We start from the raw sequence: 57671 nt of genomic DNA on the forward strand, positions 1-57671 counted from the left end.
GATGACAGTTTCTCTGCGCTGGATTTCAAGACCGATGCGAATCTTCGTGCAGCGCTGAGGGAGGAAACGACCGAGGCTACGGTTCTGATTGTGGCCCAGCGTGTCAGCACCGTCATGGACGCTGACCGAATCATCGTGCTGGAACAGGGACGCATTGCTGGAATGGGCACGCATGGGGAACTTATGGCATCAAGCGATGTGTACCGTGAAATTGTCACCTCACAGCTGTCAGAGGAGGAGATCGCATGAGCGAGAAGAAACGGGGAGGACATCCTCGGGGCCAGGGCGGTCCCTTCGGCGGCGGGCCGCATGGTGCCGGGATGGCAGCCGAGAAAGCCAAGGATTTCAAGGGGACTTTGCGCCGGCTTACACGATACCTTAAGCCCCATACGGGGAAACTGCTGATCGTCTTGACCGCAGCCATCTTGAGTACGATATTCAGCATTGTGAGCCCGAAAATTCTCGGTGATGCAACCACGATCCTGTTCAAAGGATTCATGGCCAAAATGCAGGGCGTACCGGGTGCCGGGATTGATTTTGATGCCATTCGGAATATCATGCTCTGGCTGGCAGGCCTGTATCTGCTAAGCTCGCTGTTTGCTTATATCCAGCAATATGTCATGGCTGGCGTGGCACAGCGGACTGTTTACGATCTGCGCAAGGATGTCTATAACAAGCTCGGACGCCTGCCGCTTAAATATTTTGACGCCCGTACGCATGGGGAGACGCTGAGCCGGGTCACGAACGATATGGACAATATCAGTAGTACGCTTCAGCAGAGTCTTACACAGATGATTACCTCTGTGGTAACACTGGTCGGGGTTATCATCATGATGCTTACAATCAGTCCGCTGCTGACTTTGGTGGTTATATTGACCCTGCCGCTCAGCGTGGTGGTCACTATCATGGTTGCCAAGCGCTCTCAGAAGCATTTCGTGGCACAACAGAAGCATCTGGGCCAACTGAACGGACATGTGGAAGAGATGTATACAGGTCATAAAGTGGTGAAGGCGTTTGGCCGGGAACGACAATCGATGGAGCAATTCGATGAAGTCAACGACAAGCTCTATGATGCCGGATGGAAAGCCCAGTTCATCTCGGGAACGATCATGCCGCTGATGAGTTTTGTTGGCAATATCGGGTATGTGATCGTGAGTGTTGTCGGTGGCGTTCTGGTTACCCGCAGAGCAATCGAGATCGGGGATATCCAGGCGTTCATCCAATATTCACGCCAGTTCACACAGCCGATCACGCAGCTTGCCAATATCGCGAATGTTATTCAATCCACGATTGCATCGGCAGAGCGCGTATTTGAAGTGCTGGACGAGGAAGAAGAAGTGTCTGAGCATACGGCTCCGGCAGCCCTCAAGAAGCCGCTCGGCGATGTATCCTTCCAGAATGTGAGTTTTGGTTATAAAGCGGATCAGCTTCTGATCGAGGATATGAACGTCGATGTGAAGCACGGACAGACGGTGGCTATTGTCGGTCCAACCGGTGCAGGGAAGACCACGCTTATTAATCTGCTGATGCGGTTCTATGAGCTTAACAAGGGCAAAATTACGATAGACGGAACGGATATTACGTCCCTTCGACGGGGTGAGCTTCGCAGCCTGTTCGGAATGGTGCTCCAGGATACCTGGCTCTTTAACGGGACGATCCGGGAAAATATCGGATACGGCCGCGAGGGGACCACGGAGGAAGAGATCATCAGAGCAGCGGAAGCGGCTCATGCCGACCACTTCATCCGGACGCTGCCGGACGGCTATGACACCGTTCTGAACGAGGAGGCCTCCAACATATCGCAAGGGCAGAAGCAGCTGCTCACGATTGCGCGGGCCATTCTGGCGAATCCGTCGATTCTGATTCTTGACGAAGCGACCAGCAGCGTGGATACCCGGACCGAGCTGTACATTCAGAAGGCGATGAATGAGCTGATGAAGGACCGGACCAGCTTTGTCATTGCGCATCGTCTATCCACGATTCGCGATGCGGACCTTATTCTGGTCATGAACAAGGGCAGCATCATTGAACAGGGAACCCATCAGGAGCTGCTGTCGCAAGGAGGCTTCTATGCGGACCTGTACAACAGTCAGTTCAGCGATCAGCATGAGGCTGGATAACAGAATGCAGGCATAATTGAAGTCCCTGAAGACCCCTTCGATTGCAGAAGGGGTCTTCTTATTCCAGCATGGAGGGCTGATTTAAAGCTGCAGCATGATGGGTTGGAGGTGAACGGGGACCTATTCAAGCTGTACTGATTAATAGGTTCACGACAAAGGGTAATAATAGAAGCAAGACATTCCGGTACGGATATGAGGGGGTCATGGAATGATGTATAGTCGGGCATTGCTGGTGTACAACCAGAACGCAGGCCAGCAGGAAACGCTGCAGCAGCTGGCGGCGGTAATTCCAGTATTGGCGAAGAACGTGAAGGAGCTGGTGTTGTATCAGACCTTTAAGCCTGGCGAGGGGGAGGCATTGTGCAGGGATCAAGGCGGGACATACGATCTCATTCTCATTATGGGCGGGGACGGCTCGGTCCATGAGTGTGTTAATGGCATTGCAACGCTGGATCATCCGCCGCTCGTAGGGATTTTGCCTGTAGGCACTTGCAATGATTTTGCCCGCTCCATGAATCTGCCGGTGGAGCTTGCGCTCGCGGCTGACGAATTAATGAAGGGACATGTTCGGGAATTGGATATCGGCATGGCTCAAGGCCGGGTGTTCACGAATTTTTTCGGAGTGGGCCTCATTACGGACACGTCGGAGAATATCAATCCGGATTTGAAAGGGAAACTGGGCAAATTGAGTTATTTTATCAGCATGCTGCAAACCGTACGTGCTGCTGAACCCTTCTCTTACAGTCTGGAATATGACGGACATACCAGCGAAGGTGAGGCCGTCATGATCTACATTTCGAATGGCCGTTACCTCGGGACTCGTCCGCTTCCCTTTACGCTCGATTCGCTGTGTGATGGTTTACTGGATGTGCTGATTATCCGTGAAGCCGGACTTCCGCTGTTAAAAGAACTGTTAAGCCGCAAGGTCGAAGGGGAGTGGAAGCCGGCCAATGAGAGCATAGAGTATGTGAAGGCCGCTTCGGTCAAGCTGACCACGGCAAAGCCCATGAAGGCCGATACGGATGGTGAGGTCTATATGGAGGCCCCGGCTGACGTGTCTGTCAGGCCCCGCGGCTTAAGGTTTTTGGTCGGGGGAGAGTGAGTCGGCAGGCATATTTGATATTGCATTTTCATATGGTTCTTTTATAATGATGTTTATATCTTTAAAGGGAGCCATGATCATCATTGAATAAGTCCGAACTGAACCGAATTACGCAAGAGCTTCTACGTCGGTCGGGCAGCAGTGTCACCGTGGAGATGGATACGTATTTTCCAGGGGGCCGGTTAATCGGCGGGAAATACGTGATGCATTCACATCGTGTGACGATGTATACCGAGGTCATACGCCAGCAGTGTCTTCAGCTGTTTGGATCACTTGAGTCGTTTAATGCTTATTATGCGGTGGTGTTTGCCCATGAGCTGGGCCATTCGATGGACCTGAAACTCACGGAACTGTGTGACCGGATGGATGGAACGATCGATGAATGGGATCAGAAGCAGATTGCGCTGCAAATCGAGGAAAATGCCTGGAATAATGCGATGCCGTGGATCCAGGATATTGATCCGGCTTTCATTCGTGTCATCGTAGACCGGTCGCTCGAGGCCTACCGGGACGAGCTGGCCCCGGAAATCGCTTAGCTTGGGCCAGCCCATATCCACTGCCTTCCGCAATCACATGTCCACAGGCACCCGCGAGGGTGTCTTTTTTGATTGGACTGCAGGTGTGATCTAATATCGAATGTGATGCAGAATGAAACCAAAGATGGCAGCCACCACTATGAAAGCGCCTGCTGCAGCGAGGGTCATTAAAAAATCACGGATCAGGCCATGCTGCTGGATGCCGCCTAATTTTTCCTTCGCTTTCCGTTCGGAAACCTCTTCTTTAATGCGATCCAAATATTCAGGGCCAAGCACCATGGCGATTCCTCCTATAACGAATTTATTACGATCATACCAGAAATAGGATGATTTTGGTGTTGATTAGGGGATTAAGGCGGTTTAGAAGCCCGCTATTAAACGAATAACCAATTTAGAGTAAAAAAACGAGGCGGGACCCTTGGTTTCCGCCTCGTTTTATATATGGGTTACAGCATCATGATATTTAACTCTCAGCGTCCAACTGCTTCAATGGCTCTATGGCCGGGCCTTCCAGCACCTTGCCATCATAACGGAATCGGGACCCGTGACATGGACAATCCCAGGAGCGCTCGCCCTCGTTCCATTCCACCTCGCAGCCGAGGTGTGTGCAGGTCGTGTCCACGAGATGCAGATTTCCCTGGTCATCCTTGTAAGCTCCTGCCCGTTGGCCGTTATGACGAACGACGGCACCTTCGCCTATCTTCAGTTCGGTAATGTCGGCATGGGACAGGTCCACTTTGCCAGCCACAAAATCTTTGGCAACCGTCGCATTTTGCACAACAAATGTTTTGATGCTCGGGTCTGCCTTGAATCGGGACGGGTTGAACATGTCGGCATAACGGTTCGTTTTCCCCAAGATTTGATCACTGATGATGTTCGCGGCCAGTGTTCCTGTTGTCATGCCCCACTTGCGGAAGCCTGTCGCAACATAAATCCGGTCATGCTTCGAAGTGATTGGTCCGATGTATGGCAGATTGTCCAGTGTAATCAGATCCTGCGTCGACCAGCGGTAGGGAATGGCGGAAGCCCCCATCAGATTACCGGCAAACAGCTCCAGATTCTCATAATGCTGATGGGTGCAGATGCTGCGTCCCGTGGGATGATTCTCCCCGCCGACAATGACCAGATCCTCACCGTTATAGGAAGCTGAACGCAGGGAGCGCTTTGGCTTATCCACACTCAGGTACATCCCGCCTGGATAGGCCGTCTCAGGTTTAACGGCAATCGCATAGGAGCGTTCCACGTGCAGCCGTGTGAAGAACAATCCCTTCCCGTCATAGAACGGAAAATGGGAGGCGGAAACAGCGTGGTTGCAAGTAATGCGGTGGCCGCCCCGCTTGGTCAGCAGTGTAATCGGTCCTTCGGTTTCAGCCTTTTCATCCATGGTGGTGTTTTCATAGATCCGCCCCCCGAGCATGAGAAACTGTTCGGTCAGGTGTTTTAGATACTGCAGCGGGTGGAATTGGTATTGCCCCGGCATCTTGATAGCTCCCCGTATCGGCATGGGCAGGGGAAGGCTGTCCTGCCATTCTCCCGGAATCCCGAGCTGCTCATAGGCTTTGATCTCGTCCTCCAGCTTCGCGAGATACTTGTCGTCCTCCTGGGCGTAGATATAAGCGTCCTCCAGCTTCAGCCCGAACTTCTCTTCATCCCCGCCAACGATATTCCGTATGAATTCGATCGCTTCCCGGTTTCCTTCGTAATAGAGCCGGGCGTTCTCCTCGCCAAAATGACTCGTCAATTCATGGTAGATCAGCCCATGCTGGGCCGTTACCTTGGCTGTTGTGTATCCCGTCGCTCCGTTCAGTATGCGGCCAGCCTCAATCAATACGACATCCTTGCCGGCCTTGGCCAGCAGGTAGGCGGTTGTAATCCCGGTGATGCCGGCTCCGACAATGGCAACGTCTGCTTCTATATCTTCGGCCAGACGGGGAAAAGTAGGCAGCTCGGTTGTCGCTCTCCACAGCGATTCCGGATATCGCGGCAGCTCTTGATATGATGGATTGGATGGGTTCATTCCGATTCCTCCTCGGCTTCTTTAGGCATTATCCTCAAACTTAAGGCTCCTTGTCTCCATTATTACCACAGAGGGATGATTAGAAACGAAGCCCGAGCTGTGAATGGCGACTTAATCTACCCTTCTCCTGAATTTGCATGAATTTCTGAATACTCGTAATAATTTGGAACATTTGTGCAGAACCTAGAGAAACGACATGATCATCGGAATTCTATGAAAAACGAGGGGAATTATCATGAGCAGCGAGACACATAAGACACATCTAAATGCCTCACACGCTAAACAATGGCTGCAGAAGCAGCTCCATAAGGTCGGGGATATCGAGGAGCGGGAGCTTAAGAATCAGGAGGATCACGCGTTATTGCTTTATTTCAAGAGCATGTGCGATCCCGTTGTGGTGAATGAGGACCTGATTAACCGGTTTTATGAATTGAACTCTCTGAAGATTTACGAAGAATTCATTCGATCCTTCCCTTCAACGATTGAGCCAGCAGAGGAATCGGAGCTCATGCGCAATATGCTTCGGGGCTGCGTCGTGGTATTCATTCAGGATCGGGTGCTCCTGTTTGATGCCGTGTTGATCAATGCAGGCGATATTCAGCCTGCCAGCACGGAGAATGTCATTCAAGGGCCGGATGACTCCTTTACCGAGAATATTGAAGTGAATTTGAATTTAATACGCCATCGTTACCAAACGGCCAATCTGAAATCGGAGTTTATGACGGTAGGGAAAATATCCCAGACCCGGATTATCATCCTCTATGATGTGACCAAAGCCGATGAGTCGGTTTTGGAGGAATTAAGGAAGCGTCTTTCCGAACTCAAATCAGATATTGTCCAGTCTGCATCCGAGATTGAGCGGCATACGATGCACCCTCAGCTAAGACTGTTCCCAACGTTAATGTTGACCGAGCGGCCGGACCGGACGGTCATGAATATTTCCCAGGGAAAAGTAGCCGTCCTTGTTGACTCGACGGGGTACGCAATTCTGCTTCCGGCGATCTTCAACGATTTCTTTACAGCCATGGATGACAAAATCCAGCTGCCCCCTATCGGATGGTTCCTCAAGGGAATCCGGTACATCGCATTGTTTGTGACGGTCCTCATGCCGAGCCTGTATGTGGCTTTTACCTCCTACAATCCCGAAATACTCAAAATGCAGATTACACTGCTCATTGCGGGCAGCCGGGCCACCGTCCCGTATCCCTCCTTCTTCGAAGTAATCTTTATGCTTCTGGCGATGGAGTTTCTGACGGAGGCAAGTGTCCGGCTGCCGAAGGCGATAGGCCAGACCGCCTGCGTGGTCGGTGGACTCATACTGGGTACAGCGGCTACAGAAGCGGGGCTCGTCAGCAATATCATGATTATTTTGGTGGCTGCAGTGGCGGTTACGAACTTTGTTATTCCGATCAACATGATGAGTTCCGGCATCCGCGTGACCAAGTACATATTCATTCTCCTGGCTACCTTTTTCGGGCTGGTAGGCATTGTGCTGGGTGTCGTTGCAACGATTATGTACTTAACCAGCCTGCGGTCGTTCGGCAAGCCTTATCTGAAGATGTTTGCGGTGGAGTGGAGCAATAAGGGGGATCAGCAGAGTGGTTAGAAATAAATATTTTTATTACCTCTTCCTACTCAATGCGACCATCAACCTGATTAACTATGTGCCCAGGATCCTGATTCAGGACCGATTTGACGGTGCCTTGATATCCATTCTGATAGCGATCCCTATCGGATCCTTGCTGCTATATACTTTCACCAAGCTAATCCAGAAATTTCCGGGCGAAGGACTGCCGGAAATTTTCAATTCCATGATGCCTGCATGGATATCCGGCGTGCTTCTGGTTCTGTACGGATTAGGGTGGTATTTCTCCAGCGTCATTACGCTGGTCAGTTTTGTGGATATTACCAACCGGTATGTCAGCCCGGATGTGTCGCCCATTATCGTGCTGATTGGGTTTCTGGTTGTCGTGGCACTTAGTGCAAGGCTGGATTCGGAGTCGATCCTGTATGCCCTGGAAATGATCCTTTATATGACCGTTCCGATCATTATGTACATGGCTTGGCGTGTTTTTAGTAATCCCTACTACAGCTGGGATGCGGTCAGGCAGATCATTACGCATCTGTGGGACATACCCAATTACCGGACGGTTGCAGCCGCGACCTACATTTATACCGGATATATCAATATGGTGGTTTTCAATCGGATCTTCCACAAGTTCAGGGTAAAGCATATCTGGTCCATCGTCATCGTAAGTATTCTAACGCTGGCGGTATCCATTTTTGCGCCGATCGGACTGCTTGGAGCAGCGGGAGCAGGGGAGCATGTGTATCCTGCCTTCTCCACCGCAGACTCGCTTCGCATCCGCTACTTCATCATTGAACGGATGATTTACGTGTTCTATGTGGTCTATATGTGCCTTTCCCTCGTCAATTCCATTGTCCACTGGCATGTGGGCAAGGAATTGATTCTGGGCGGATTTCGGCTGAAGTCCGATAAACCGGAGTCCATTCGTAAGAAGCGGAAGGTGGAATGGTGGGTGCTTGCTGCTTTTTGCGTGATCATCCTTGCATCCTCAATGGCCATCAATCAATACTCTTTGAATGATATGGCCATTGTCTTCCTCGATGTTCGGTTTGCGGGAGAATTCCTGTTAATTGCCCTGTTATTCTACGCCGTGTGGAGAAGGAGAAGGAGGAGGAAGCGGGCATGAACATGCTGAAACGTCGGCTGGTCTGGGTGTTGTGCTGCTCGATGCTTACACTTACACTCTCGGGATGTGAGTTTCGGGATATCGACCTTCGCCTCTTTGTGGTATCCATCGGTGTTGACGTGTCGGAGAAAAGTCCCGATCTGTATAACTTCAGCTTCAAGATTTCGATCCCTTCGGGTGACCCGAAAACCGGCGAGGAGAAGTCGCTTCTCATTACCGAGGAGTCCGACAGCATCGCGGAGGCGATTCGTCAAGTCAAATCCAAAGTGGACAAAGAGCTCGATTTTGGACATTGCAAAGGCGTAATGTACGGTGAAGCCTATGCCCGCCGGGATATTAGCAAAATTGAGGACTGGACGGTCCGCCGGAGGGACATGCAGCTTCTGATGTATCCGGCGGTTGCGATCCCGACGGCGGAGGAGGTGCTCAGGGCAGAGCCGCCAACCGAACGGATTGCCGGTAACGCTATTTTTCTGGCGCTGAGCGAGGATGGCACGGAGTCCCCTTTTATTACGAGGACCTATTCCTTTGATCTTGCCCGCCGAATGACCGAGGTAGGGGAGGATCCTGTCATGCCTGTCGTTGAGGTAGGCGAGAAGAATGTTCTGAATATCAATAAGGTTGCCCTGATGGATAAGTCCAAGGTTAAGGTAATTCTCACGAAGGATGAGACCCGTCTGTTCAACCTGCTCGATCTTCGGAATCTAAGCACCAACTTTGGCACCCGCGTTGACGGGGAATTGATTGAGGTCAACACGGACAGGACGCGGGCAAGCTATAAGATCGTAACCAGCCCGAAGGGGCAAGAAGCGATCCATTTTCGGGTTCGCATTCAAGCCACGCTGGAGGAGAAGGAGGATATCAAGCTATTGACACCGGAAGAAATAAAAAAAATCGAGGGGATATACAATAAGGAGCTCTCTAAAGCGATAACCGATGTGCTGGAAAAAATCCGGAAAACAGGCCGGGATCCACTTGGCTTCGGTCTTCGGTACGGGGGTACGCATTGGAATAATAAAACCGAAATGGAGGAATGGGCGGCGATCTATCCTCATATCAAGTTTAATGTTTCCGTAAAATTAAGAATCAAATCTACCGGTTATAAGCAGTAGACAGGGTTACGCTGTCCATCGTACAGGAAGATGTTACAATAATGGGGAAGCATCTATCTTGTATAAGGAGGTTTCACATATGGAATTTAGAAGATTGGGCGGAAGCGGGCTGAAGGTCAGCGATATCAGTCTCGGGAGCTGGCTGACGTACGGAGGATATGTGGAACGGGAGAATGCAGTCAAGTCGATTCAGACGGCGTATGGGCTCGGCGTCAACTTTTTTGATACGGCGAATGTGTATGCCCAAGGAGCAGCCGAGGTGGTTGTAGGTGAAACCTTGAGGGCATTCCCAAGGGAATCCTATGTGCTGGCAACAAAAGTATTCGGCAAGATGGGGGACGGACCGAATGATCAGGGGCTTTCCCGCAAACATATTAAAGAGCAGTGTGATGCGAGTCTGAAACGGCTAGGTACCGATTATGTCGATATTTATTATTGCCACCGATACCATGAAGAGACACCGCTTGAAGAAACGCTGCGCGCGCTGGATGACCTCGTTCGGCAAGGCAAGGTGCTCTATGTAGGAGTCAGTATGTGGACAGCTGCCCAAATGGAAGCGGCATTGGCTGTTGCAGACCGATATCTGCTGGACCGCATCGTGGTGAATCAGCCGCTGTATAATATGTTTGAGCGTAAGATTGAGGAGGAGGTCATTCCGCTTGGCGAGAAGAAAGGGATTGGCCAGGTGGTCTATTCTCCGCTCGCGCAGGGGCTGCTGACGGGCAAATATGCCTCGAAGGAAGAAGTGCCGGATAACAGCCGTGCATCCAAGATCGGAGCGGATCGAATCAAAATGAGTGAAGACCGCCTCCTGAAGGTGCAGGCGCTCGGACGCATAGCTGACGAGCTGGGCATCACCGTCGGCCAATTGGCCCTGGCCTGGATTTTGCGTCAGGACAACGTATCCAGTGCGCTTGTCGGCGCAAGCCGCCCGGAGCAGGTCGAAGAGAACGTGAAGGCTTCCGGCATCAAGCTGTCGCCGGATACGCTGTCTGTCATCGAAGAGATATTGAAGGCGGATCAAGGCTAAGAGAGGACCAGGTCATTGATTTCTACGGCGGAGCATACGCGGTTGCGCCCGCTGTTCTTGGCGCGGTAAAGCTCATGGTCCGCTTGCTGGAGCAGCTCTTTGGCATCCTTCGACCGGACCGTATCCGGATGAACGGCGGCTCCGATCGACACGGTGATCCGCAGCCTGGTCCCGTCTTCAAGGACGAATACATGGCGTTCGACTGCGGCCCGGATCCGTTCGGCAATCGCAGCTGTTTCGTCGATGGTTGCTTCCGGAACGAGCACCGAGAATTCTTCCCCGCCGTTGCGGGACACTTCGTCAAAAGAACGGGAATGCTCCCTCAGCACTTTGCTGAGCTGCTGCAAAACGACATCTCCGGCCGCGTGGCCGTAGGTGTCGTTTATTTTTTTGAAATGGTCGATGTCCACGACCAGAACGCCCAGCCGTTCGCTGAAATGCTGGGCTTCGAGAAAGCGCTCGGACAACAGCTGCTCAAACTGGCGCAAATTGTGCAGGCTGGTCAGATGATCCGTCTCCGCGTTTTTTTTCATTTGCAGGAACAATTTGTTGGAGGTATGGATATACTCGGTCAGCATGTAGATGACAACGGTGGCAAGCACCGATATAATCAGATGCTGCGTAAAGACGGCAAACACTTTTTGGTGGTTCTGAATATTCATCCACATAATAAACAGGAGCACCAGCATGCTGGATATACTCATGATCATCATTTTGGTCAACCGGTCCCAACGCGTGCGAGACAGGGTTCCGCAGATCATGCCGATCAGCAGCATGCCGGCACCCGCAATGGCAGAGGAAGCGGACATGCCGAACAGGATCATCCGTCCGAGTGCAATCAGAACGCCTGCTATCAACGACGGAAGCCAGCCCAAGTAGCTGGCAATCACCACGATAGCCAAATGCCGCAAATCGGCAAAAAACCTGGGATCAATCGGAAAAGAATAGTACATCAGAATGATCCCGTAGATGCCAAAGAGCAATCCGGCATTGATCTTCACGGTAGTGGAGGGAGTCACGACGCCGGCCACATATTTTTTGGACAGCAGTCCGGATAAATATAAAAAGGTTACGAATATACAAAAGTTGGTGAACAGGATATTAGTCATGAGAAGGGATTCATTCCTTTCACGTGCTTGCACCAGCAGTGCAAGGCGATGAGGACATTCATCCCTATTTTATCGGAAAATGGAATTGTATGTCGAATATTAAGTTTTTATTTGTTAATTTCAGGAGCCTGTAGCGGCAGTCGGACTTCGAACATTGTAAGTTCCGTGCTGCTGGTTACCTGAATTGTGCCGTGATGGGCGTCGACGATGGTTTTCACGATGGCTAAACCCAGTCCTGAGCCGCCGGTTTGATCCGTGCGCGATTCGTCGGCCCGGTAGAATCGCTCGAACAGGTGGGGGATGGCATGCTGGGGGATCGGAGGGCCGTAATTGATCACCTGCACGATAGCAACCTTCGGTTCCCGGGATACTTTCAAATCCACCCTTCCGGCATCCCGCCCATGCCGCACTGCATTGGACAGCAGGTTCTCGAAGGTACGCATCAGTTTATCCCCGTCCGAGGAGATCATGATCTTCTCCGTAGCGGGCGTGAATACCACCTGCACCTTCTCATGCTGTCCCGTTAATGAAAAATCCACGGCCAATTGCCCGAGCAGCTCCACCAAATTAATATCGACCCGATTGATCGGAGAATAGCCCATACGGGTGTATTCAAACAAATCGCTGACGAGACCGCCCAGACGCAGCGATTTATCGTAGGCGATATCGGTGTAATAACGGAGTTCGACTTCATCCTTGTAACGATCCTCTTTCACCAGCCGCAAGTACCCGATGATGGAAGTGAGCGGGGTGCGCAGATCATGGGAGACGTTGCTGATGAGCTCGTTCTTGGACTGTACCGCCATGCGTTCTTCTGCCAGCGATATTTTGAGCTGCTTGGCCATTTGATTGATTTGCTTGGCCATTTGGCCCAGCTCGTCATTCGATCTGATGAGAATTTCCTGGTCCAGTTCTCCCTTTGCCAACCGTCTCGTTCCCTCCATTAGCTGGTTAATTTGACGAATGGTCCCTTGACTAAGGAGCAGTACAATGCAGATAAACAGTACAATGCCAACCATCGTTGCAACAATCGGAAACCCGAAGAAATTCTCCAGGAGACGATCCACACTAAAGAGAGCGGCTACCATTGGTTCCCGCCAATAATCCCGCCCGATCAATCGTATGATCTGCTGAGCGATAAACAACATGATCAGGGTGAGGCCTCCGCTGACCAAGAACAGCATGATGATTTTCCACTGCAGCTTACGCATGGATTTTGTACCCGACGCCCCATACGGTTTGGATCAGCTTGTAACCGAGCTCCTTCTCAAGCTTGTCCCGCAGGTTGCTGATGTGAACCATGACCGTGTTGTTGGATACGTAGTATTTCTCCTTCCAGACCTGCTGAAATATATCCTCGGCGCTGAAGATTCTTCCTGGTTGACGGGCCAGCAAGTACAGGATCTCAAATTCCCTTGCCGTCAGGGATACCGATCTGCCATTGGCGGTGACTTCATGCGTGGTCCGGTTGATATCGAGTCCGTCAATCTGGATGCGGTCGGTGTGTCCCTGCTGAAGCTCGGTATTGTACTGCGTGGAACGCCGCAGCAGTGTTTTGACACGTGTGGTCAGTTCCAGCGGATTGAAGGGTTTAATCATATAGTCATCGGCGCCCGTCATCAGCCCCAGGATCTTATCCATATCCTCGCTCTTGGCGCTCAGCATCAGGATAGGGATGGACGAGGTTTCCCGAATCCTGCGACAGGTGTCGATTCCGTTCAGCCTGGGCATCATGACATCCAGGATGACGAGGTCCACCGTGCCTTCGTTCGTTGCCATGGCCAGCAGCGCTTCTTCCCCGTCATGGGCCTGAATAACGCGGTATCCTTCATTCTCCAGATAGATGGAGATCAGCCCGGATATTTCTTTATCATCGTCTACAATCAATACACTTCTCATCGGTATCCTCCATTAAATCACCCATTAAAGTCTAAACTTTCCTAATAAACAGTGTACCCTAAAATAAGCCCGCACAGCTTAGATTTCACTCCGATGCGTCTTTAGGTTGGATATGAGTCAAGGGCCATTTAATTAAAAAGGAGGGATAGGAGATTCGAAAACATGCCTTGACGCTCGAAGCCGTAATTCATCAGCTTCCGGGTTTCCGTGAACCGCTGATCCGTGCTCTCGGTTCCCATCACGACAGAGATCAACCGATCCCCTCCCCGCGCTGCGGTACCGGTAAAACAATAGCCGGCTGAGCTCGTATAACCGGTCTTGAAGCCGTCATTGCCCACATAGCCGTGCGCTTCGCCTGGCAGCATAAGATTGGTGGTATGCAGGGTAAGGTCCTTCTGCGGCAGCGGAAAATCCCGTTGGCTGGTGACTTCAAGCAGATCAGGGTGTTTATTCATGATCCAGCGGGCCAGCATGGCCGAGTCTCTGGCGGTCATGATGGTCTCTCCTTCGGTGGCCGCTTCCGCAAACGAAGCCAGATCGGCAGCAGGCAGCCCCGAAGCATTGGCAAATACGGTACGGTTGGAAAGACCGATTTCCTTCGCCCGGGCATTCATTTCCTTCACAAACTGTGTCTCCGACCCTTTTAGATGTTCGGCAATGGCCACCGCGGCATCATTGGCTGAATGAATAATGAGCGCCTGGAACAATTGTGTCAGGGTGTAAGACTCCCCTTCGACCATGCCAATACCCGAACCCGGCACTCCTGCAGCGTAACGACTGATGGATACCTCCTCGTCCCAAGCATGCTGTCCGGAACGGACAGCATCAAGCACCAGCAGCTCGGTCATCATTTTGGACATGCTTGCAGGGGGAAGTGGAAGATCGGCATGCTGGGCATAGAGCACCCGGCCCGTCTCGGCATGAATCAGGATGGCTGAGCTGGCTTTAATGGAAGGGGGAATAATTACCCTTGTTATGTACACCGCCATAAGAATAACGACAAACAACAGAAGCAGCAGACTGAGACGGGCGCGTCCATTGCGGCGTTTTGCCCGATTGCTCTGCCGTCTGTTTGTTTCCTGCCGGGGTGGTTCGGATGTGGATGAAGGTTTATAGGGATGCTTGGCAACGGATTCCATGGCTGTATATCGACTCCTTTAACTGGCTGTTATTTGCATTAACATCTATGTTTCTAGTCTATCCATACAAGCTAAAGGAATTTTTAACGGAATCTAAAGAAATCTTAAAGATTACCAGCGGCATTTTCAGCGGCGGATATTGACCTTGAGATGAATAAGATTTATACTTGATCTAAAAATAAATTAAAAGGGTGAATACCTTGAGATCTTTAAATCTGACGACACAACGCCAAGCAGTATACGATGTCCTTCGGGAATCGCATGATCATCCGACAGCTGCGGATATCATGAACCGACTGGTGGAGAAAGGATATAATCTTGCATACGGGACCGTTTATAATTCCCTGCGTTATCTGACGGATAAACAGCTGATCCGAGAGTTGAAGCTTGGGGAGAGCGCAAGCCGATACGATGCCCGTACAGACGAACACCAGCACATTATTTGTGAAGTATGCGGAAAAGTCGACGAAGTCATGACGGAGGTGCCGGAGGATTGGGCGGCTACCGTGGCTGGCGAAACCAGCTATGTGATCCATCATGCTCACGTCGTATTCGGGGGGGTGTGTCCAGAATGCCAAATCAAACGGAAGAAATGATGGAGCCGGGAACGGTCTATCCGTTTCCGGAATGGAAATCCGGCAATCTGTTTGTTCGTCCGACGGCCGCTATGGCGATTGGCGATGCTTGTCCTACAACGCTGCGGGCCGCGTTATTGAGCCGTTCTCCAGGGCGGGTTCATGAAATGTTCATTACGTTGACGGACAACTGCTTTGAGGTGATGATGTTCCGAAAATGGGAACCGCGCCTGCAATCGGCTCTGAATACAGGACTGATCATTGCCGATATGACGGGCTGCCGGAATATGGCGGCATTCAACAAGGAGAAGGAGCTTCTGCTTCCCGAACGATCCTCCATTCCGATTCTGTACCTCGTGGGCGAGGAGCTGATGAGCAATGCAGGCTCAAGCCTGCTCGATGAAGAGCTTATGGTATGGCCTGCCCGCTCCAAGGATACGATGATGTATCAGGTACAGCGGACGATTCGATTGTTCTCACCCGCTGTGGGTTTGCCTGGAGAAGAGGAAGCTGTACGCGGTTTGGTGTACAAGGACTTATCGATTGATCGGGATAAAATGACCATTCACCGCGGAAGCACCCCCATTCACTTGACCAAGACAGAGTATCATTTGCTGATGCTGATGCTGGACAGCGAAGGGGCCGTCTGCACGCGTGAGGATCTGATGTGCAAGATTTGGGATACGGACTTTATGGGCGGCAGCAATGTGGTGGATGTCCATATCAAAAGCTTGCGTAAAAAGCTGAGCGACAATGCGGGAGCCCCGCGCTATATTGCAACAGTTAGAGGAGTGGGATACCGCCTGGCGGATTAATCCCCTCTTTTTTTTTGCGAACCTTCACGGTCTTTTCCAGCGTTCATCTGAACTTCATACAAGGATCATATAACACTCATGCGACAATCATGATCTGCTGGATTCTCCGATGATACAATCATCTCATAAATTTAGATTCAGTCTAAAATCAATTATAGAGATGATGGAGGTTCATACATGGACAGATTAACAACCAACCAAGGGGCTCCTGTAGGAGATAACCAAAATTCGAAAACGGCTGGCCGCCGCGGACCGACGCTGCTTGAGGATTATCATCTGATCGAAAAAATCGCCCATTTCGACCGTGAACGGATTCCGGAGCGTGTCGTTCACGCTCGCGGTGCAGGGGCGCACGGCGTGTTTGTGGTCGAGAATGATATGAAGGCTTATACCAGAGCTGCATTCCTGCAGGAAATTGGTCAGGAAACACCTGTCCTTGTGCGTTTCTCAACGGTTATCCATGGAACAGGATCACCGGAGACCGCTCGTGATCCACGCGGTTTTGCTGTGAAGTTCTACACGGAAGAAGGAAACTACGACATTGTGGGCAATCACCTCCCGGTCTTCTTTATCCGGGACGCCATTAAATTCCCGGATATGGTGCATTCCCTGAAACCTTCGCCCGAGAGCAATATTCAAGAGGCAGGCCGCTACTGGGATTTCATGACGCTGTCACCGGAATCCACGCATATGATGACTTGGCTGTTCTCGGATCATGGTACACCGGCAAATTATCGCGAGCTTGACGGCTTTGGTGTGCATTCCTTCAAGTGGGTCAATGGTGAAGGCAAAGTAACGTACATCAAATATAAGTGGGAATCCGTGCAAGGGGTAAGAACGCTGGATGTGGATCAAGCGGGTGAGGTGCAGGGCAAGGACTTCAATCATGCCACCCGTGATCTGCGCGAACATATCGAAAATGGTGATTTTCCGAAGTGGCGCCTGCAGGTGCAGCTGATGTCCCCCGATGAGATGGACGATTTGTCCTTTGATGCGCTGGATCCTACCAAGACCTGGCCGGAGGATCGCTTCCCATTCATCACCGTAGGTACGATGACACTAAACCGCAACCCGCAGAACTACTTTGCCGAGGTTGAGCAGGCCGCTTTCTCTCCAAGCGCTTTGGTGCCGGGTATTGAGCCATCCGAGGATAAATTGCTGCAAGGCCGCTTGTTCTCTTACCCGGATACGCAGCGTCATCGACTGGGACCGAATTATTTGCAGCTTCCGATCAACTGCCCGTACGCACCTGTGCGTAATCATCAGCGCGACGGCTTCATGAACGTGAAGCAGGATCCGTCACCGGTCAATTATGAGCCGAACAGTTATACAACGGGTCCTGTGGAAGACCCGTCGGTCCGCGAGAGCGAAGCTCCATTGACGGGGAGCGTTGTTCGTCAGCGCATCGAGAAAACGGATGATTTCACGCAAGCCGGTGAATTGTACCGTTCGTTTACGCAGGAGCAGAAGGACCATTTACTTCGCAATCTGATTGACGACCTGAGCCAGGTCAAATCCGATATCCAGCTGCGAGCCGTATGCAACTTCTACCGTGCAGACGCCGAATATGGCGCGAAACTCGCGGCAGGACTCGGCGTGGACCTGAGCGGATTTATCCCGGGCAGTCAGCAGAAGTAAGGCAAGAACAACCGATAGGAGCCTCCATCTTGTTCCCGCTGTGCAGGGTGGAGGCCTTTATATAAACGGTGATCCGAGATCACCAGCCAAGAGGGGTACCCGTGTTACAATGGGTACCCCTCTATTTGAGTATCCATTCCAATTTACGTTCTGAATGAACACGTACAGGATGATGGCCGGCTTCATACACCGGCTGCATTCTATGACATGGGTCTTGGGTTCCTTTCGTTATGGTCGCAGGTTTAGTAAAGGGAGATTTGGAAGAATAAGACCAAAGTGGCTTTATCTATAGGGTCAGGGCCTTTATACTGGAGTCAATACTAGATACTATAAGCTGTACTAAATTAACGGATGCACAGGCAAGAATTTAAGAGAGCGAGGCATATAAGATGGCACAGCATATGAAGGATCGGATCGTAGCCTTGGCCGGCCCGCGTAAAGCGGCAGACATGGCCAAGCTGGTGGAGAAGATGGGAGGAAGAGCACTGCTTCGTCCGGCGCAGGGAACTGTGTTTTTGGATGATGAAGTGCTGCGCAGCTCTATCGAGGCTTGGCTCAAGGCGCCTGCGCCGTGGGCGATCTTTACGACAGGAATCGGCCTGGAGGCCATTTATGATATGGCAGAACAGATGGGCCTTATGGATACATTGAATGAAACGATGCAGCACACCTTCATTGCGGCAAGAGGGTACAAAACCGCAAATGCGCTGAAAAAACGCGGTCTCGCGCCCGTTGTCAGAGATGATGACGGCAGTACGGCCGGTCTCATCCGGTCACTCGAGCCGCATGATTTCACAGGCAAGCGTGTCATTCTGCAGCTTCATGGCGAGTCGGCGCCCAAGCTGGTGGAGTGGCTCGAAGGCCGCGGCGCGGCGGTTGAGCAGATTCTGCCGTATCAGCATATTCCACCGCTTGAGGAAGACATTTCGCAGCTTGTCGATGAAATCATCGGCGGCAAGGTCCATGCCGTTGCTTTTACCAGTGCACCCCAGTTTCGTTTTTTAGCTGATTATGCCCGTGCCCATGGCAAGCTGGAGGCGGTGCTGGAGGCATTTCGGGGACCTGTCCTGGCAGCGGCTGTAGGGAAGGTTACAGCCCAGGGGCTGCGTGAGGAAGGCATTGAACGCATGGTGGTTCCGGAGGAGGAGCGGATGGGCAGCATGATGGTGACGCTTGGCCGCTACTTTGCTCAAAATCAAGAATAATGTCATGATATAGAATGGGAGCTGGCAAGATTAGCTTCCATTCCGGCTTCTGATGCATGTTTTCGGAGGATCATGTGAAATATGGAGTAGTAATAGGAGGATGACCAATGGATAAGAAAAAAGCATTGCTGCTCGGCAGCTATACCCACCCGAAGTTTCATCCGCTGCAAGGCATCGATAAACAAATGACGCATCTGCTGAATGATATGTTCACCGTGCAGTGCACGGAAAATCATAAAATGCTTCATGAGAGCAATCTGTACCCTTATGAGTTATGCATCGCCTACAGCGATTTGTGGGACGAGCGCGTCTCCCCCCGGCAGACCGCCGGCTTGCTGTCCTATGTAAGCGGAGGCGGTGGATTGCTTGTCATTCATAACGGGGTGACGCTGGCTAACCGGTATGAGCTGGCCCAGCTGATCGGCGCCCGGTTTGACGGACACCCGCCAATGGAGAAGCTGTATTTTGTCCCCGGGGAGACCGAACACGATATTACGGAAGGCATGGAGCCTTTTGTGCTGGATGAGGAGCCTTACCGCTTCATATTTGATCCCTTCACCGAGAAAACGGTGCTGCTGCATTATGAATTCGAAGGGAAGCAGTGGCCTGCTGCCTGGTGTCATACGTATGGCATCGGACGCGTGGTATTCCTGATGCCGGGTCACCATGAGCCGTCCTTTCTCCAGCCACAGCTGCGGCTCATGATCACGCAGGCAGCGAAGTGGGCTGCACGTGTTCCAGGTTAAATGATTTCGTGAGGATATCGGTGGGAGGGACGCGCGTGAGCGGGAAGATTTTAATTGTAGAGGATGAAGTGAAAATATCCCGCTTGCTTGAAATCGAGCTGGAGAGTGAAGGTTATCAAGTGACCAAGGCGGATAACGGACTGGATGCGCTGGAGGCTTACCGCAGTCAGGACGTGGATTTGATATTGCTGGACGTCATGCTGCCGGGGATGAGCGGGATCGAGCTGCTTCGTCGGATTCGTGCGCATGATACGCACACGGCCGTGCTGCTGCTGACTGCCAAGAGCTCTGTTGAGGATAAAGTGTCAGGGCTTGATCTTGGAGCCAACGATTATATTACGAAGCCGTTTCAGATCGAAGAGCTGCTGGCGCGGATTCGTGCGGCATTGCGGCTTCAGGGGGCCCAGCATTCGGCAGAGCAGTCAGACGGGGAGTGGCTTACGGCTGCGGACCTGAAATTGAATGAAGGCACGCGTGAAGTCATTCGCGATGAACGAAGAATGGATCTGACGCCGCGCGAATTCGACCTGCTCGTATACTTGCTGAAGAACAAACGGCAGGTGCTGAATCGCGAGCAGATTCTTGCCGCCGTATGGGGATATGATTACTACGGCGATACCAACGTCGTTGATGTATACATACGCTATGTCCGCAAAAAAATCGATCAGGACGGCAAGCCGGAGCTTATTCACACCGTTCGCGGTGTCGGCTATGTGCTGAAAGATACCCCATGAAGCTGAGCAGCAAAATCCACCTCTATTCGTCGGTGCTGATGGCTGTCATCCTGATTGTCATGAATTTATGCATCTATTATGTGTTCAGCAAAATGTCGCTGGACAGCCAGCTGAAACAGGCGGAGGTTGAGGCGTCCAGCATAGCCCGGGGCATGGCACATTCAGCCGCTGCCATTCCCGTCGGTGATTTGCTGCGAAGCTATGTACCAGCTGACGGGAAGATTCAATTCGTCCCGGCGGACAGCAAGGTCAAATCTCCGTTTGTGACCTCCTCCGGCGAGGAGATGGAAGGGCTCAAGCTGCCGTATAACATCAATAAGCAGGTAAAGCAGATTTCGTATGAAGGCATGCGTTACGTGATGGTTTCCATGCCGGTGATTTGGAGTGACGGGGCTGTTTACAACATCCAAATTTCCCGCAGCCTGGCCGCAACGATGGAGACGCTGCAGGCACTCCGAATCGTACTGGTGGCCGTAACCGCCATAGGACTTGTCCCGATCGTGGTTTCTACGCGGGTGCTGGGGAGATTGATCATGCAGCCGATCACGGGCTTGATCCATACGATGCAGGATATTCGTCAAAGCGGCCGCTTCCGGCGAATCGAGCTGAAGGAGAAATCCAAGGACGAGCTGGTTGAGATGGGCGCTGCGTTTAACGACATGATTACGCTGCTGGAGAGCAATCACGCCAAGCAGGAGCAATTTGTATCCAACGCTTCCCATGAGCTGAAGACACCTCTGACCATTATTGAGAGTTACGCAAGCTTGTTGAAGCGTCGTGGAATGGATCGGCCCGAATTGTTCATGGAGTCGGTTGAAGCGATTCACTCTGAGGCCATTCGAATGAAGGAAATGACGGAGCAGCTGCTGCTGCTTGCCCGCAATCAGGAGCAGTGGCAAGTCGAGATGGAGCAGGTGGATCTTGTTGCATTGTCGGAGTCCTCGGCGCGTGCTTTTCGCGATGCCTACAATCGCACGGTGGAGATTAAAGCCGATGGTGAGGTTCTCGGCTGGACAGACAGCCGCAGGCTGAAGCAGCTCTTGTTCATTCTGCTGGATAATGCGCGTAAATACAGTGACGAGCATATGATCATCGAGATTGGAAACCAATCATCCGAGGCCTATATCCGGGTTATCGACCGCGGAATCGGAATAACTAAAGACGAGCTGGAGCATGTGTTTGACCGCTTCTACCGGGTGGACGAGGCCCGCGGCCGCCGCGGCGGAGGGGCGGGGCTCGGCTTGTCCCTAGCGAAGGATATCGCAGCAGCCATCTCTGCCGTTGTGGAGCTGGACAGCCTGCCTGGCGTGGGCACAACAGCCACGATTCGCATGAGGGCCTCCCAATAGAAGAAAAGCACCCTTTTCTCATCGAATTCTAACCAAACTGCGCTATACTGACGGAAAAGACGAATGTGTCCGAGGTGATTAGATGCGTAAAAGAGTCAGTTTGCTGCTGGGTGTCGTTCTCGTGGTGGCTGTTATGATCATTGTGAATGCGGTCTGGAGTCCGTTCAGCCGTTCGACGGAGGCCATGTCACAGGCTGAAGCCGTTCGTGGGGTATTGGAGCAATACCAGGGCGGTAAGATTATAAAAGCATCCCTGGAAGGTGAGGTGTACCGGATGGAGCTTCAATCGGACACCGGAAAGTACGAGCTGACAGTGGATGCCCGTAACGGGGACATCGTGTCCATCAAACCACTGGACCAAGCGGAAGTGAAGCCGGAGCCGGAGCCGGTTGACCCCGTGCAGCCACCGGATCAGGATAACCCCCCCAAGCCGGGAGAGAACGGTGGGGAGGGAACAACAGGCGGCGAAAGCGGAAACGGTACAGGGATCAACAATCCCGAGCCGCCTAAAACGATGATTACCAAAGAACAGGCGACCAAACTCTCCTTAGGGAAGGTAGCGGGAACGGTTGAAGACGTGGAGTATCGCGAGAGCAAGAGCAGCCGTTACTATCTGGTGGAGATTGAGCGGGAAGATGGACGGGAAGCAACCATTCAAGTCCATGCGATTACAGGCGAAATTATGACGATTACATGGGACGACGATGATGACGATGAATAATGAGAGGGTATTTCACATTTTATCATCGTTTTCTAATCTTTCTCTCGGAGTGCTCTCATTTTGAACGTTTATATTAGGTTTGTAGAGATAACCAAGAGAGTATAGAGGAGGCGTAAGATATGAAAAAAGGAACATTGTGGGCAGGTGCGCTGTCCGTGGCAATCGCGGCAAGTGGAGTATACGGTTATAACGCTGTGCAGGCGGCAGGATCAGAAAAGGCCCCGGCAGCGAAAACCCAGGCGGCAGCGAAGCAGCAGCTGATCGGTATGGAGAAGGCAGAGCAGTTGGCACTGGCCGCTGCCAGCGGTAAAGTGGAGAGCATTGATATCGACCGCAAAAAAGGCAAGCTGGTCTATGATGTGGAGATCCAGCAGAAAAACCGGGATGTGGATGTATGGATTGATGCCTACACAGGCAAATCCCTCGGTGTTCGGGTAGACCAGGACGATGATGATAATGACCGCGACAACATTCCCGCCAATCTGATTGGTGCCGGCAAGGCTTCTGCTATTGCAGTCCAACATGTTAAGGGCGGGACTGCTGTGGAAGTGGATTTGGACCAAGATGATGGCAAATGGGTGTATGACGTTGAAGTCAAGACAGCCAAAGGGTCGTCTGAGGTAGAAGTTCATGCCGTCAGCGGCAAAGTGATCAAGGCAGAGAATGAGAAGCATGACGACCACGATGACGATGACGACCACCATGACCGGGATCATGATGATGATCGTGACGATAACGATAACGATAACGATAACGATCGTGATGACGACTAAGCCGTTTTTCATCCTCACGGAATAGATGCATAAGCGAACAGGCGGGGGTATGGTTTCCCCCGCCTGTTCGCTTTTTTCATGATGGCACCTGAATGGTCGTTCTGTTCATCTGAAACCAAGATGCCCTCATATTTAGAGTGAAATCAGGGGAAATTGATAAGGAAGCTTCTCTATACTTATGAAGGCAAGTCCAAGGATAGATGTTTTTGCCAGCATTACAGGTTATAATGGAACCAGACAACGACCGGGAGGGATATACCTTGAGTGATCTTTTTAAAAAAGCAATCTCGTTAGGATTGGGCCTTACCGTAGTCAGCAAGGAAAAAGTAGAGAAAGTCGTGGATGATTTGGTTAAACGCGGGGAGCTTGCTCCTGCGGAGTCCAAGGCACTTGTGAACCGTCTCGTGGAACGCGGCGAAGAAGAGCAGTCGCAGATCAAGACGTATATTTATGAACAGGTGCAGCGTGTATTGTCCGAGCTGGACGTACCTAAAGAGAGTGATGTCGCCAGCCTGGAACAGCGCATTGCCGCTCTGGAGAAGAAGGTCGTAGAACTGGAAGGATCGCAGCAGGAATAGATGGCGGTCCGAATCCGACATGCCGGACGTTACCGGGAAATCGCCATGGCGCTCATGCGTCATGGCTTTGGCTATATGGTGGAGGAGATGGGACTGTTTCATGTCCTGTCGCTGCCGGTCCGCTGGAGTTCCAGGGAGCAGCCGGAGACCATCACCTTAGGGGAACGCATCCGGCGGGTGCTTGAGGATCTTGGGCCGGCATTTGTGAAGCTTGGCCAACTGGCGAGTACAAGATCCGACCTGCTGCCAGACCATATTATCCAGGAATTGGTGAAGCTGCAGGAGCGGGTTCCTCCTTTTTCTTCTGCCAGCGCGCGGGAGCTGATTGAGCAAGAATGGGGAATGCCGATTGACGACGTATTGAGTGAGTTTGAAGAGAAGCCGCTGGCTGCTGCCTCGATTGGGCAGGTTCATGCCGGGAGGCTGAAGTCTGGAGAATGGGTAGCGATCAAAGTTCAGCGGCCGGGCGTAGCCCGAATGATCGGCCGTGACTTGGAGATATTACGGGATTTAATCTCGATTGCCGAGCGTCACTGGGAATGGGTCAAGCTGTACCGGGTGGACCGGATTGTTGACGAATTTGCCAGAGCCATGATGGCAGAGCTGGATTACAGCCATGAGGCCCGAAATGCAGAGAAGGTTGCATCGCAGATGACGGAGCATGAATTTATCCGCATTCCGCGGATTTATTGGGAGTACACGTCATCGAAGGTGCTGATGATGGAGTATGCGGAGGGTCTTACGTTAAGCCGGCGGCAGGAGATTGTAGCCAAGGGACATGATCTGAAGGCTATCGCGGAGCATCTGATTGACGGCATGCTGCAGCAGATTTTTCTTGAAGGGTTCTTTCATGCGGACCCTCATCCCGGGAATCTGCTCGTCCGAGAGGACGGGAAGCTGGTTTTTCTGGATTTCGGGCTGGTCGGACAGCTCAGTGAGAGTATGAGGGATCATCTGTCCGGACTCATTATTGCGCTGATGCGGCGGAATTCGGAAGGGATGATCCGGGCAATTTCCAGAATGGGCTTGATCCCGGAGGATTGTGATATGGACTCCCTGCGGTCCGATATGGATCGGCTGCGGGGAGAATATTATGATGTTCCATTCTCCCAAGTGCGTATCGGCAAGGCGCTGACGGATTTGTTTGCCGTAGCTCAGCGCCATCAGATTATGCTGCCTCCGGATCTGACACTGCTGGGCAAATCATTGCTGACGCTTGAAGGGGTCATCGAGATGCTGGATCCGAATCTCAGCATTATCGATATGGCGGAGCCTTTTGGACGAAAGCTATTGAAGAAGCGGTATAATACCCGCCGAATCGGCAGGAAGGTGCTGGATGGGGTAGCGGGTCTTGCGGAGAGTTTGCTTGATCTGCCTGGACAGGCCAGACAGCTGTCGGCTCTGATCAGCAAAGGGAAGCTGCGGGTGGAGATCAGCGTTCCGGAGCTGCAAGCGTTGATGCGCAAGCTGGATCAGATCAGTAACCGGCTGTCTTTCAGCATTGTACTTCTCGCTTTCAGCATTATTATGGTTGGCTTGATTATCGGTTCGTCACTCAGTCGGGAGCCGATGATGCTGTGGAGCTTCCCGGTAATCGAAGTCGGATTCATTGTAGCCCTGCTCATGGTCGCATGGCTGCTGTATGCGATATTCAAATCCGGGAGGTTCTAGCCTAGCCGGCAGATTCGGCTCTGGCTCGCTTGCGCTGCTGCACCCAGGCTTGGACCCCGATCAGGATCCACTCAATCAGGTGGAAGAACAGCGCAATGAACAGCGATTGCAGCCAGCCTCCGATCGGAATGGCCGGTATCAGCAGGGACACGATGTATAGCAGAACCGTATCGAATGCAATCGTAACGGCTTGCTTGATATAGATGGAGGCGTCCTTGCGAAGGAGCAGCCGCAGCAAGGCGATGACCAATGGGTGAATAAGGCTCTCGAAGATCAGGAATCCGATCAGAACGATGAGCGAGAAGCCCAGCAATACGCCATTGCTGTCGAAGGCAAGGGTGTCGCCGGATCCCGCTGGGTCGGGCAATGGGAACCATCCCGCATATAACATAGCGAAGAGCTCAAGCGGTATAATAATGAAGGCTGATAACAGCGGGATAAGCCACAGCTTCTTACGGAAGGGAACATGGGGCTCCCCGTCACGCCGCGATATGTAATTGATCATCAGATTGATAAGGCCGAACAGGATCAGCAGGATGAGTGCTGTCAGGATGAGCTGTACGTTGTTCATTTCGGAGCACCTCCTCGCTTAGTGTAAACTGGATATCTATATGTTGACATTACCAAAGTCAGGGACGTTTGTCAGTTTCTTTACAACTAGAACGATTCCGAAGGACATTTTGTTGGGACTAATACAGGTTATGCGTGATATCCAGCCAAACCAGTATAGAAGATAAACGCAGCAGATGCTAAAAAATTATAATGAGGTGGAACGTTTGCCGAACTTTCAACAACTGGGTATTGACGAACAAAGAGTAAGGAAACTGAAGGAGCAGGGAATTACGGTGCCGACTCCGGTGCAACAAGAGAGCATCCCGCTGCTGATCGATGGAAAAGATGTTATCGCCCGGGCACGCACCGGCACCGGGAAGACGCTGGCTTTCATGCTGCCGATTCTGCAGCAGATCGATCCCAAGCGGGCGTATCCGCAGGCGCTCATTATTGCGCCAACGCGGGAGCTGGCATTGCAAATTACGGAAGAAGCCAAGAAGCTCACAGCCGGAGAGCCGGATGGCATTAAGATTCTGGCGGTATATGGCGGGCAGGACGTGGAGAAGCAGCTGCGCAAGCTTGAGAGCGGGCGCCACCTGATCATTGGCACACCGGGACGTCTGCTGGATCATTTACGCCGCGGCACGCTGGAGCTGGGCGGTGTCAAACAGCTGGTGCTGGATGAAGCCGATCAGATGCTGCATATGGGCTTCCTGGATGATGTGGAGGCGCTGATTCACGCACTTCCATATCGGCGTCAGACGATGCTCTTCTCTGCCACGATGCCTGCCGGGGTGAAGCAGCTGGCTGGAAACTATATGAATCAACCGGTTGATATAGTCATTAAAGGAGCCTCCCCGATTCCGCTGGAGCAGATTCAGCAGGTAGTGGTCGAGTGTACGGACCGCTCGAAGCAGGATGCCTTGCGTACGATGATTGAGCAGTATAACCCGTTCCTGGCGATTATCTTCTGCCGGACGAAGCGCAGAGCGAGTATCTTGAATGATGCGCTGCTGGCCCATGGCTACCAGTCGGACGAGCTGCACGGGGACCTGTCCCAGGCGAAGCGGGAAGCGGTGATGAAGCGATTCCGGGATGCCAAGCTGCAGCTGCTGGTGGCAACGGACGTTGCTGCCAGGGGGCTTGACGTGGAAGGCGTTACGCATGTATTTAACTACGACATGCCTCATGATGTCGAGAGTTACATCCATCGCATCGGACGGACCGGACGGGCCGGGGGTAACGGAATGGCGATCACCTTCGCGGCTGGCAAGGACCTTAATGACCTGCAGCGAATTGAAGAAGGAATTTCCCTGCGTTTAAAGCGTGTGCGTTATGACTCTGGTGCTGGCAGCCTTCGGGAAAGCACTGGCGATTCAGGCAGGGATGCAGGCAGACCGAGAAACGCAAGAAGTGTCTCCTCACTCGAATCCGATAATGAACGTGGACAAGGCAGAGGCCGTGCGGATCGTGGGACGGGCTCCGGGCGGAGCCGGGGTAACCATTCTGGAAGCGCGCGCGGCGAGCAGAGCCGGGGAAGAGGCGAGTCGTCACGCCGGGATGAGCGTGGAACTGGCCGGGTCAGCAGCCGCGAGGGTCGCGCAGGCGAAGGCCAAGGACCGTCACAGGCTGGTGGACGTGGCGGCAGCAGCCGTGAAGGTCGCGCAGGCGAAGGCCGTGGGCCGTCACAGGCCGGAGTGCGCGGCAGCAGCAGCGGACGCGGGCAATCCAGGACCGAAAGCCGGGGGAGTCAGAACAGTCGCGGTGGTCAAGGCGGTACTCGTAATTCCGAAGGCCGCGGTGCAAGAGGCCAAGGCGGCGGACGGCGCGGCGGGCGTTAAGTATTGAGGGAATTTTTAGGAGAAACCTGTTTCAATTCGGAGGAGCACGGTTAAGTACAGAGCGTTACCTAGTCGAAGACAAGGAGGCGTTATCATGTCTGAACATAATCATGTTGTGAATAAGAATGGTGAGCTGGATGTGAGTAAGGTTGACCATGCGCTGGACCGAATTGACGATGGGGATAAGGAGCGGATTCTGGCTGACTTTGATGCCTTCCAATCCTATTTGAACAAGCGAATTCAGCTTGCTGAGAGCATCGGTTTGAATGAAGAGCAGCTCGCTCAGGCCGCAGAGAAGGTAGCAGGTTACCTGGCGGCAAATGAGGAGCCCCGTAATTCCGAGGAGAAGCTTCTTCAGGAATTATGGAAGGTTGGTACACAAGCGGAGCAGCATCAGCTGGCTCATCTGCTTGTTAAACTGGCTCAGAACCGTACGGCTCAGTAAGGCGAAGAATGAAACGAAAACCTTCCCCGGCCGCTGTCGGGGGAGGTTTTTTGGTTCGGAACAACGGCATGAAACCATAAACATAATTTATGGGAGGCAGGGCCTTGTTTCATTTTCGTTACATATTGTTTTCTCCGATAACAACAATAGAATATGAGGAGGGAGTTGCCTGAATGTCTCTGGTGATTCATGAGCAGAGAAAACCCCAAATGCAGCCCTTTTATTGGGTGATTACCTTCGAAATGCACGTGCTGGGGCTGCTCCTTAGCTTGGTGCTAACGATGGGACCCTTGATTCTGCTGTACCTCTGGAACCATGTTTGGTCCTGGATAAGTCTAGCTGCCATACCTGCAGGCATCTTTATGGGAGCTAAGCTGTTTAGAAGTTTGAAGGGACATGTCTGGAACAACACACATCTGGATGAGTACTTGTTATATGAGGATCATGTGGAGTACGAGAGGTGGGACCCAGAGTCAAAAGATTCATTCAAGGGGAGCCTATGGCTCGGCGATGTGAAAGAAATATACTATGGAAGGTATATTTTTTCATTTAGTTATGCCTATAAGAAGAGCAAAATGAGCGAAACACTGCCTATGGCAGAACTGATGCCAGTCTTGTATCTCGTGGGTACAGGAAAGCAGGGGGACCGGACGGTGGCCATTCCTTTTACCGATTCGATGGATGCCAACCGCTGGCTGGAGGTCATAGGTCGGCGGGACCTTCCGATATATCTGACCTCGATCATCGTACAGGATCTGGCAGATGAATCGGTTGCCGATGTGCTTCGCGAAGACGAGGATTTGGAACAGACCGCATTCGATGGCAATATAGAGCGGCAATATCGGCCTTATCTGGACCGTCTCTTGCAGGAGAGCGATGAGGAGCGGGAACTGACGGAAGAAGAACTGAATCAGCTGGAATACGAGATGAAGCTGTACCAATACGAAGAGGCGCTTCAAAAGCGGAGATCGGCGTTTCGCGGAACGGGGCTGCTTGCCTGGCTGGTATTCCCTGTTCAGTTCGGCATCGCATTCTGGTTGACCCGTGCGGCAGAGCAAGGTACCGTGGATCCGGAACAAATGCTGTACCCGATTCTGCTTCTTGGACTTTTCTCCATTCTGTTTTTTGTTCTGGTGAAATGGATGCGCTGGCTGCAGATTCTCATCTTCCCGGGGGTCACGTTCATTACGTTTGTTTTTTTGGACTTCTCCGAAGTTGAAACCGACCCTTCTTACCAGATGTCGAGCATGCTGCTTGCCATGACCATGCTGTCTCTGCCGGTGGTTACTCTTATCTATTTGGGTATACGGCATATGCGCAAAGGCCGTGACATCAAGAACCTCCCGCCCATCCCAGAGCCCTGCCAGCCTGTGTCCCAAACGAATGATGCAGGTGTCAGGCCAGAAAATCATCTGTCAACTCGAACTTGATAATATAAACGAAGAACGCAGCCCTCATACCTCGGGCTGCGCTTCATAATGGAATCGATACGTTGCCATGGGGTGGCTGGTGAACGTGGAATCCAGCTTTTTCTTCTCACCCGGTTTCAGTGTCACGCCTTCGTAGGTCTTGATAAATACCTCTTCATCCTCGCTGTCGTAGAGGTAAACCCGGATATGACCACTGAATGTTTGAGTCGCATGATAGTTGCCTGCATAGACCACGATATCGGCGTCATCCTCATTCTTATATGCACCGACATAAGCGATGACGTAATCCTGAGTCCCATGAAGCTGACCGTTTGCGTGTTTGTCCTCATACCGCTGATCCAGGCTTTGTATCATCGTTTCTTCCTTGTACAGGGATTCCTGGGTGATCAGGCCGATCGGGATCGTCAGCATAAAGTAGAAGATGAGCGCTGAGAGCCCTGTGCTTCGCAGCACCGTCTTCTTGTCATATCCGCCCATGATCAGTCCGATAAATGCAATCAGGACCATGAGAAGGACGATGAGATGCCATGGAGATAAAAACATTTCGGGGTATAATTTCATTGCTCTTGCCTCGCTTATGTATGAGTATATGATGGATATATAAGATCCAATCCTCTCGGGTCATTACCCTGCTGACCTGCTGTCTAAACATGCTTGTTTGTCATCAAGTATATGTCCGTTCATTATGGCAAAGCATGCAATGTAGGCTGAAGATCATAGTACCATTCAATTCGATACAAAAGGATACACTTTATGCTCTTTATGGCCATATCAGAACCGGGATTTGGTTTGATGGCATTTATTCGGTATGATGGAGGGAGACCACAAGGCTTCAGCGTCACGGCAGGAGTCTAATGTCCATTCAAAACAAAGCCGGGGAGGAGATCCAAAGATGTCAGTTTATGAATATCAAGCAACAAACCCATCAGGCCAGGAAGTTTCACTCGATCAGTATTCAGGCAAGGTTCTGATTATAGCGAATACGGCAAGTCAATGTGGTCTTACGCCACAATATGGCGAGCTTCAGCAGCTGTATGACCAGTACGGCCAGCAAGGGCTACAGGTTCTTGGCTTCCCGTGCAATCAGTTTGGCGGACAGGAGCCGGGGACAAGTGAAGAGGCAGCATCGTTCTGTCAAATAAACTATGGTGTGAAATTTCCGGTTTTCGAGAAGATTGATGTGAACGGGGAAGGGGCGCATCCGTTGTTTCAATATTTGAAATCGGAGCAGCCAGGACCGAATGAAGGCGGGGAGATCGCCTGGAATTTTACGAAGTTCCTGGTGGATCGTGAGGGTAACGTTGTTCAGCGGTTCGAACCGCGCGACACACCTGAATCGATGAAGAGTGCTATCGAATCACTGCTGGGTTAAAGGCAGAATATATCGCTAATATAACAGGGCTGTTTCCTAACAGGGCGTATTTGTCCGCAGGAGAACAGTCCTGTTTTTTCTTTTGGAACGAATATATTAACTTGAGGCTAACTCCTTCAGGGCATCCTCTATATGACGCTGGCCTTGAATCAGATCAAACGTGGTATTCTCCGTCTCCGGCAGTGAAAGACATAACACCGCGGCATGCGCAACATCATGACGGGATACGGGCCCGGCCTTCGGGAGATTGGAATCCGCTTCAACTGTTCCGGCAGGCTCATGATTCGTTAATTCTCCTGCCCGAATGATGGTGTGAGTTAGCGTACTCTCGGCAAGAATGACTTCTGCCTTATGCTTAGCGAGCAGATATGGTTTCAGCTCAGGCAGGTTCCCCGGATTCTTGGTCTCCATACAGCTGATCATAATAAAGCGTGGAATCCCTTCAAGCACGCACTGCTCGATCAGCCGGACGGTGCCGATTTGATCGGTCTCCTGCGGATCCTCGGTGACCCCGGCCCCCACTGCACAAATAACGGCATCGACATCTTTCAGGCCCCCTGAATAAGTCTGAGCCAAATCGCCGACAATTCCTTCTGCACCTTCCTGCTCCATATTTCGCTTATGATCCTCATCCGGAATGAGACCGCGCACTTGATATCCTTTTTGTACAAGAAGCTTCGCAATCAGCCTTCCGGTTGTTCCACCGGCTCCAGCAACAAATACGGTAGTCATCTCCAAACACCTCCTGCACACTCATTACCCGCTGTCGGTTGTTTCAAAAAGGGCATATTCTGTTATTAATAAGAAAACCTGTTTAGGCCTCATGCTTCTAATCTCACTTATCGGAACGACATCTGTTAGCTTGCCCTGATTTGAAGCCGGTATGCTGAGGTTTTAAGGTCCATTTATACGATGCTCACGTTGTCCATCTCATCGGCAATTGTCATCGCATCAGTCCATATTTTTCATCACTCACACCATGTGAATTTATGAACAATGTGTGAAATTCGAGATTGCCTATTGATCTGTGAAATAAATCACATTATAATGAGACTATAAAGTGAAAATATTCACAATAATATTTCCAGTCGCTGCATTCAAGTTCATCAAGGGTTACCAAGCATGAATCCAGTCAAAACAGCTCATCTTAAACAAATATAAAGCTTCAAATTTGGAGGAGGAAAAAACCATGAAAGTTGCCGTTATCGGTTGTACCCATGCAGGAACGTCCGCCATTGTAAATACCGCCAAGCTTTACCCCGATGCACAGATTACCGTTTATGAACGCAATGATAATATCTCTTTCCTGTCGTGTGGCATCGCGCTTTATGTCGGGGGTGTTGTAAAAGATCCTGACGGATTGTTTTACTCTTCACCTCAGAAGCTCGACGAGCTGGGTGTTGAGACCAAGATGAAACATGAGATTATTTCGGTGGATACAGATCGCAAAATTTTGAAAGTTCGTAATCTGGTTACATCGGAAACCTTTGAAGATACGTTTGATAAGCTGATCGTAACAACTGGATCGTGGCCTATTGTGCCTAAGCTTGAGGGCATTGATCTGAATAATATTCTGCTCTGCAAAAACTATAACCATTCCAACACCATCATCGAAAAGGCACAAGGTGCGAAGCACATTACGGTGGTTGGCGCAGGCTACATCGGCGTGGAGCTTGTTGAGGCTTTCCAGCAGAACGGCAAGCAGGTCACCCTCATCGACAGCGCCGACCGCATTCTGAACAAATATCTCGACCCTGAATTTAGCGGCAAGGTGGAAGAATCCTTCCGGGAAAAAGGGATCAAGATGGCGATGGGTCAGACGGTAACCTCTTTCCAGGGGGAGGATGGCAACGTGAACAAGGTCATCACCGACAAGGGTGAGATCGACACGGACCTGGTTATCCTCTGTATCGGCTTCCGCCCGAACACGGAGCTGTTGAAGGGGCAAGTGGATATGTTGAAAAATGGCGCCATCGTTGTGGATCAATATATGCAGACCAGCAAGCGGGATGTGTATGCGGCGGGCGACTGCTGCTCGGTCCTCTACAATCCGACGGGGAAAATGATGTATATTCCTCTGGCCACCAACGCAGTACGGATGGGTACGCTTGTTGCCCGCAACCTCGTGCAGCCGACAACGCCTTATATGGGCACCCAGGGGACCTCGGGATTGAAAATATACGAGCACAACATTGCATCGACAGGCTTAACCGAAGGATCTGCCAAAGACGAAGATCTTAAAGTGGAGACAGTATCCATAACGGATCACTACCGTCCGGAGTTTATGCCAACCTTTGAACCGGTCACGCTGAAGGTGGTATATGAACAGGATAGCCGCCGGATGTTGGGTGCGCAGATCATTTCCAGAGTGGATATGACACAGTCCATCAACACGCTGTCGGTATGCATACAGAATCGCATGACTATCGACGAGCTGGCGTTCATCGACTTTTTCTTCCAGCCGCATTACAACAAGCCGTGGAACTTCCTGAACACGGCTGGCTTGCAGGCATTGCCTGAGATCGAGACGAAAGCTCCGATACATTCTTAATGAGACAACAGTTGGAAGACCCCCTGATTCGGGGGTCTTTTTCTTGTTTAAGAATAATCGCGCAAGCAAAACTTCTTCTGAAACGTTTCTGTCTTCCATAAAAGGGAATCGATCGATTTATGTTTTTATGAAGGATTCAGGGTTTTTAAGGCGAAATGGAAATGGTCCGCACATTTAGATATAGTCTTTCAGAGAGGTAGGATAATGGAATGAATAAAAAAGTTATGCTGGTCGCTGCTGTGTTGTTGTCCATGCTGCTGACAGCTGCTTGTTCCAATGATCAGGCCGATCCCCCGGCAGAGACTCCACCGGCCGTTGTGGGTAACGAGGGGGCGGATGAGAAGGATCCGTCTGCAGAAGAATCGTCTACAGAACCGATCCAAGAGGATAAGGAATCAACTGCAAATACAGATGTGAAACCGATTGGCGAGCCTGCGGCTGTGGGCGACACGGTGGATTATCACGGCGCGGTCATTACGCTGAACAGCGTACGCGATTCAGAAGGCGATGAATACTTAAAGCCTCAGGCTGGCCATACGTTTAAGGTTGTTGAGCTTACTGTGAAGAACAATGGACAGGAGCCGCTTGTCATATCATCAGCGCTGTCTTTTTCCTTGACGGATTCCAGTGATCTTAACTACACGGTCCCTATTACGGATGATGTGAAGATGCTGGATGGTACGGTTGCACCAGGCGGAGAACTAAAAGGTGAAATTCCGTACGAAGTGAAGCAGGGTGTTCAGGGGCTGCAGCTAAGTTACGGCGATCCGATGAAAGAAGGAAGGGCCATTTGGACAGTGGAATAATGGAAGCTTCATTAGAATTGATTGTGAGATGGAAGGGATTTTGCGGGGCAGGGCAGAATCCCTTTTTTTCTGTGCATGCTGTTGCTGACTTTACACGGGGAGATGTTTTCAGTATGATTATGAGTAAACCGCATAGTCGGTTTCTTGTGAGGGGATGGATTCCATGAACCTTGACTTTCATTTTTATTAAGGGAAAGGTCTTGGCTTTGGGCTAAGATCGTTATTCCAGACAAGGAGTGCTTACATCTATGTCTTCAGAAAAAGCGCAGCGAAAGCGGGATTTGATTCTGGATAAAGCGAAAGAGCTGTTCATTCAGCGCGGGTATGCGGCTACATCGATGGATGAACTGGTCAAATATACAGGTGCCAGCAAGGGCAGCATTTATTATCACTTCGAAAGCAAGGAAGATTTGTTTGTCAAGCTGCTGGCGAAGCAGAATCAGGAATGGATGGAAGGCTGGAACGATAAAAAAGCCCATTACACCAATTTCGAAGAGAAGCTGTATGGAATAGCCGATCATATGGTTGATGATTTTCAGAATCCGCTGACCAAGATTGCGGAGGAGTTCTATATCAATCAGCCGGAGAATAAGACGATTGTGGCCGAGATGCTTGCTATTTTGCAGGGTCCGCGTACGCTGTACCGAGAGATTATGCTGGAGGGTGCGCGCGAGGGACGGATATCGGAAGGGGATATCGATGAGATCTCCATTATTTTTGGATCGCTGCTGGATGGGTTGTCGATTTCTTACTATGAACGATCCCAGGAGAAATCAAGGATTTTATACCGCAAGGGCGTTACGTACTTTTTAAAAGGTGTGTTAACGAATGGAAGGCCGTAGTTTGCATCAGGAAATGATCAGAAGCGTGTTATCGTTCTTGGAACGGACAAAAGGCGTTTCTGTAATTATAATTAAACCGAACAGTCGGTTTTATATTAGGGGGATGGAAACATGAGGCAATTGTTTGGAAACCGTGCGTTTGTACTGCTTATGGTCTCTGATTTTATGCAAAATATAGGGATATGGATCCGCAACATGGCGCTGTTGTTCTTCATTATGGAAAAGAGCAACCATGACCCGGTCGCCGTATCGCTGCTTACGGTCATTGAGTACGTACCGATTTTTGTTATCTCCATGATCGGTGGTGTGCTGGCAGACCGCTGGCGGCCGAAGCGGACGATGATATGGGGCGACGTGTTAAGCTTCTTATCTATCCTGCTTATTCTGTTCGTGGTGTTAGCGGGATACTGGCAGGCGGTGTTTGCCGTTACGCTGGTATCAGCGGTTGTTTCGCAATTTTCGCAGCCTTCGTCGATGAAGATCATCAAGCGGTGCCTGCCGGATGAACATGTGCCAGCGGCAACAGCTTTGTCCCAGACGTTGATGTCGCTGTTTATTATTTTGGGTCCCATGGTTGGAACGACGATTTATCAAACTTTTGGCCTTCTAGCTTCATTAATAAGCCTGCTGGTTCTGTTCGCTGCGTCAGCGATCGTATTAACCTTCCTCCCTTCGAGTGTAGATCAAGCACCGGATACCACAGAATCTGCCGGTTCTTTACTGAAGGATATGAAGGCCGGATTTTCTTACATCGCTTCCAGTCGATTACTGAAAGTACTGCTCGTGGTCTACGTGGTATTGGCGCTTGGCAGCGGACTCGTACAGCCTTTGGACATCTTTGTCATAACGGAGCGACTCCAGCTGGATATGTCCAGCGTCCAGTGGTTTACGGCTCTGGAAGGTCTGGGCATGTTGATTGGCGGACTGATCGCCGCTGTTATTGCAGGTAAGGTAAAAGGCACCTACTTGCTGTTTGCAGGGCTTTCGTTTCTGGGACTCTCAACCTTTGTAGAGGTGCTGTCCCAGTGGCCGATGCTGACCGGCACGATGCGATTTTTGACCGGGGTGCTGATGGCGATGGCTCAAACCGTATTAATGGCGGTAATGATGCAGCAGGTGGATGAGAAATTCATCGGTCGGCTGGGTGGCGTGATGATGCCGGTCTTTACCGGCATGATGCTGATCGGCTCCGGGTTTACGGGATGGTATATGTCGGCAACCTCGATTGTTGTGGTGTATTTCACGGCGGGAGCCCTCTTCCTATTGTCGTCCTTCATCAGCATGAAGCTTCCGATTTCCAGGGAACCTGTCCAGGAGGAAGCGGAAGCGCCTGTAAGTGTAAACGCCACGGTCAAGGTGTAACCTCTGGGGAGGAGAGTCGCTGGCCTAAGTCGTAGGATGGATGAAGAGCTGCTGATTACTCTAACTTCTGTGCAGAAACTGCAAGTTAGGTACAGCGCACGATAAGCGGGTTGGATGTTGGCTCAATCTGACATGGGGGTGCACATTCTGGAGGTTCGTTTGATCTGACAATTCAGTACATTTACTGGATTTCAGCTCTATTTAACATTTCGGCACACTCTCATGCACATCAGCTCCATCTCTAACGGACCTCAGGAGCGCTATTTGCGCTAATTAGCTTGATCTGACAATTCGCTACACTCTCATGGACACCAGCTCCATCTCTAACGGACTCCAGAAGCGTTATTTGTGCTAATTGGCTTGATTTAACATTCCGGCACTCTCTCATGCACACCAGCTCCATCTCTAATGGACTCCAGAAGCGTTATTTGTGCTAATTGGCTTCTATTGTAAACGTAACGGACACCAGCGTCGCTATGAGGCCAGATAATAGGACATTTCCCATCAAATTGACTTAATAATGACTCTCAGGTCCGTTAGAATTCAAAAAGCTAATTTTTCCGCCCAATAGCGTCTCTCCAGTCCGTTAGACCAGTCCACTGGGCTGGTGTACTCCTGAATGTGAGCTCAATCTAACATTGGGTTACACTTTCTGGAAGCTAGGTTGATTTAACATTTCGCTACACTCTCATGTACACCAGCTCCATCTCTAACGGACTCCAGAAGCGCTATTTGCGCTAATTAGCTTGATCTGACAATTCGCTACACTCTCATGGACACCAGCTCCATCTCTAACGGACATCAGAAGCGCTATTTGTGCTAATTGGCTTCTATAGTGAACGTAACGGACACCAGCGGCGTTATGCAGCTTGATAGAAGGCCGATCCCCATCAAATGGGCTAAATAACGCCTCTCAGGTCCGTTAGAATTCAAAAAGCTAATTTTTCCGCCCAATAGCGTTTCTCGAGTCCGTTAGACCAGCCCACTGGGCTGGTGTACTCCTGGATGTGAGCTCAATCTAACATTGGATGCACTTTCTGGAAGCTAGGTTGATTTAACATATACGGCACGCTCTCGGGACATCAGCTCCATCTCTAATGGACCTCAGAAGCGTTATTTGCGCTAATTGGCTTCTATTGTAAACGTAACGGACACCAGCGTCGCTATGAAGCTGGATAGAAGGACATTTCCCATCAAATTGACTAAATAACACTTCTCAAGTCCGTTAGAATTCAAAAAGCTACTTTTTACGTCCAATAGCGTCTCTCAAGTCCGTTAGACCAGTCCACTGGGCTGGTGTCTTCTGAATGTGAGCTCAATCGGACATTAGGATGCACTTTGGAGCTCCATCCAACATTGGGGTACACTTTCTGGAAGCTAGCTTGATTTGCCATTTCGGCACACTCTCATGCACACCAGCTCTATCTCTAACGGACATCAGAAGCGTTATTTGCGCTAATTGGCTTCTATTGTAAACGTAACGGACACCAGCGTCGCTATGAGGCCAGATAAAAGGACATTTCCCATCAGATTGGCTAAATAACGCCTATCAAGTCCGTTAGAATTCAAAAAGCTACTTTTTCCATCCAATAGCGTCTCTCCAGTCCGTTAGACAACCAGACAACCAACTGCCCTATAGTTCTAAAACGAGCGTACTTATCAACGGTTATTGGGTATTTCGGGTAAACAACGGTTTTCGGATAAATAACGGTGATCGGGTAAAGCAGCATATTCCATAAAAAAATAGCGGTGTATGGATTTAATCCACACACCGCTATTTTGCGTACTCTTGCTCAGATTGAGCAGGCCAAGTGCTCTAATCTAAGAATGTTGTCTGAACCAATGAACAAAGGCGCTCTAACGTCCGGCTGTTATTTCAATCATCCCAAGTGGTTTGACATCCTATTCTGTAGGGGTGATCTACTCGTATTCGGATGATTCGCCTTTTGACAAGGTGCTATGCCTGTATCCGTATATAGCGTAGATGATGATGCCGAGTCCGATCCATACGATGAACCCGATCCAGGTAATCCACTGCAGCGTGGTCAGCAGATAGAGACAGCTGGCAACAGCAATCAAAGGCAGCCAAGGCACAAACGGCACGCGGAAGGTGCGTTTTAGATCCGGATGCGTTTTGCGGAGCACGATGATGCCGAGCGAGACGGTAATGAAGGCAAAAAGCGTGCCGATGCTGGCTAAATCCGCCAGGTTGCCAAGGGGGACAAAACCGGACAGCAAGGCGATGCTGATACCGGACACCCAGGTGCTGAATTCCGGCGACTTCGTTTTCGGATTGACCGAGCTCATCCGTTTCGGCAGGAGTCCGTCCCGGCCGAGCGCATACAGCAGTCGGGACTGTCCGAACATGACACCCATCAGCACGGTGGTGAGACCGGCTATTGCTCCCAGCGAGATGAAGTAGGACATCCAGTCCTGCTCGATGTAGAGCAGCGCAAAGGCAACCGGATCTTTCACATTGAGCAGGTTGTATGGTACGAGACCTGTCAGCACTGCGGTAACCGCAATATATAACACGGACACAATCAACAGGGAACCCAGAATGCCGATCGGGAGGCTCTTCTGCGGCTGCTTGACTTCTTCGGCTGCCGTTGCAATGACATCAAAACCCACGTAGGCGAGGAAGGCAATGGCCGCTCCCGTCATGACACCTTCCATGCCGAATGGCAGGAACGGCGTCCAGTTATCCGGCTCCACATAGAATATCCCCACGCCGATAAACAGCAGAATGACGGCAACTTTCAGATAAACCATGAAGGTGTTAAGCCTTGTCGATTCCTTGGCTCCCCGCGATACAATCCACGTGATCAGAAGCGCGATAAATATAGCGGGGACATCCACATAGGTACCGTTGGCCGGATTAAAGGCATTGGTTATCGCGGTGGGCAGATGTATCCCGAAGCCCGCAAGGATGCTCTGGACGTAACCAGACCAGCTGCTGGATACCAAAGCGCTGGCGAAGCCGTATTCCAGAAGCAGGTCCCAGCCCATCAGCCAGGCAAAACCTTCACCAAAGGTTGAATAGCTGTACGTATATGCACTGCCCGCCACCGGTACGGTGGAGGCGAATTCTGCGTAGCAGAGTGCACAGAAGGCGCACACCAGACCCGCCAGTAGGAACGAAACGATTAATCCCGGTCCGGCATGGGTTGCGGCGGTGACGCCGGTTAATACAAAAATCCCTGTTCCCACGATAGAACCCACGCCGAGGACGATAAGGTCCATGGCACTGAGTTGTTTTTTTAATGCGGAACGTACTTCCCCACCTTGCATATTAGGGATCGGCTTCTTGCGAAGCAGATTGTGTTTCAAGCTCATAAATGGAGTCTCCTAGATGTTTATTTAGATAGATTTCCCCGATGTGTGACCCATCCATTCGACATTATAAAGAAAAACGAATTTCTTTGAAAGGGGGAATGTCTCATCTGAACGCTGTCCTCCCCTGATGGACACAAACGTGACATAATTCACGTTCAAGGTGATACAGCTGCGTTACAATGATGGTAAACGATAAATAGGAAACCAAGGGCTGCATCGGACATACGCAATAGAACGAATGCAGGAGAAATGAGGGAGAGACCATGGCCTACTACAAACCTGATCGTATCGCAGAAATTACCGTGGAGACCGGTGTAAAAAAAGCACGCAATTCCACCTTGAATGTTATGATACTAGGCTTTTTGGCAGGGGCATTCATTGCGCTCGGCTTTCTGCTGGATATCCGCGTTATCGCCGGAGCATCTCCGGCCTGGGGAGGGATTGCCGGTTTTATAGGTGCGGCGGTATTCCCGGTCGGGCTTATTCTGGTATTGCTTGCAGGCGGAGAACTGCTGACGGGCAACATGATGGCGGTGTCCTTGGCCAGATTCAAGCAGCGGATTTCCACCAAGGAACTGATCCGGAATTTAGCGCTTGTCACGGTAAGCAACTTGGCGGGGGCATTGTTTGTTGCCTATTTCTTTGGCCATGTGACCGGGCTAACAGGCAGCGGCGTATACTTGGAGAAGCTGGTTAATATGGCAGGTCATAAGCTGGACGACAGCTTCCTGCAGGCGTTCTTGTCCGGCATCGGGTGCAACTGGCTTGTTGCGCTTGCCGTATGGCTCTCCTACGGATCGGATCAGATGAGCGGCAAAATTCTGGGGATCTGGTTCCCGACCATGGCTTTTGTCGCTATCGGCTTTCAGCACGTGGTGGCAAATATGTTCCTAATCCCGGCAGCGATATTCGAAGGTTATTACAGCTGGGGGCAGTATTTCATGAACTTCATTCCGGTATGGCTTGGCAATTTTGTGGGCGGCTCGCTGTTTGTGGCCGCTGCTTACGGGTCTGTTTACTTGAAGAATAGCAATAGGGCGGAGGAGGTATCCGGCATTCACAATGACGCCGCAGCCGTGACAACGACTCCTGCTGCTGGAAGTCCTCCTGAGGTTCATTCAGCACAGCAGGTATCATAATAAATTCAGTATCGATTGCAGAAAATCGCGGGCACCAAGGGAACGTCTACCATAAAAAGCAAATTCGCCATGCCGGTCTCGGGGGAGGAGACACGGCATGGCGAATTTTTTGGGAGTGGTCCATGATTTGGCAAGGAAGAGAAAGGGTCTGGGTTCCTCTTCTTTGCTCTTGATAGGAATATACCCGGCAGGGAGAAGCGTGAATCACCCTATTTAGAAAAAAATGTATGACTTTACTGGAACCCTGATGTTCTTTTAAGATAAGGGATAGGATGCAGCCGAGCAGAAGGGGGAAATGGACGAAATGACTCAAGACATGATTCAGCAGGAAAATGGCATATTTCCAGGGGTATGTCCGTTGGATTGTCCCGATACATGCGGCCTGCTGCTGCATAAAGAGAACGGGAAAATCGTCAAGGTTACCGGAGATCCGGACCATCCGGTTACGCAAGGAGCCATCTGCAATAAAGTCCGCAATATGGCACACCGGGTATACCATCCGGAGCGTGTGCTCTATCCGATGCGGAGGGTAGGCACCAAGGGAGAGGGCGCTTTCGAACGAATCAGCTGGGATGAAGCGGTTCAGGAGATTACCGCGCGCTACAAGGGGCTGCTCGAGGAACACGGCTCCGAGAGCATTCTGCCTTACAGCTTCTACGGCAACATGGGCATATTGAGCGTGGACGGCATGGACCGGAGATTCTTCAACAAGCTGGGCGCCAGCCGGCTGAAGCAGTCCATCTGCAATTCGGCAGGCAGTGAAGGCTGGAAGTCCGTCATGGGCTTTAACGGAGGCACCGTGCCTGAGGTCACGGTGCTGGCTGACGTCATTATCGTCTGGGGCGGCAATATCGTCAGCACCAATATGCACCAGGTGGTGCTCGCAGAGAAAGCGCGCAAGTCCGGTGCCAAGGTCATTGTCATTGATGTTCATAAAAATCAGACCGGGCAATGGGCGGATTGGTTCATTCCGCTGTTTCCGGGCACGGACGCGGCCCTGGCCGTCGGTATTATGCACATTATGTTTCGTGACGGCATGGTGAATGAGGAGTTCCTCCAGCACTATACCCTGGGTCATGAGGAGCTGCGCGAGCATGTGAGAACATACACGCCGGCGTATGTGTCTTCCATTACCGGCGTTTCGGCTGAGGATATCGAGAAGCTGGCTGAGTTGTATGGCCGAGCCCAGGTGTCTTATATCCACATCGGAAACGGACTTCAGCATCACGATAATGGCGGATTGACGGTACGCAGCATAGCGGCGCTTCCTGCCTTGACCGGACAATGGCTCAAGCGGGGCGGAGGTGCCTCCAAGTCGAATGGCGGCTATAACAGTATGGACAGCGATGCACTGGAGCGCCCGGATCTGAGACCGAATCCCGAGGCCCGAACCATCAACATGAACCGGATTGGCGAGGCACTTGCGATGACCGAGCAGCCGATTAAGTCCATGTTCGTTTATTGCAGCAATCCGCTCGTTGTCGCTCCAGATACGGAGCGGGTGCGCGAAGGTTTTGCACGGGAAGATCTGTTTACCGTTGTACATGACCTGTTTATGACGGACACAGCGAAATATGCAGATATCGTGCTTCCGGCAACCTCTTCATTTGAGAATACGGATCTGTTCAGTTCCTATTGGCATCAGTACATCCAGCTTCAGGAGCCGGTCATTCCAGCGCTTGGGGAGAGCAAGAGCAATGTGGAGCTGTTCTCGTTGCTGGGACGGGCCATGGGTTTCAATGAGCCTGCTTTCTATGAGACAGAAGAAGAGATGATTGCAAGGGCGCTCGACTATCCGGACAACCCTTATCTGAACGGCGTTACCTTGGACAAGCTGAAAGCGCACCGCCACGTGAAGCTCGACATGACCCCGCTGGAGACGTATCTGGACCGTCTGCCGACGCCTTCCGGCCGGATTGAGCTGTATTCGGCACAGCTGGAAGCAGCCGGTCTTCCGCCTCTTCCGACTTACGTGCCATTGAAGGAAGGATATGATGGCGTGAGGCGAGGCCGCGGGCATCAATATCCGCTGATGTTCATCTCCCCGCCGAATCACAATTTCCTGAATTCAACCTTTGCGAATGTGGAGAAACATCAGAAGCTGGAGAAGGAGCCCGCACTGCAGATCCATCCGGAGGATGCAGCGGAGCGCGGGTTACAGGATGGAGATATGGTTACGGTATATAATGACCGCGGAACCTATGAGGTCCGGGCGAAGGTAACAGATAAAATGCTGCCGGGCACCGTGGTCAGTCAAGGCTTGTGGTGGGAAGGCGAAGGCCGGAAGCAGCGTGCTAACGCCCTTACGCCGGACAGGCTGTCCGACATGGGCGAAGGGGCCACCTTTTTCTCGACGGTAGTCGAGGTCAGGGCTAAAGAGAAGGGTATCTAAAAGATGAATACGAGACTGTCTTGAAGGTCTATATGACCTGAAGGCAGTCTTTTTTTATAGATAAGAAAGTGGGGGGCTGAAAGTGATAACACATTCCGGTGGAAGTATAAAAAATCGGGGTTTTGTTATATAGCTTGAATAAATTTCCATAGGTAGAATGGTACTAAGTCAATTGCAAGCGGTTTCGGAATGGCAGAAATTCAGAGACCCGGCATGCGTTTAGATCAATTCGTAACGGGAGGATAAATATGCCGCAAGCTACTGCAGAACAGCAATCACCCATTTCCCGGCAGCCCAAAGTTCACAGTAAAAGTTTCCTCAGACGCTTGATGAAGCAATGGGATGTTCAGCTCATGGTGTTACCCGGGGTCATTCTGGTTTTCATTTTTGCCTATATGCCCATGTATGGCGTAATAACCGGTTTTATGGATTATAACCTGTTCACCGGATCAAGGATTTGGGATAACCCGTGGGTCGGTTTTAAGCATTTCGAAGCCTTTTTTGCCGCCCCCGAGTTTGAGAGGATTTTGCGCAACACGATTGTCATCAGCCTGTTGAAGTTCGTTATCGGATTTCCGGCTCCGATCATACTGGCGCTTTTACTGAACGAAGTTCGCCATATGTTGTTCAAAAGAGTGATTCAAACGATCACGTATCTGCCCTATTTCTTATCGTGGGTCATCGTTGCGGGGTTTGCCACCGCCTTGCTATCCACGGAAAACGGAAGCATCAATATTTTGCTGGAGCGCATAGGGGCCATTGATGAACCGATCAATTTTCTCTCGTTGAAAGAATATTTCTGGTCGATCCTCATTTCGGCCAACGTATGGAAGGATATCGGATTTAACTCGATTGTATTCCTGGCTGCGATTGCAAGCATTGATCCTGCTCTGTACGAGGCTGCAGATATCGACGGGGCAAGCAAGGCGAAGCAGATCTACTTGATTACGCTTCCCTCGATTATGCCGGTAGTCATTATCTTTATGATTCTTGCCATCGGCAACTTGCTCAACGCTGGCTTTGAGGACATCTTGCTCCTGGCATCCAATCCTGTGCTAAGGCCTGTATCTGATGTGATTGATACGTATGTCTATCGGGTAGGCTTGGGGTCACATCGCTATTCTTATGCGGTTGCTATCGGATTGTTCAAGGCAATCATCAGTGTAGGACTGCTAACGATCGCGAACTATATGGCTCGAAGATCTGGTAACAGCTTATGGTAAGAATCAGCAGCCCTCAGGAGGTACGGCATGTTAAAAAGAATTAGCTTTGGTGACAAGGTCATGCTCATTGTGGTATACGCGTTGCTCAGTCTACTCGCCTTCACGGCACTCTATCCGTTCTGGAATGCGGTGGCTGTTTCTTTCAATGTAGGTGTGGATACCGCCAAGGGAGGGGTCACCTTCTGGCCACGAGAATTCACACTCGAAAATTACAAAATCATACTGCAAGATGAAAGACTGCTTAACGGGTTTCTCGTATCCATAGGCCGTACCGTAATCGGAACCGCAACCTCCATCTTCATGACAGCGCTCCTTGCCTTCGGGATGACTCGATCCTATCTGATCGGACGGAGCTATTATATGGTGTTCTTTATATTCACGCTTTACTTTGGCGGAGGATTGATTCCAACCTATCTCTTGATCCGTTCACTGGGTATGATGGACAGCTTTCTGGTGTTTATTATTCCATCACTTATCAGCGTCTGGAATATGATTATATTCCGAACTTTCTTTAAGGGCCTTCCCGTTGGCTTGGAAGAATCGGCCAATATTGATGGCTGCAGCAATTGGGGTATATTCTTCAGGATTATTCTTCCATTGTCCGGGCCGGTTATCGCCACGCTGTCCTTGTTGACCGCCGTTGGCCATTGGAACGACTGGTTCCTGCCAAGCATCTACATCACTAGCGATACTTTGCTGCCCATTCAGACGATATTGAGACAGACCTTGAATGCCAATATTGTATCCGGTTCAAGCACCGTGCTCGACAGCGCTTCGGTTGCTCTTCTGGATCAAGCAAGGCAAATTACTTCCAAGTCGCTTACGATGGCGATGATGATTGTTGTGACCTTGCCGATCATTTTGGTCTATCCTTTTGTGCAGAAATATTTTGTCAAAGGCGTGCTGGTAGGCTCGTTGAAAGAGTAGGTGGCCGAACGGTTTAAGGCGAACAGCTTTGAACATATATATTCTTGGAAATGAGAGGGGTTAGGTATATGAGAAAGACGAAAAAGCCATTGCTCGTAATGGTATCGCTTCTGTTGGTCATGGTTACTGTTCTTGCCGGATGCGGGAGTAAAAAAGAAGCCGCACCGCCGGCGACACCGCCTGCAACAACCAATGAGGGGAATAAAGAGACTGACCCTCCAGCAGAGGGGGATGGAGGTAAATGGGTGCTTGGCGAGAAGCCGCTGGAATTTTCAGCTTATGCACACTATGGAAACACAGATTTCCCTAAATGGGAAAGCACGCCTATCGGCAAATATTTGAGCGAAGAAAAGCAAGTTAAGCTCAATATGATAGCGGCTGCCGGAGCACATACGCAAAAGCTGAGCGCGATGATGGCATCAGACGATTTGCCTGACATGATCTGGGCAGACCGTGAGGATCAGGATATGGAGAGACTTCGTAAAGAAGGAAAGCTGGTAGCCTATGATGAATATCTGGATAAGTATCCCAACCTGAAAACGTGGATGGGCGATCTGGACCTGCTTCGTGCTGAAGACGGCAAGCTGTACAGGTTTCCTAACTGGTACTCATCCAATCCTTACGGAAATGCAGGTTATGTAATTAACAAGAAAATTTACGAAGAGCTGGGCAAGCCGCCACTCGAAACCACAGATGATTTATATAACTACCTGGTAAAGGTTAAAGAAAAGTATGGCAGCGAGATTGTTCCGTTCGAGCCGCATCGCGCACAGGATCGACAAGGACTGGGTGTGTTATATACGGCTTTCGGAGAGGGAGCAAGCTACACCAACCTTAACGCTAATTTGTTAGCGGTTCCAAAGGATGGCAAGCTGACGTCGCTACTCATGGATCCGGTATTCCGTGAGGCTCAGAAATATATCGCTAAACTTTACAGAGAGAAACTCATTTCACAAGATGCCTTTAACCAAACGGAAGATCAAGTGCTGGAGAAAGTCATGACAGGCCGAGTCGCTGTGTTTGCCGGAGCCAGTCCGACAGATATGGCAGGAGAAGCACAGCCGGAGTTAATTAAGAAGGATCCGGACGGCGGGTATTTCATGATCTGGCCTATTCATAAGCCTGGTCTGGATAAGAACAAGATTTATCCAGGGACCTACACAAGCTTTGGATGGAATGCTGCATATATTACAACGGCTGCCAAAGACCCTGAAGCGATCTTTGCATTCCTTGACTGGTATACAGGTCCGGAAGGAATGAACGTGCAATTCTTCGGTCCTGAGGGTAAGAACTGGAAAGGCTTTGATGAGCAGGGTCAGCCGAATTTCACCGAGACTTATAATCCCGAAGAAGTAGCCAAAATTCAATCCGAAAATTCTCCGGTTATGTTTGTAGGGAATACGAGTTATATTGACCCTTCCAAATATAAATATATGAAGGATCTTCCGTTCGAAGAGCAGGATTGGAGAACACGTTACCAACAAACGATTACTTGGCCAACTCAATTAAACGTTACGGAATTTTCCGGTATTGAACCATCCCCGGATTCCGATGAAGGCATTATAAAAACATCTGTAAATGAATTGTTCCTCGAAATTTATGCCAAATCCGTAATGGCTAAGAGTGACGAAGAGGTTGATAAAATTCTTGACCAAGGGAACAAGGATTTGATGGATCTGGGTTACCAGCAGCTTCTTGATTACCGTACAGCCAATTGGCAGGAGAACTTGGCGAAGAGAAAATAATTAATTACAGCGTTATTACAGGGAAGCCTCCCAAAGAATCCACCAGATTCTTTGGGATATCTCTGTTTTATTATCAAATAGTCTTTTGCACGTATGTGTAAGTAGAGGTGTATCTACCATTATGGAGGGGTTCCATGTACAAGGTGCTGCTTGTGGATGATGAAGAACTGGATCTTGAAGGAATGAGAAGATTCATTCCTTGGTCTGATTTGGACATGGAGTTAGTGGGGAGCGTCAATAATGCATTGTCGGCATGCGAAATAATAAAGAACCAGGAAGTTGATATATTGGTCAGCGACGTCAATATGCCCTATATGTCCGGGCTCGAGCTTGCTCGGATTGCGATTGAGCATAAACCTAACATTCGGATCATATTCGTCAGCGGATATCAGGAATTTAGCTATGTACAGCAAGCACTCTTATTGAAGGCGTATAGCTATGTTCTGAAGCCCATGAACGATCGGGAACTGGTTGCTTCATTAATCAAGGTAAAACGGGATTTGGATGAGGAGATCAAGCAGCGCGAGGTGGAGATGGCTTATCAGGAGATGATCCCCATTGTCAAAAGTGACTTTCTCATACGCCTGCTTGAACGGGAAGAATCAGAGGAATTATTGACACAGATGAGTATTTCTTATGAATTCGACCAGTTGAAGTGGCCGATCCGCGTCGCCGTCATGGAACTGGATAATCTGTCTTGGCGCCAAACAGGGAGTCTTTTTTCAAAGAGGGAACTGGCAAGAATATTTCTGCAGCGTATCCAGGAGGCGATTACAGATGGCGGCATGCTTCCATACTGCAAGCTGTCCTCGCAGCGGGTAGCGATCCTGCTTGAGGACGTAAGCGCCACCCATACGATACGTACCTTGACGGATAACGTTCAGTTGCATTTGACGACATCCCTGACAACGGGTATTGGGGAACCCGTACACAACTTGAATCAGCTTCAGCTGTCCTACAGGCAAGCGGTGGAAGCTGTGGAGGCCAAGATGTTTCTTGGCAAGGGAAGTATGATCAAGTATGAAGATGTCAGTGCGGAGCCAGGCATGCTCGATGCGCGGATGCTTGATGAGCGCATGAATGTCCTCCTAAAAGCGATGGAGAAATATGAGCTGGTTCAAATTTGTGATGAACTGGAGAAGTTATTTGGTTCTATAAGGAATCTGCGCTCCCGCTTTACCGTGCATAATATGTCGAATTATATTATCTGGAAGCTCGAACAATATTTAAGCAGTCGAAATGAAGATTTGTTTGACCTGTTGGGCATGGAGATCCATCACCTGGATATTTTGATGCAATTCGAAACCGTCAGTGATATTCGTTCCTGGTTTATACAGCACATATTCGGAATTTCCGAAAGATTATATGAGAAATCCAATTCTAAGGATGGTAAATTCATTCGTAGTGTTATCCAATTGATGAGAGAGCGGATGAGTGAGAATATAACGATCAAGGATATTGCGCAGCATTTTTGTTTTTCGCCGAGTCATGTCGGGTTCCTGATTAAAGAGAGGTCAGGAAATACGTTCAATGAACTGCTTGTCCAACTGCGTATGGAAAAAGCATGCGAATTGCTGAAACAGCCGGGTCTCAAGGTCTATGAAGTCGCCGATCAGGTAGGATACCGCTATCTTCCTTATTTCAGCCGGCAGTTCAAAGAGAAATTCGCGATGACACCCATGGAATTTCGAAAGAGAGAATTGGGATGAATACTCGCTGGACCACATCATCCAGAATAAACGGTAAGAAGCTGGGGTATATACCCATCGGTTACAAGCTCATGCTGACCTTTACGATATTTATATTGCTGTTGGTTTTCGTGAACTTTTATATTTCACACTCGATGTACGATGACACCATGCGCAAACAGAGCCGGGTCAACATCCAGGGGACGCTCAATCAGATCCGGGATAATGTGGCCTATAAAGTGGATGATATCGTCCAGACTTCAGCGACATTGTACGATGATCCTGCCTTCATTCAGAGTGTCCTCAGGAATTTATCAGGCGCTGATAATCATATCCGCATGAACAATGTCATTCTCCCGAAGCTGGAGAGCGCCGCGAAGGCGGTTGGCCTTAATTTAAGGCTATCCGTCTATTTTCATAATCAAACGGTGTACGAGAGATATAGAAATTGGGATAATGCCAATAATCAAGATTTCAACGAACAAAGCTGGGATATGTACCATATGACTCGAATTTCGAGTGAGTTTTGGTATTTCACGCTGCCGGAAGAGAAATATAATTCAACGATGACGTGGAGGCAGGTAGAAGAGGATGAGCGGGATGGGCGGATCTCGCTGATTCGGCGCATCGTGGATATGAATAATCCGCTCGATATTCAAGAAGTGGGAATCATGAGGTTCAGTGTTCGCTTGTCGCAGCTGTTCGACAGTGTGGATTACACGAAGCTTGGCGACGGAAGTGTGTTATCGGTGCTGGATCCTTTTGGGAATGTCGTGTTTACTTCCGGATCAATGGTTGAAGACCCTGACCATACCAGTGACAAGGTAAATCCGCATGCCGTTATAGCACCCAACGATAAGAAGAATTATTTGGTGATTGAAGAAGATTTGCCGCAGAAGAACTGGAAGATTGTTGCGCAGGTTCCGCTTAACATCATTGAACAGGAAGCGAAGAGAGTACGAACCGTATTAATAGTAATCTGCATCATCTGCGTCGTGTTGTTTACATATACAGGGTATGTGATATCCCGATCTTTCTCTAAGCGAATCCAGAAGCTTGTAGGGGTACTCAATGCATTTAGGGAAGGGGAGCTGCATAAACGGATCGCTTATCGGGGCAAAGGGGAGTTCCCGCAAATTGCGAATGCCTTGAATGCAATGGGCGAAGATATCGAGGCGTTAATCAATAAAGTGTATCTAACCCAGCTTCAAAAGAAGGAAGCAGAGCTTGAAATGCTGCAATCGCAGATTAATCCCCACTTCTTATACAATACGCTATCCTCCATTAATCAACTTGCGAAATTCGGCGAGACGGAGAAGCTGCAGAATATGGTTGTGCAGTTGGCACAATTTTATCGGCTTACACTAAATTCGGGAAGAATATTAATACCCATTGCATTAGAGATTGAGCAGGCCAATGCATATCTGGATATCCAAAAGGTAAAATACGGACAGCGCATGGAAGTCAATTTTGATGTGGATACAAGTATATGGCCTTACGAGACCATTAAACTGATTCTGCAGCCCTTTATCGAGAATGTGCTGAAGCATGCGTGGAGCGGGGATCGCATTCATATTCGGATTGTCGTCAAAAAGGAAGGGGATACGATTCTCTATCGGATCATCGACGATGGTCTCGGCATGAAGCAGGGGAGAATCGAGGAAATATTCGATCCCCGGGATAACAACCATACGGGCTGCGGCATCCGCAATATCGACCAGCGGGTGAAGCTGCATTACGGGAGCGAGTACGGCGTGTCTATCTTCAGCAAAGTGGGAATCGGAACTTCGGTTCAAATACGCATACCGGCAAGAGCCAGAAATGCAAACCCCGATAAGAGAGGAGGGTAGACAGGGCCCCAAACTATAGCTCTGCCTAGGGAAGAGGGATCCGTTCAGTTTAGTTTCATGTTCGCTGTCAAGGTAAAGCGTCAATGAGTGTGCTTGCTAAAAACATAGGCCCCAAGCGATACTAGGATTTGGGCGAAGAAATGACAAGCAATGTAAATTTCACAGGATGATATGATAAGTAAAAGACGTTGTCTTTCTCTTTTCTATTAGAAGAACCATAGAAGCCCGCAAGGGCTTTTCTTTTTGATTATATATGCTTATGCCGATTATACTGCTGCGAGGCTGCTGGGAGATAATAAACATGAAATGGTTGGAGCAGTACCCTAAGGAAGTTAAAGGTTTTCTTGTAGCAAGTCTCGTTGCCTCTGCAGGCGGCTCCTTGATGTGGCCGCTGACAACGATGTATGTATTTGATGAGCTGGGACGCAGCATGCAGGATGCCGGCTTTGTCATTCTGATTCAATCGATGGGGGGAATTGCGGGCCAGCTCCTGGGCGGGGCCATGTATCACCGAATTGGGGTGAAGAAACTCATCGTGGGCTCCCTGCTGTTGAATGCGCTGGGGTTGTTTACTCTTCCGTTCATTAACGGACTATGGGGCCTCTTCATCGCGATGATGGGATTCATCGGGTTCTGCAACGCAGTATCCATGCCGGCCATTCAGGCCTTTATCGGATTCAGGTTTGCCGATCGACGGGGTGAGCTGTTCAATGTCATCTATGTTGCTAACAATATCGGTGTAGCGCTAGGTACGGCCATGAGTGGATTTTTGGCAGAGATATCCTATCATTTAAGTTTTGTCTTAAACGGAGTCACTTCCTTCGGGTTTGCGATTTTCTTCCTGTCCTATCTGACGAAGCTGGACGGACCCGGCGTACCGGAGCAGTCCCATCACCCGCAGCCCAAAACTCCGCTTCCCGCAGGCCCCGGTGCTTGGGCATTGCTGGGAAACACCCGAATTTATCTCTTCATGGGTTTGGGCTCTCTGTTTCTGTGGTTCGGTAATTCGATCTGGAATACGGGCGTCTCTCCCTTCATCATCTCAGAGGGGATGTCCAAGACAGCCTATGGTTATTTATGGACCCTTAATGGCATATTGATCTTTGCCGCACAGCCGCTGACCAATGCAATCAAGCGCTGGTTTGCCCGGACGGAGAGCAGCCAGATGACGGTGAGCGCACTGTTCTACCTGTCTGCTTACCTCGTTATTGTGGCGATGCACAGCTATCCGGGTATGGTGCTTGCGATGGTGCTGGCTACACTCGGCGAAATGCTCATCTCACCTGCTGTACCGGCCTTTATCTCGGAGCGGGCAGGTCATGCAGCACCGTTCTATATCGGCGTTACAGGCGGTATGGGAGCTGTCGGACGGGTGATAGGTCCTTATGCTATGGGAACGATGTATGATGGCGGGGGATTGACGCCAGTGGCGTGGCTGGCAGCAGGCGTTGCGGTGTTGTCCTGCTTATCCTTCATGGTGCATGCACGGCTTAGCAAGAACAGCTCGCTGAATCATAACCTCCACGACAAGAATGCAAGACAAGCTGACGCTTCCAGCCCTCACTAAGAAAAATAACATGGAATGTTATAAAGCAGCAGGCAAGCTTCCGGCCGGCTGCTCTTTCTTATGGGGTCGAAGCTCACAGCGCTTGTCAAAAAATAGACTCATAAAAAAATAAAAAGGATATTGAAATCGCTCTCAAGGGAAGCTATAATGAACTTGTCGAAACGTTTCAAAACAGAATGCGTTTTTTGAAGTTATCAAGCAATCAAGCAGATTATTATGAATACACAAAAGCATGTTTATACCTGAAATAAGCATGAGAAGGTGCTTTATAGGGGGAATGAAGAGACATTAGGATTATAGATTTGTACTTTATCCAGCGTCTTTATTTTTTCGAATAAAATCGAAACGTTTCGAAGTAAGTGCTTTCAATTTAAGTTCCGTATTACGTTTTGCATGCTGGTAAACATTAAAAACGGGGTGAATGTAGAATGAGAAAAAAATCATTATTATGGACGTTGGCAGCAATGCTGATGTTCTCGGTTGTTTTAGCCGGATGTTCTGGTGGGTCTGAAGATGCCAAGGAAGGCGGCGAAGGCAAGAAAGAACTGAAAGTTTGGTTGATGGGTGACACAACAGACGAAACCTTAATTAAGGAATATGAAGAGAAAAATCCAGGTGTTAAGGTGAGCGTTCAATTGATCCCTTGGGGCAGTGCACATGACAAGCTGCTTACAGCGGTTGCATCGAAGAGTGGTCCTGATGTCGTGCAAATGGGAACCACCTGGATTCCAGAGTTTGCCCAGGCTGGAGCTTTGCTCGATCTGACGCCGTATCTTGAGCAGTATCCTAGCCTGAAACAAGAGAACTATTTTGACGGTGCTATCCAAACCATGAGTTATGATGACAAGGTTGTCAGTATCCCGTGGTACGTGGAGACACGCGTATTGTTCTATCGCACAGACATTCTGGCCGAAGTCGGCTACCCGGAAGGTCCTAAGACTTGGGATGAAATGAAGGATGCCGGTGAGAAGCTGGCAGCTAGAGGAAACGGCAATTACGCCATTACCATTGATGCCAAAGACATGAACTACCTGTCCATGTTTGCCTGGCAGAATGGAAGCGACATGATTGACGAGAACCGGAAGCCTCATTTTAACGAACCGGAATTCATGGGAGCCATGGAATACCTGAAGAGCTTCTACGATACCGGAATGACGCCGCTTGCGAGCGATTTGGATCTGTTTGCCGCATTTAAAGACGGACAATTCCCGATGTTTATCAGCGGTCCTTGGATGATTCAAGGTGTTAAAGACAAAGCGCCTGAGATTGAAGGCAAATGGGCAACAACAACACTTCCGGCTAAAGAAAACAATGCATCGTTCCTCGGTGGAGCGAACATGTCGGTATTCAACACAACCAAAAATGCAGAGGAAGCCGTTAAATTCATCTCTTTCATGAGTGAAAAAGAATCGCAGCTGACCAACTACGATGTAGCTAAAAACCTGCCTGCTGTTAAGAGTGCATGGGAAGATCAACGCTTTGAAGATCCGATTTTTGCTACCTTTGGAAAGCAGCTCGAAAACGCTAAACCTGTTCCGTTCATTAAGGAGTGGGATGCGATTTCCAAGGAAGCTATTGCAGCTTTTGAGAAAATTACCGTTGGTGGAGCTGACATCAAAACAGAAATGGATCTTCTGAATCAAAAAGCTACCGAAATGCTAAACAAAAAATAAGAGTGCGTCTTAAACGCAGCCCGGCTTGTTTCATCGAAGGATGAAACAAGCCTGACTGTTTAAAAACGTACGTTATTCTTATATTGAGAAACCCACACTTGCAGGAGGTGAATGACATTGCAGAACTTTATCAAGCGCTTTAACCATTATAAGTATCCTTATATGTTTATTGCGCCCGCACTGGTGCTGCTTCTGACGTTCTCAATCATTCCGATCATCGTTGCGCTAGTCATCAGTTTCACGGATATTGACCTTGCCGGCCTCGCGAATTATTCAAACATTGAAGGCGTTGGCTTTGATAATTTTATCAATGTATTTAAAGATCCGGTCTTTCTGAAATCCATGTTTAACACCATGTTCTATGTTATTATCGGAGTTCCGCTTGTCGTAATGCTTGCCATGGGCGCTGCCCTGCTGCTTAACTATGGCACGGGATTGTTGTTTAAGACATTCCGCGTCGTGTATTATATGCCTTCCATTACGAATATTGTGGCGGTCGCGGTTGTTTGGGGTTACTTGTATAACAGCCATTACGGCCTCTTTAACCATATATTGTCCTGGTTCGGAGTGCCGGCTCAGCAGTGGCTGACAGATCCGGCACTAGCCAAGCTATCGCTGATTCTTCTGGCCGTTTGGAAATCCATCGGACTTAACATGATCATTTTCCTGGCTGCGCTGCAGGGGATTCCGCGCTCCTATTATGAAGCGGCGGAGATTGATGGTGCAAGCAAATGGAAGAAGCTCCTGTACATTACGGTACCACTGCTTAGCTTCGCGACCTTCTTTGTCACCATTACGACATTGATCGGCTGGATTCAATTCTTCGAAGAGCCGCTGGTTATGACCAAGGGTGGCCCGCTCAACTCCACGATGTCGATGGCTCTCTTTATCTATAACAATGGCTTCCAGCTTAGCAATTTTGGCTATGCGGCCGCAGGATCGTTTGTACTCTTCATCATCATTATTGCTGTAACGGTCTTGCAATTCGCAGTCAAGAGAAAAGATGTCGAATATTAAGGCTCAGGTTCAAGCGACCATCCCGTATCGTAACTGAAGGAGGCTTTAGAGTATGGCAGCTAAAAGAATTGAGAAAACAGTCATGACGGTGCTGCTCATTGCAGGAGGACTGCTCATGATGATTCCGTTTATCTGGATGATCACGTCCTCGTTCAAGCCGGAAAATGAATTTACAGCGGTTCCGCCAACGTTATTACCAAAAGAATTTACAATTAAGAATTATGTGGACTTATTTACGAAGCTGGACTTTATTGTATATTTGAAAAATACACTTATCATTGTGTTCTGGTCTTTTGTCGGTCTGTTCCTTAATGCGCTTGCAGGATATGCATTCGCCAAATACGAATTCCCTGGCAATAAAAAGCTGTTCTATCTCGTGCTTGCCACGATGATGATTCCAGGGCAGGTTACCATGATTCCAGTATATCTGCTGATCAATGCAATGGGCTTGACCAACACGATGGCAGGTATTGTGCTGCCGGGCTTGGTTGGCGCTTTCGGTATTTTTCTATTCCGTCAGTTTATGTCCACCATTCCAACGGATTTAATCGAGGCATCAAGGCTTGATGGAGCAGGGGAGCTGCGTATCTTCTTCCAGCTGATCGTTCCGATCACAAAGCCCGTATTCGCGGTACAGGGAATCTTGGCGTTCATTGGAGCCTGGAACAGCTTCCTGTGGCCTCTCATTATGGCAAACGACCAGAAGCTCTACACGCTTTCGGTTGGTTTGCAGCTTCTGAAAGGACAGCATGGATCTGACTTCGGTCTGCAGATGGCAGGCGCGGCATTCATGGTCGTTCCAATTATTATCGTATTTTCTTTCTTCCAAAAACACATTATTGAAGGATATACGATCTCCGGTATGAAATAAGTTAAATAGAGTTTTTTATGTACTAGAAGGGGCGTAAGGAAATGGCAACGATTAAGGATGTGGCAAAGCTCGCCGGGGTTGCGTTGTCAACCGCTTCCTATGCACTAAGCGGCGATAGCAGGGTGAGTTCCAAGACAAGATCCAAAGTGCTCGATGCAGCAAGACAATTGAATTATCGGAAGAACGGATTCGCCATGGATTTGAAGCGGAGTCGTACCAAGACCATCGCGCTTATTCTGACGGATCTGTCCGGCCCTTATTATTCTGAACTGATTCGAAGTGTGCAGGAAGTGGCATTAACCAACGGTTATGATCTGATTGCTTGCAGCTCGATGGGCGGAAGAGATTCGACGGCGGTTAAATTTCTGCGCGAGAAGAGGGCGGACGGAGCCATCATTCTGGCACCCAATATTCGTGATGAAGTTCTGGTTGAGACCTCCGGTCCCCAATTTCCGATCGTTGTGATGGATCGTCAGTTGTCCAGTGATTATTTGCTTAACGTGCTGGTTGACGGAGAGCAGGGAGGATATACGGCTACCCGTTATCTGCTGGAGAATGGACACAAACATGTAGCCTATATCAGTGGTTCTTCTGATTCTTATGATAACCATTTACGTTACAAAGGGTATTTGCGAGCACTTGCGGAGGCTGGGCTGGAGGAACAGTCGAAATGGCGTCTCAGCGGCAATTTTGTGCGCGAGGGCGGTTATAATGCCACCAAAATGTTGATTATGCAGGGATCGCTCCCATCGGCTGTGTTTTACGGCAATGACGAAATGGCCATCGGTGGATTGAAGGCATTTGAGGAATGCGGGATATCGGTACCGAATGACATCTCTGTCATCGGATATGATGACATCCAATTAGCCGAATACGTAAATCCGCCGTTAACGACCATAAGACAGCCCAAGAGTGAAGCGGGGTCGCTTGCAGCCCATTTGCTGTTTCAAGCATTGGCCGGTGAATCGGTGAAGCAGTCTTACATGCTGACTACAGATATGATGGAACGTGCATCGGTAGGAAAGGGTAAAGCAGGGAATTAAGGTGCCGGATCGGAGATGAGGAACTTGGCGTGGATCACATGTGATTTTTATTCGGAAACACTGCAGCTGTCCACCAGCATGGAGGTGTTTCTACCCCAAGGCAGCTTAATGCCACTCCGTTCTTCTTCGAAGCTGCCGGTGCTTTATTTGCTTCACGGACGAGGGGCAGATCATACCGAATGGATGCGCAGGTCATCCATCGAGCGATATGCCGAGAGCAAAGGCCTCGCACTCGTGATGCCGGGATTCGGGCGCAGCTATTACATGGATATGGCGAATGGGCTGCCATACTTCACCTATCTCAGCGAAGAGCTTCCCAAGCTTGTTCGGACGTTCTTTCCGGTGTCTGGCCGAAGAGAAGATACCTTTGTCGCTGGAATCTCCATGGGTGGGTATGGTGCATTTAAGCTGGCGCT

50 protein-coding genes (2 of these 50 running past the window's edge) are annotated in these 57671 nt (G+C 50.1%); 40 read left to right on the plus strand and 10 right to left on the minus strand.

Annotation, left to right across the window (positions count from 1 at the left end; translation table 11 throughout):
• The 4 genes from PGL02S_RS07630 to PGL02S_RS07645 form a co-directional block, all read left to right on the plus strand.
• On the plus strand, positions 1-249 hold the final stretch of the coding sequence (locus PGL02S_RS07630; RefSeq protein ID WP_036640103.1) for an ABC transporter ATP-binding protein. The gene continues 1479 nt to the left of window position 1, outside the view; only the last 249 of its 1728 coding nucleotides appear in the window; its start codon lies off the left edge, out of view; the stop codon is at positions 247-249.
• Positions 246-2120 carry an ABC transporter ATP-binding protein gene (locus PGL02S_RS07635; protein WP_036640100.1) on the plus strand — a complete coding sequence of 625 codons (1875 nt, stop codon included), beginning with the start codon at positions 246-248 and terminating at the stop codon, positions 2118-2120. Before PGL02S_RS07630 ends, PGL02S_RS07635 begins: the two co-directional genes overlap by 4 nt.
• A gap of 208 nt (positions 2121-2328) precedes the next feature.
• The gene (locus PGL02S_RS07640; RefSeq protein ID WP_173937129.1) at positions 2329-3222 is read left to right on the plus strand and encodes a diacylglycerol/lipid kinase family protein; all 894 of its coding nucleotides are present in this window, start codon (positions 2329-2331) and stop codon (positions 3220-3222) included.
• Between the two features lie 83 nt (positions 3223-3305).
• A complete protein-coding gene (locus tag PGL02S_RS07645; RefSeq protein WP_006207019.1) occupies positions 3306-3758 on the plus strand; it encodes a hypothetical protein in 453 nt (150 codons plus the stop codon).
• A 90-nt stretch (positions 3759-3848) separates the two neighbouring features.
• Here PGL02S_RS07645 and PGL02S_RS07650 read toward each other — a convergent pair whose 3' ends face one another.
• On the minus strand, positions 3849-4037 hold the full coding sequence (locus PGL02S_RS07650; RefSeq protein ID WP_006207018.1) for a hypothetical protein: 189 nt from the start codon (positions 4035-4037) through the stop codon (positions 3849-3851).
• Between the two features lie 184 nt (positions 4038-4221).
• Positions 4222-5775, minus strand: a complete 1554-nt coding sequence (locus tag PGL02S_RS07655) for an FAD-dependent oxidoreductase (protein ID WP_036640098.1) — start codon at positions 5773-5775, stop codon at positions 4222-4224.
• A gap of 235 nt (positions 5776-6010) precedes the next feature.
• Between PGL02S_RS07655 and PGL02S_RS07660 the strand changes: the two genes are divergently transcribed.
• From PGL02S_RS07660 to PGL02S_RS07675, 4 genes are all read left to right on the plus strand, one after another.
• Entirely contained in the window at positions 6011-7381 is a 1371-nt protein-coding gene (locus PGL02S_RS07660; RefSeq protein WP_006207016.1) for a spore germination protein, read from the plus strand.
• The gene (locus PGL02S_RS07665) at positions 7374-8489 is read left to right on the plus strand and encodes a GerAB/ArcD/ProY family transporter (protein WP_036640096.1); all 1116 of its coding nucleotides are present in this window, start codon (positions 7374-7376) and stop codon (positions 8487-8489) included. The genes PGL02S_RS07660 and PGL02S_RS07665 overlap by 8 nt, the downstream gene beginning before the upstream one ends.
• On the plus strand, positions 8486-9601 hold the full coding sequence (locus PGL02S_RS07670; protein WP_036640094.1) for a Ger(x)C family spore germination protein: 1116 nt from the start codon (positions 8486-8488) through the stop codon (positions 9599-9601). Before PGL02S_RS07665 ends, PGL02S_RS07670 begins: the two co-directional genes overlap by 4 nt.
• Before the next feature lie 79 nt (positions 9602-9680).
• Positions 9681-10631: an aldo/keto reductase family protein gene (locus PGL02S_RS07675; protein ID WP_036640091.1), complete on the plus strand. Its 951-nt coding sequence runs from the start codon at positions 9681-9683 to the stop codon at positions 10629-10631.
• Here the strand turns inward: PGL02S_RS07675 and PGL02S_RS07680 are convergent.
• The 4 genes from PGL02S_RS07680 to PGL02S_RS07695 all read right to left on the minus strand — a co-directional run bounded on the left by PGL02S_RS07680 (position 10628) and on the right by PGL02S_RS07695 (position 14778).
• A complete protein-coding gene (locus PGL02S_RS07680; RefSeq protein ID WP_036640089.1) occupies positions 10628-11740 on the minus strand; it encodes a GGDEF domain-containing protein in 1113 nt (370 codons plus the stop codon). The two genes, PGL02S_RS07675 and PGL02S_RS07680, sit on opposite strands and share 4 nt — an antisense overlap.
• Before the next feature lie 107 nt (positions 11741-11847).
• On the minus strand, positions 11848-12951 hold the full coding sequence (locus tag PGL02S_RS07685; RefSeq protein ID WP_036640086.1) for a sensor histidine kinase: 1104 nt from the start codon (positions 12949-12951) through the stop codon (positions 11848-11850).
• Positions 12944-13639: a response regulator transcription factor gene (locus PGL02S_RS07690; RefSeq protein WP_006207010.1), complete on the minus strand. Its 696-nt coding sequence runs from the start codon at positions 13637-13639 to the stop codon at positions 12944-12946. The genes PGL02S_RS07685 and PGL02S_RS07690 overlap by 8 nt, the downstream gene beginning before the upstream one ends.
• A 128-nt stretch (positions 13640-13767) precedes the next feature.
• Positions 13768-14778 carry a D-alanyl-D-alanine carboxypeptidase family protein gene (locus tag PGL02S_RS07695; RefSeq protein ID WP_036640083.1) on the minus strand — a complete coding sequence of 337 codons (1011 nt, stop codon included), beginning with the start codon at positions 14776-14778 and terminating at the stop codon, positions 13768-13770.
• A 200-nt stretch (positions 14779-14978) separates the two neighbouring features.
• On the opposite strand from PGL02S_RS07695, the gene PGL02S_RS07700 reads away from it, so the two are divergent.
• The 11 genes from PGL02S_RS07700 (at position 14979) to PGL02S_RS07750 (ending at position 25583) form a co-directional block, all read left to right on the plus strand.
• Positions 14979-15374, plus strand: coding sequence for a Fur family transcriptional regulator (locus PGL02S_RS07700; RefSeq protein WP_036640081.1), 396 nt, complete (start codon positions 14979-14981; stop codon positions 15372-15374).
• On the plus strand, positions 15350-16168 hold the full coding sequence (locus PGL02S_RS07705) for a winged helix-turn-helix domain-containing protein (RefSeq protein ID WP_036640079.1): 819 nt from the start codon (positions 15350-15352) through the stop codon (positions 16166-16168). The genes PGL02S_RS07700 and PGL02S_RS07705 overlap by 25 nt, the downstream gene beginning before the upstream one ends.
• A gap of 177 nt (positions 16169-16345) precedes the next feature.
• The gene (locus PGL02S_RS07710; protein ID WP_036640075.1) at positions 16346-17806 is read left to right on the plus strand and encodes a catalase; all 1461 of its coding nucleotides are present in this window, start codon (positions 16346-16348) and stop codon (positions 17804-17806) included.
• A gap of 389 nt (positions 17807-18195) precedes the next feature.
• On the plus strand, positions 18196-19011 hold the full coding sequence (locus PGL02S_RS07715) for a uroporphyrinogen-III synthase (protein ID WP_036640074.1): 816 nt from the start codon (positions 18196-18198) through the stop codon (positions 19009-19011).
• Positions 19012-19118: 107 nt separating this feature from the next.
• Positions 19119-19757, plus strand: a complete 639-nt coding sequence (locus PGL02S_RS07720; RefSeq protein ID WP_006207003.1) for a ThuA domain-containing protein — start codon at positions 19119-19121, stop codon at positions 19755-19757.
• 35 nt (positions 19758-19792) lie between these two features.
• The gene (locus PGL02S_RS07725; RefSeq protein ID WP_036640071.1) at positions 19793-20491 is read left to right on the plus strand and encodes a response regulator transcription factor; all 699 of its coding nucleotides are present in this window, start codon (positions 19793-19795) and stop codon (positions 20489-20491) included.
• Positions 20488-21840, plus strand: a complete 1353-nt coding sequence (locus PGL02S_RS07730; RefSeq protein WP_036640069.1) for a sensor histidine kinase — start codon at positions 20488-20490, stop codon at positions 21838-21840. Before PGL02S_RS07725 ends, PGL02S_RS07730 begins: the two co-directional genes overlap by 4 nt.
• Positions 21841-21922: 82 nt before the next feature.
• Positions 21923-22561: a PepSY domain-containing protein gene (locus PGL02S_RS07735; protein WP_036640067.1), complete on the plus strand. Its 639-nt coding sequence runs from the start codon at positions 21923-21925 to the stop codon at positions 22559-22561.
• 119 nt (positions 22562-22680) lie between these two features.
• Positions 22681-23334, plus strand: a complete 654-nt coding sequence (locus tag PGL02S_RS07740; protein WP_036640065.1) for a PepSY domain-containing protein — start codon at positions 22681-22683, stop codon at positions 23332-23334.
• A gap of 260 nt (positions 23335-23594) precedes the next feature.
• Positions 23595-23912: a phasin family protein gene (locus tag PGL02S_RS07745; protein WP_006207000.1), complete on the plus strand. Its 318-nt coding sequence runs from the start codon at positions 23595-23597 to the stop codon at positions 23910-23912.
• Positions 23913-25583 (plus strand): ABC1 kinase family protein, encoded by a 1671-nt coding sequence (locus PGL02S_RS07750; protein ID WP_006206999.1) that lies wholly within the window; start codon positions 23913-23915, stop codon positions 25581-25583.
• Position 25584: 1 nt separating this feature from the next.
• Here PGL02S_RS07750 and PGL02S_RS07755 read toward each other — a convergent pair whose 3' ends face one another.
• Positions 25585-26154 carry a hypothetical protein gene (locus PGL02S_RS07755; RefSeq protein ID WP_036640064.1) on the minus strand — a complete coding sequence of 190 codons (570 nt, stop codon included), beginning with the start codon at positions 26152-26154 and terminating at the stop codon, positions 25585-25587.
• A gap of 175 nt (positions 26155-26329) precedes the next feature.
• Here PGL02S_RS07755 and PGL02S_RS07760 point away from each other — a divergent pair, with 175 nt between their 5' ends.
• From PGL02S_RS07760 to PGL02S_RS07770, 3 genes are all read left to right on the plus strand, one after another.
• On the plus strand, positions 26330-27976 hold the full coding sequence (locus PGL02S_RS07760) for a DEAD/DEAH box helicase (RefSeq protein WP_036640063.1): 1647 nt from the start codon (positions 26330-26332) through the stop codon (positions 27974-27976).
• Between the two features lie 94 nt (positions 27977-28070).
• Positions 28071-28421 carry a DUF3243 domain-containing protein gene (locus PGL02S_RS07765; protein WP_006206996.1) on the plus strand — a complete coding sequence of 117 codons (351 nt, stop codon included), beginning with the start codon at positions 28071-28073 and terminating at the stop codon, positions 28419-28421.
• A gap of 173 nt (positions 28422-28594) precedes the next feature.
• Positions 28595-29851 (plus strand): hypothetical protein, encoded by a 1257-nt coding sequence (locus tag PGL02S_RS07770; RefSeq protein WP_036640061.1) that lies wholly within the window; start codon positions 28595-28597, stop codon positions 29849-29851.
• Between the two features lie 24 nt (positions 29852-29875).
• Here PGL02S_RS07770 and PGL02S_RS07775 read toward each other — a convergent pair whose 3' ends face one another.
• Positions 29876-30412 (minus strand): hypothetical protein, encoded by a 537-nt coding sequence (locus PGL02S_RS07775; RefSeq protein WP_036640060.1) that lies wholly within the window; start codon positions 30410-30412, stop codon positions 29876-29878.
• Positions 30413-30743: 331 nt separating this feature from the next.
• Here PGL02S_RS07775 and PGL02S_RS07780 point away from each other — a divergent pair, with 331 nt between their 5' ends.
• Entirely contained in the window at positions 30744-31223 is a 480-nt protein-coding gene (locus PGL02S_RS07780; RefSeq protein ID WP_006206993.1) for a glutathione peroxidase, read from the plus strand.
• Positions 31224-31319: 96 nt separating this feature from the next.
• Here the strand turns inward: PGL02S_RS07780 and PGL02S_RS07785 are convergent, their stop codons facing one another.
• On the minus strand, positions 31320-31955 hold the full coding sequence (locus tag PGL02S_RS07785; RefSeq protein ID WP_036640059.1) for an SDR family oxidoreductase: 636 nt from the start codon (positions 31953-31955) through the stop codon (positions 31320-31322).
• Positions 31956-32412: 457 nt separating this feature from the next.
• Here PGL02S_RS07785 and PGL02S_RS07790 point away from each other — a divergent pair, with 457 nt between their 5' ends.
• The 4 genes from PGL02S_RS07790 to PGL02S_RS07805 all read left to right on the plus strand — a co-directional run bounded on the left by PGL02S_RS07790 (position 32413) and on the right by PGL02S_RS07805 (position 36784).
• Positions 32413-33774: an FAD-dependent oxidoreductase gene (locus tag PGL02S_RS07790; protein ID WP_036640057.1), complete on the plus strand. Its 1362-nt coding sequence runs from the start codon at positions 32413-32415 to the stop codon at positions 33772-33774.
• 209 nt (positions 33775-33983) lie between these two features.
• Positions 33984-34580, plus strand: coding sequence for a DUF4352 domain-containing protein (locus PGL02S_RS07795; RefSeq protein ID WP_036640055.1), 597 nt, complete (start codon positions 33984-33986; stop codon positions 34578-34580).
• 248 nt (positions 34581-34828) lie between these two features.
• The gene (locus PGL02S_RS07800; RefSeq protein ID WP_006206989.1) at positions 34829-35422 is read left to right on the plus strand and encodes a TetR/AcrR family transcriptional regulator; all 594 of its coding nucleotides are present in this window, start codon (positions 34829-34831) and stop codon (positions 35420-35422) included.
• Between the two features lie 111 nt (positions 35423-35533).
• Positions 35534-36784 (plus strand): MFS transporter, encoded by a 1251-nt coding sequence (locus PGL02S_RS07805; protein ID WP_036640052.1) that lies wholly within the window; start codon positions 35534-35536, stop codon positions 36782-36784.
• 1920 nt (positions 36785-38704) lie between these two features.
• On the opposite strand, the gene PGL02S_RS07810 is transcribed toward PGL02S_RS07805, so the two are convergent.
• Positions 38705-40120, minus strand: coding sequence for an amino acid permease (locus PGL02S_RS07810; RefSeq protein ID WP_036640050.1), 1416 nt, complete (start codon positions 40118-40120; stop codon positions 38705-38707).
• Positions 40121-40383: 263 nt separating this feature from the next.
• Between PGL02S_RS07810 and PGL02S_RS07815 the strand changes: the two genes are divergently transcribed.
• The 13 genes from PGL02S_RS07815 to PGL02S_RS07875 all read left to right on the plus strand — a co-directional run.
• The gene (locus PGL02S_RS07815; protein ID WP_036640048.1) at positions 40384-41259 is read left to right on the plus strand and encodes a formate/nitrite transporter family protein; all 876 of its coding nucleotides are present in this window, start codon (positions 40384-40386) and stop codon (positions 41257-41259) included.
• 304 nt (positions 41260-41563) lie between these two features.
• Complete coding sequence (locus tag PGL02S_RS07820) at positions 41564-43651, plus strand: molybdopterin-containing oxidoreductase family protein (protein ID WP_051449198.1); 2088 nt, start codon at positions 41564-41566, stop codon at positions 43649-43651.
• 248 nt (positions 43652-43899) lie between these two features.
• The gene (locus PGL02S_RS07825) at positions 43900-44874 is read left to right on the plus strand and encodes an ABC transporter permease (RefSeq protein WP_036640046.1); all 975 of its coding nucleotides are present in this window, start codon (positions 43900-43902) and stop codon (positions 44872-44874) included.
• Positions 44875-44901: 27 nt separating this feature from the next.
• Complete coding sequence (locus tag PGL02S_RS07830) at positions 44902-45801, plus strand: carbohydrate ABC transporter permease (protein ID WP_036640043.1); 900 nt, start codon at positions 44902-44904, stop codon at positions 45799-45801.
• Positions 45802-45869: 68 nt separating this feature from the next.
• A complete protein-coding gene (locus tag PGL02S_RS07835) occupies positions 45870-47546 on the plus strand; it encodes an extracellular solute-binding protein (protein WP_036640042.1) in 1677 nt (558 codons plus the stop codon).
• A 134-nt stretch (positions 47547-47680) separates the two neighbouring features.
• Positions 47681-49255, plus strand: a complete 1575-nt coding sequence (locus PGL02S_RS07840) for a response regulator (RefSeq protein ID WP_006213142.1) — start codon at positions 47681-47683, stop codon at positions 49253-49255.
• Positions 49252-51084, plus strand: coding sequence for a sensor histidine kinase (locus tag PGL02S_RS07845; RefSeq protein WP_051449197.1), 1833 nt, complete (start codon positions 49252-49254; stop codon positions 51082-51084). The genes PGL02S_RS07840 and PGL02S_RS07845 overlap by 4 nt, the downstream gene beginning before the upstream one ends.
• Before the next feature lie 301 nt (positions 51085-51385).
• On the plus strand, positions 51386-52651 hold the full coding sequence (locus tag PGL02S_RS07850; protein WP_036640039.1) for an MFS transporter: 1266 nt from the start codon (positions 51386-51388) through the stop codon (positions 52649-52651).
• A 428-nt stretch (positions 52652-53079) separates the two neighbouring features.
• Positions 53080-54324: a sugar ABC transporter substrate-binding protein gene (locus PGL02S_RS07855; RefSeq protein WP_006213139.1), complete on the plus strand. Its 1245-nt coding sequence runs from the start codon at positions 53080-53082 to the stop codon at positions 54322-54324.
• 111 nt (positions 54325-54435) lie between these two features.
• Positions 54436-55341: a carbohydrate ABC transporter permease gene (locus tag PGL02S_RS07860; RefSeq protein WP_063455967.1), complete on the plus strand. Its 906-nt coding sequence runs from the start codon at positions 54436-54438 to the stop codon at positions 55339-55341.
• Between the two features lie 52 nt (positions 55342-55393).
• The gene (locus tag PGL02S_RS07865) at positions 55394-56212 is read left to right on the plus strand and encodes a carbohydrate ABC transporter permease (RefSeq protein ID WP_006213137.1); all 819 of its coding nucleotides are present in this window, start codon (positions 55394-55396) and stop codon (positions 56210-56212) included.
• 41 nt (positions 56213-56253) lie between these two features.
• Positions 56254-57255: a LacI family DNA-binding transcriptional regulator gene (locus tag PGL02S_RS07870; RefSeq protein WP_006213136.1), complete on the plus strand. Its 1002-nt coding sequence runs from the start codon at positions 56254-56256 to the stop codon at positions 57253-57255.
• A gap of 24 nt (positions 57256-57279) precedes the next feature.
• Positions 57280-57671: the 5' portion of an alpha/beta hydrolase gene (locus PGL02S_RS07875; protein WP_006213135.1), read on the plus strand. Its footprint extends 370 nt past the window's final position; only the first 392 of its 762 coding nucleotides appear in the window; it begins with the start codon at positions 57280-57282; the stop codon falls past the right edge of the window.

The organism is Paenibacillus glucanolyticus NBRC 15330 (assembly GCF_004000885.1).
In the GTDB taxonomy this organism is placed as follows: Bacteria; Bacillota; Bacilli; order Paenibacillales; family Paenibacillaceae; genus Paenibacillus_AQ; species Paenibacillus_AQ glucanolyticus.

What these genes read in the sequence shown, in the direction of transcription:
- PGL02S_RS07635 (WP_036640100.1), top strand. Translation starts at nt 246, where the DNA reads ATGAGCGAGAAGAAACGGGGAGGACATCCTCGGGGCCAGGGCGGTCCC.
- PGL02S_RS07640 (WP_173937129.1), top strand. Translation starts at nt 2,329, where the DNA reads ATGATGTATAGTCGGGCATTGCTGGTGTACAACCAGAACGCAGGCCAG.
- PGL02S_RS07650 (WP_006207018.1), bottom strand. Translation starts at nt 4,037, where the DNA reads ATGGTGCTTGGCCCTGAATATTTGGATCGCATTAAAGAAGAGGTTTCC.
- PGL02S_RS07655 (WP_036640098.1), bottom strand. Translation starts at nt 5,775, where the DNA reads ATGAACCCATCCAATCCATCATATCAAGAGCTGCCGCGATATCCGGAA.
- PGL02S_RS07660 (WP_006207016.1), top strand. Translation starts at nt 6,011, where the DNA reads ATGAGCAGCGAGACACATAAGACACATCTAAATGCCTCACACGCTAAA.
- PGL02S_RS07670 (WP_036640094.1), top strand. Translation starts at nt 8,486, where the DNA reads ATGAACATGCTGAAACGTCGGCTGGTCTGGGTGTTGTGCTGCTCGATG.
- PGL02S_RS07675 (WP_036640091.1), top strand. Translation starts at nt 9,681, where the DNA reads ATGGAATTTAGAAGATTGGGCGGAAGCGGGCTGAAGGTCAGCGATATC.
- PGL02S_RS07680 (WP_036640089.1), bottom strand. Translation starts at nt 11,740, where the DNA reads ATGACTAATATCCTGTTCACCAACTTTTGTATATTCGTAACCTTTTTA.
- PGL02S_RS07685 (WP_036640086.1), bottom strand. Translation starts at nt 12,951, where the DNA reads ATGCGTAAGCTGCAGTGGAAAATCATCATGCTGTTCTTGGTCAGCGGA.
- PGL02S_RS07690 (WP_006207010.1), bottom strand. Translation starts at nt 13,639, where the DNA reads ATGAGAAGTGTATTGATTGTAGACGATGATAAAGAAATATCCGGGCTG.
- PGL02S_RS07695 (WP_036640083.1), bottom strand. Translation starts at nt 14,778, where the DNA reads ATGGAATCCGTTGCCAAGCATCCCTATAAACCTTCATCCACATCCGAA.
- PGL02S_RS07705 (WP_036640079.1), top strand. Translation starts at nt 15,350, where the DNA reads ATGCCAAATCAAACGGAAGAAATGATGGAGCCGGGAACGGTCTATCCG.
- PGL02S_RS07710 (WP_036640075.1), top strand. Translation starts at nt 16,346, where the DNA reads ATGGACAGATTAACAACCAACCAAGGGGCTCCTGTAGGAGATAACCAA.
- PGL02S_RS07715 (WP_036640074.1), top strand. Translation starts at nt 18,196, where the DNA reads ATGGCACAGCATATGAAGGATCGGATCGTAGCCTTGGCCGGCCCGCGT.
- PGL02S_RS07720 (WP_006207003.1), top strand. Translation starts at nt 19,119, where the DNA reads ATGGATAAGAAAAAAGCATTGCTGCTCGGCAGCTATACCCACCCGAAG.
- PGL02S_RS07730 (WP_036640069.1), top strand. Translation starts at nt 20,488, where the DNA reads ATGAAGCTGAGCAGCAAAATCCACCTCTATTCGTCGGTGCTGATGGCT.
- PGL02S_RS07735 (WP_036640067.1), top strand. Translation starts at nt 21,923, where the DNA reads ATGCGTAAAAGAGTCAGTTTGCTGCTGGGTGTCGTTCTCGTGGTGGCT.
- PGL02S_RS07740 (WP_036640065.1), top strand. Translation starts at nt 22,681, where the DNA reads ATGAAAAAAGGAACATTGTGGGCAGGTGCGCTGTCCGTGGCAATCGCG.
- PGL02S_RS07750 (WP_006206999.1), top strand. Translation starts at nt 23,913, where the DNA reads ATGGCGGTCCGAATCCGACATGCCGGACGTTACCGGGAAATCGCCATG.
- PGL02S_RS07755 (WP_036640064.1), bottom strand. Translation starts at nt 26,154, where the DNA reads ATGAACAACGTACAGCTCATCCTGACAGCACTCATCCTGCTGATCCTG.
- PGL02S_RS07760 (WP_036640063.1), top strand. Translation starts at nt 26,330, where the DNA reads ATGCTAAAAAATTATAATGAGGTGGAACGTTTGCCGAACTTTCAACAA.
- PGL02S_RS07765 (WP_006206996.1), top strand. Translation starts at nt 28,071, where the DNA reads ATGTCTGAACATAATCATGTTGTGAATAAGAATGGTGAGCTGGATGTG.
- PGL02S_RS07770 (WP_036640061.1), top strand. Translation starts at nt 28,595, where the DNA reads ATGTCTCTGGTGATTCATGAGCAGAGAAAACCCCAAATGCAGCCCTTT.
- PGL02S_RS07775 (WP_036640060.1), bottom strand. Translation starts at nt 30,412, where the DNA reads ATGAAATTATACCCCGAAATGTTTTTATCTCCATGGCATCTCATCGTC.
- PGL02S_RS07780 (WP_006206993.1), top strand. Translation starts at nt 30,744, where the DNA reads ATGTCAGTTTATGAATATCAAGCAACAAACCCATCAGGCCAGGAAGTT.
- PGL02S_RS07785 (WP_036640059.1), bottom strand. Translation starts at nt 31,955, where the DNA reads ATGACTACCGTATTTGTTGCTGGAGCCGGTGGAACAACCGGAAGGCTG.
- PGL02S_RS07790 (WP_036640057.1), top strand. Translation starts at nt 32,413, where the DNA reads ATGAAAGTTGCCGTTATCGGTTGTACCCATGCAGGAACGTCCGCCATT.
- PGL02S_RS07795 (WP_036640055.1), top strand. Translation starts at nt 33,984, where the DNA reads ATGAATAAAAAAGTTATGCTGGTCGCTGCTGTGTTGTTGTCCATGCTG.
- PGL02S_RS07800 (WP_006206989.1), top strand. Translation starts at nt 34,829, where the DNA reads ATGTCTTCAGAAAAAGCGCAGCGAAAGCGGGATTTGATTCTGGATAAA.
- PGL02S_RS07805 (WP_036640052.1), top strand. Translation starts at nt 35,534, where the DNA reads ATGAGGCAATTGTTTGGAAACCGTGCGTTTGTACTGCTTATGGTCTCT.
- PGL02S_RS07810 (WP_036640050.1), bottom strand. Translation starts at nt 40,120, where the DNA reads ATGAGCTTGAAACACAATCTGCTTCGCAAGAAGCCGATCCCTAATATG.
- PGL02S_RS07815 (WP_036640048.1), top strand. Translation starts at nt 40,384, where the DNA reads ATGGCCTACTACAAACCTGATCGTATCGCAGAAATTACCGTGGAGACC.
- PGL02S_RS07820 (WP_051449198.1), top strand. Translation starts at nt 41,564, where the DNA reads ATGACTCAAGACATGATTCAGCAGGAAAATGGCATATTTCCAGGGGTA.
- PGL02S_RS07825 (WP_036640046.1), top strand. Translation starts at nt 43,900, where the DNA reads ATGCCGCAAGCTACTGCAGAACAGCAATCACCCATTTCCCGGCAGCCC.
- PGL02S_RS07830 (WP_036640043.1), top strand. Translation starts at nt 44,902, where the DNA reads ATGTTAAAAAGAATTAGCTTTGGTGACAAGGTCATGCTCATTGTGGTA.
- PGL02S_RS07835 (WP_036640042.1), top strand. Translation starts at nt 45,870, where the DNA reads ATGAGAAAGACGAAAAAGCCATTGCTCGTAATGGTATCGCTTCTGTTG.
- PGL02S_RS07840 (WP_006213142.1), top strand. Translation starts at nt 47,681, where the DNA reads ATGTACAAGGTGCTGCTTGTGGATGATGAAGAACTGGATCTTGAAGGA.
- PGL02S_RS07845 (WP_051449197.1), top strand. Translation starts at nt 49,252, where the DNA reads ATGAATACTCGCTGGACCACATCATCCAGAATAAACGGTAAGAAGCTG.
- PGL02S_RS07850 (WP_036640039.1), top strand. Translation starts at nt 51,386, where the DNA reads ATGAAATGGTTGGAGCAGTACCCTAAGGAAGTTAAAGGTTTTCTTGTA.
- PGL02S_RS07855 (WP_006213139.1), top strand. Translation starts at nt 53,080, where the DNA reads ATGAGAAAAAAATCATTATTATGGACGTTGGCAGCAATGCTGATGTTC.
- PGL02S_RS07860 (WP_063455967.1), top strand. Translation starts at nt 54,436, where the DNA reads ATGACATTGCAGAACTTTATCAAGCGCTTTAACCATTATAAGTATCCT.
- PGL02S_RS07865 (WP_006213137.1), top strand. Translation starts at nt 55,394, where the DNA reads ATGGCAGCTAAAAGAATTGAGAAAACAGTCATGACGGTGCTGCTCATT.
- PGL02S_RS07870 (WP_006213136.1), top strand. Translation starts at nt 56,254, where the DNA reads ATGGCAACGATTAAGGATGTGGCAAAGCTCGCCGGGGTTGCGTTGTCA.